Consider the following 57,671-nt stretch of genomic DNA (forward strand, 5'->3'; position numbering starts at 1 on the left):
TGGATATACAGCGCCGAGCACCAAAGGCCAGGTAACCGCGATCAAAACAGCTCTGCACATGGCCGAGGTGGAGCCTGAAACCATTACCTATGTCGAGGCTCACGGCACAGGGACGACACTCGGTGATCCGATAGAAATTGAAGCATTAAAACAAGCTTACCAAACAGACCGTCGCGGCTACTGCAGAATTGGTTCTGTCAAATCCAACATCGGTCATTTAAATGATGCGTCTGGTGTAGCTGGATTTATGAAAGCAGTTCTAAGCTTAAAGCATAAAGTGATTCCGCCGACTCTGAATTTCGAAAAGCCAAACGCCAAAATCGATTTTGAGCAATCACCATTTGTCGTCAATACGGAACTCACCCCTTGGGAAGAAAGTGAATGCCCGCGCAGAGCGGGCGTTAGCTCATTTGGCATTGGGGGAACAAATGCCCATGTCATATTAGAGGAAGCGCCGGCGCAGCACAAGGCAGCGGAAAGACATGACGCTGAACTCTTATTGCTGTCAGCCAAAACACCGGCCGCTTTAAACAGCATGACAGAACGGCTGTCAAACTATTTTGTGCAAAATCCGCAGACCGATTTTGCAGCCGCGGCATATACCCTCAAAGCAGGGCGCCATTCATTTCCATATAAAAAAGCGATTGTGGCAGCGGATGTGCCTGAGTTTCTTCAGGCTATTCATGAAAATGACTATGAATCTGTTAAAACCGGCAGTTCTCAATCTGCAAGCCGGCCCGTTGTCTTTCTTTTTCCGGGACAGGGGGCGCAGTATGTTGATATGGCAAAAGGGCTTTACGATACTGTACCGATTTTCAAGGAGGAGCTCGACGCCTGTTTTGACATATTAAAAAATCATATGGACATAGATCCGCGCACGGTGGTTTTCTCTGACAATCAAAAGCATGACGCGAATCTGATTAACCAAACTGAATATACACAGCCCCTTTTGTTCTGCATCGAATATGCACTTGCAAAAATGCTGATCCACTGGGGAATTAAGCCGAAAGCAATGGCGGGACACAGCATCGGTGAGTATACAGCTGCAGCCATTTCAGGTGTGCTCTCATTGGAAGATGCTCTTGACATCGTCAGCTATCGAGGGGCAGCGCTCCAAAATCTGCCGTCCGGTTCTATGCTTAGCGTTTCCTTAAGCGAAGCAGACATTAAACCGTATATAGACGGAACCATTTCAATCGCCGCCGTGAATGCATCGGATTCATGTGTTGTATCGGGAGAATCAAGTGCGATTGATGCATTGGAAAGGAAGCTGAACGCCGAAGGGCACAGCTGCAGAAAGCTTCATACATCACATGCCTTCCATTCGTATATGATGGAACCGGTTTTAGAAAGCATGAAACATAAGCTCTCAGCCTATCAATTTAAAAAACAAAAGATCCCGTTTGTCTCAAATGTAACCGGAGACTGGATCACTGACGAGGAAGCTAAAGACCCGACATATTGGGCTGATCATTTGCGGGGAACCGTCAGATTTATGAACTGCGCAAAACGCTTAAAAGAAGAACTGGATCCAATTTTTATAGAGGTCGGTCCTGGAAATGCGCTGCGTTCGTTTGTCAGCAAATTGTATCAGGCTGAGGGCAAGCAGCATATTGCAATCCAGCTGATGAGGCATCCAAAGGAGACGGCTTCTGATTACCGTTATTTGCTGAGCAGGCTGGGTGATATGTGGCTTCACGGGGTGCCGGTCGATTGGACAGCCTTTTATGACCAGGACCAATGCCAGCTTATTCCGCTTCCAACATATCCTTTTGAAAGAGAAAGATACTGGATTGGCCGGACAAATGAACAGCAGGGAGCACCGGCGGCAGAACATTTTCAGCTTTTAGTGCCTGAGCAAGCAAATGACGGGCAGACAGCTGATGCAGAAGCAGATATTCAATTTAATGAGACAGAGACGGTCTTGGCTGCTATGTGGAAAGACATTCTCGGAGTCAAACATGTCACATTAGATACCCATTTCTTTGAAACAGGCGGGCATTCATTAAACGCCACTGGTCTGATTTCCCGCATTCATAAGGAATTTGGAGCGGAGCTGACGTTAAGCGATGTATTCCAGCACCCGACAATCCGTGCGCTTGCCGCGCTTATTGATCGCTCTGACCGACAACAATATACATCCATCCTGCCTTCAGAGAAAAAAGACGTATACAGGCTGTCAGCTGCACAGCGGAGAACGTATTTGATTCATCAAAGAATCGGGCAAGTCACCACATATAACATGCCGATGGCTCTTTTATGCTTCGGGAAAATTGATGCCGTCCGCTTCGAGGACACATTCAAAAAGCTGATTGAAAGGCATGAAACACTGCGTACAACGTTTGAAATTAAGGATGGAGAACCTGTGCAGCGAATCCATCAAAACTTTGAATTTTCGATTGAACAAACCGAAGCGAAAATGGATGGGCTTGATGACGAAATCAGTTCATTTATACGGCCGTTTGATCTTAAGGTTTCTCCATTAATTCGGGTGAAATTCGTCAAAATCGAGGAAGAAAAACATGCGTTGCTTGTTGATATGCATAATATTGTGGCGGACGGCGCCTCAATGAATATTTTTATAAAAGAATTTACCCAATTATATAGAGGGGAACAGCTCCCAGAAAACATCATTCAGTATAAAGATTATGCGGAGTGGCAGCAGACATTTTTTAATAGTGATATGTTTAAACGCCAAAAAGAGTATTGGCTGAAGCAGCTTGAGGGTGAAGTGCCTGTGCTGAATATGCCTCTTGATTACGAACGAAAAGAACAAAGCTTTTTAGGCAGGGCGATCAAGTTTACTATCCCGCCGCGCGTTTTAGAAAAGCTTGAGAAAATCGGAGAGGCGCAGCAGCTGACAAACAATGTCATGCTGTTTCAGCTCTATGCCATGCTTTTGTCCAGTTATACAAAACAGCAGGAGCTGATGATTGGGTCATTGGTGGCAGGCCGGCGTCATGCGGATATTGAGAATACGATCGGTATGTTTACAAACTTTTTGCCGATCAAAATTCATTTGAATCCTGAAGAGTCGTTTGTCGGTAACCTTCAGCACACAAAACAAACTCTGCTTGAAGCTTATGACCATCAGGATTATCCATACGATCAAATGGCAGAAGCGCTGCAGCCGGTGATCAAGCCGAACCGCAACCCTTTCTTTGACACCATGCTGATCTATCATAATGAGTATGACCCGAATATAAAAATAGAGGCTGGCGGATTAACATTTGAAACATACGAATTCGCAAAGGGCATTTCAAAGCTTGATATGAAAATGGACGTCGTGAAGGAAGTGACAGGAGAGCTTAAATGTGTGCTTCAATACAACCGGTCGCTTTTCACTCATGAATCCATGCAGGCATTTGTTTCTCATTTTATCTCTCTTGCTGAAAAAGCTGCAGAAGAGCCTGAAAAATGCATTAAGGACATTCCAGTGCTGAGCCAAAAAGAGCAGGAAGAGGCCGAGCGGAAAAGGGAGAGAGAGTCAAACCGAGTCATCTCGTGCCCATTAACCATTTGTTCCAATTTTACAGCTGATCCGATTGTGCCTTACCTAAAATGGTGGGGCGAACAGTTTGATATCAATTTAGATATAAAGCTGTCTCCTTACGGCCAGGTGTTTCAAGAATTGCTTAATGAAGAAAGCTTGCTGTCAAGGCAAAAAAACGGTGCCAACCTGCTGTTGATTCGCCTTGAGGATATGGCGGGGGATGCGGGTCTTTCTTTGGAAGAAAGAATAGCTCACGTTCAATATAATTCAGATGAACTGCTCGCCATCATGAAACAGAAGAAAAAGGAAGTGCCTTATTTCATTGGATTGCTGCCGCTGGAAAATGTGAAAGAGCAGGAGCTCCGGGACATCCTTGTGCAATGCCAGCAGAATTGGATCGCGCAGCTTGCTAAAGAAACGGATGTACATTTGATTGATCTTCGCCAGCTGCATCAAACATACCAGCTTGATGCCATATTTGACCCGCACAGTGAAAGAGCGGCAAGAATACCGTTTACTGAAGAATTTTACGCTGCGATGGGAACACGGGTGGCGCGTGAGTTGACGGCATGGCTCAAACCGCCATTTAAAGCGGCCGCCATCGATTGTGACGGCACTTTGTGGAGCGGTACCGTGTCTGAAGCTGGGGCGGAAGGAGTCATTATTACTCCTGCCCATCGAGCGCTGCAGCAATTTTTAAAGAGAAAACAAGAAGAGGGTCTGCTCCTTGTGCTTTCAAGCCGAAATAATGAAGAAGACGTCTGGAATGTGTTTGAACGTCATCCAGATATGATTTTAAAGAAAGAGGACTTTGTCCTGTCACGCATTAATTGGGACGAGAAAGCCAGAAACATGAAAGAAATGGCCGACGAGCTGAACATTTCAGTGGACCGGTTCATATTCTTAGATGATGATCCGGCTCAATGCCTTGAAATGAACGAACGCCTGCCAGAGGTTCTGACCTTGCTTCTGCCGTCAGATATAGATTCTATTCCAATGTTCTTAGAACATGTCTGGGCATTTGACAGGTTCAGGGTGACAGAAGCTGATCAAAAGCGCACGGAACGATACTTGGCAGCACAAGAAAGAAAAATAGATTTGAATACGTCCCGTTCTCTTGAAGAGTTTCTTTCCGGTTTACACCTGCGTATAGCCTTGACTGAGATGACAGAAGAGCATTTGCCGCGAGTTGCTCAAATGAGCGCGAGAATTAATCAGTTCAATATGAATCCGTCAGTCTATCGTGAGGAGCAGCTTGCCCAGCGGCTCAATACGGACGGCCATATCGGCTGGGTCGTTGAAGCGGCGGACAGATTCAGTGATGAAGGCATCGTCGGTGCAATCATGGGAATTCAAAAAGAAGATTCATTAAAGATAGATACTTTTCTGCTCAGCTGCCGCGCACTAGGCAAAGGAATTGAACATAAGGTGCTATCCGGCCTTGCTTCATATGCACGGGATAAACAGCTTGCGACGTTGTCGTTGAAGTATAAAAAATCAGGGAAAAACCGGGCTTTTTCTGAGTTTTTGGCTGAGCATCGTTTTATGGAAGAGGCTGACCCGTTAAATACGGTTTATCACATATCCGTCAATGAGGTAGAGGATCAAAGCGGCCATATCGAATGGGTGTCCTCGTTAGAGCCAGCGCCTCGCAAAAAGGCGAAAGCGATTGCCGATGGCGTATTGCAATCCGCTTTAATGGAAAACACAAACGCTCATTGGGAAGTGCTGCATGCTGAGAAATCCTTGCATTCTCCATATTTAATGGCCTTAGATACCAATCAGCCGGAGCATTTGCGTGCTCTGTTAGTAAAGGAACATTTAGGAGCCGAAACAGAAGATAGCGGACCGGAGACAGAACAGCAAAAAATCCTCTCGGATATCTGGAAGCAAATTCTCCACTTGGATTTTGTAGGAATTGACAACGATTTCTTTGATTTGGGAGGAAATTCGCTGCTCGCTGTCAAAATGGAAGTAGAGATGGAAAAGAAAGGCTGGTATGTTGATGATTTGAATCTTGCGAAAAAACACACGATAAGGGAATTATCTAAATATATGAAGAGGGAGAATCAGCATGCATAAAGACATTAAAGCAATATTTGATGAAGAAAAGGTTTTGGCAGAAGCTGCCGTTATATATGGATTTAGTAGAGATCAAGTGCAGTTTTTAGCGGATGCGGAAAACTATGTGTATGAGTTTGCTAAAGACAATGAATCCTATATTTTAAAGATTACACACACGATTCGCCGGTCGCCGGATTATATTATGGGAGAGATGGAATGGCTCCATCATCTTGCTGAAGGCGGTCTTTCAGTGGCCAAACCAATCCCGTCGTTAAACGGTAAGGATGTTGAGGAAGTGCCGGACGGAAAGGGCGGAGCATTTTTATTGAGAGTGTATGAAAAGGCGCCGGGCCATAAAGTAGACGAATCTGATTGGAACGAAACCCTATTTTTCGAGCTTGGCAGATACACAGGGAAGATGCACAGCCTGACAAAAAGCTATAAACTGAGCAATCCTACATTTAAAAGACAGGAGTGGGATGAAGAAGAACAGTTGAAGCTCAGAAAATATGTTCCTGAAGATCAGACAAAGGTTTTTCAGCAGGCGGACGATTTAATGAATGAGTTGCGGCAGCTGCCAAAAAACCGTGACAGCTACGGCCTTGTTCACGCAGATCTTCATCATGGTAATTTTAACTGGGATCATGGGAAGATCACTACATTTGATTTTGATGATATCGGATACAACTGGTTTGTGAATGATATCAGCATTCTTCTCTACAATGTACTATGGTATCCGGTTGTTCCTTATGAAAATAAAGCAGCCTTTACAGAAGAATTCATGACGCATTTTATGAAAGGGTACAGGGAGGAAAATGAAATTGACGCCGAATGGCTCAAGAAAATTCCAGATTTCCTTCGGCTGCGCCATATGCTGATTTATGGATTGCTTCATCAAATGTTTGATCTGGATCAAATAGGAGAAGAAGAAAAAGAAATGCTGAAAGGATTCAGAAACGATATCGAAAATCAAACGCCGATAACCGAATTTGACTTTTCGAAGTTAGCTTAAGAAAATTGCGCCGGTCTCTTTTGGGGCGGCGCTCCTTAATCAAAAAACGCCGGCAGTGAGCCGGCGTTTTTTATTTTTGTTCAAAAATAGCAAAAATGTTTTTTGCCTGCTGCGTATTGTCGATAAGCCCCTTCCATTTTTCCTTTCCCGGACCGTAAGCATAAACCGGTACGTCTTCCCCGGTGTGGGCTAATGTCGTCCAGCCTGAAAAAGACCGTTTATCAAAAATCAATTGAATGCTTTTTTGGATCTCAGCTGTATTCGATTGTGAGGCTGCATTTTTAACCTGATTTATCTCGTTTTCCGTCAGCTTCATATCAACATAAGTGCTGAGCACCTTTTCGGCATCTTGGCCTTCAGCGATCTTTTCTGCCATATAGCCCGGCGTTTTTTTAGCGGCGATGATTGGGGAAGGGTCCCATTTATAGCCGGTCTCGCGCGTCATTCCCTCTGCGCCGTAAGAGAACCCGCCTGTAGAGTGATCAGCTGTAATAATAACCAGCGTTTCTTGATCTTTTTTCGCAAAATCCAGAGCAGCTTGAACGCCTTTCTCGAAATCTTCCATTTCGCTCAAAGCGCCCACCACGTCATTTTCATGGGCTGCATTGTCAATATTGCTTCCTTCCATAAGCATGAAAAAACCGTTTTCGTTCTTCTGTAACTGGGTGAGTGCCGCTTCCGTCATGTCTTTTAGAGAGGGTGTGCTGTTCTCTCTGTCAATCGCTTTATCTAATTCAACTTCTCCAAACAGTCCGAGCAGTTTTTCGTGCTGATTTTTTTTTAGGTCTTGCTTCGTGGTCACATAATGATAGCCGTCTTTTCGGAACTCTTCAGCAAGATTTCGGTCATTGCGAATGAAATATTTCGCTCCGCCTCCAAGTAAAACATCAACCTTATGAGATCCATTAATACGTTCATCATAGTATTGGTCAGCAATTTCAGTGTAGTTTTTCCGTGAGACGTTATGTACGCCGAAAGCAGCGGGAGTGGCATCGGTTAAGTCCGAAGTCACGACGATGCCGACGGATTTCTTTTTCTCTTTTGCAGCTTCTGTTACGCTTTTGAGCCGCTGATGATTGTTGTCTACAGCAATGGCGTCATTATATGTTTTCGTTCCGGTTGCCATGGCAGTTGCAGCCGCCGAGGAATCAGTGATATTGTCTCTGGGATCGTTAGGTTTCGTCATCTGCATGCCTGTTAAATAAGAGTCCCATGCTGTTTGGACGGGAGTGTTCAGCTTTTCGCTTTTTAATGTCCTATAGCTGTTAATCATCGGCATACCCATTCCGTCTCCGATGATTAGGATAATATTTTTAGGACTCTTGCTGCTCTTGGATGATTGAGAATGGGGAGGGGATATGAATTCTGTTATGGCAAAAATACTTAAGAAAGCAGTCAAAATGAGGGTGACAGTTACTGTAAATCGTGATTTGGTAATGAGGAACATCTCCTTTTATTATATTTATTTACTAATATGTATTTTATTTGAAAATAATAGAGACTTCAATGTTTTTTTCGATGACAGCAAAAAGCCAATGGGATTCCGCCCCATTGGCTTTTATAATGTATCACACTTCACGCCGACTACGCCTTCAATGGCTTTAATGTCATAGTAGACATCGGTCGTGTATCTGTTTTTATGGACGCGGACCTTCACTTCCATAATTGGAAAATCCTTTTCGCCCAGGTCGTCGATCCGGACGGAGTGTGTTTTGATATCTTTTCTTTTCATTTCTTTTAAAATCTCTGTCATTTTGTCTTTATCAGAAAGTGACATTCTGATGCGGATGTCTTTTTCCTGCAGGCGGTCGGGACCAATTTTTCTGACCACCCATGGGAGAAATTCCACGCTGATCAGGATGAACAGAAGACTGGCAAACGCTTCTTTATAAAATCCGGCTCCCGTTGCCAGCCCGAGCCCCGCTGCACCCCAGATCATGGCCGATGTCGTCAGGCCGGAAATGACATCATTGCTTTTTCGCAGGATGACACCGGCTCCGATAAATCCGACGCCTGAGATGATTTGTGCCGGCAGGCGAAGCGGGTCCATCATGATGCGGTAGTATTTAGGGAAATGATATGCCGCATTAATACTGACGATCGTCAGCATGCATGAGCTGACGGCGATGACGATACAGGTTTTTAATCCAAGCGGCTTATTTTTTAATTCGCGTTCAAGCCCGATGACCATGCCAATCAATGTGGCAATGCCCAATTTTAATAAAATATCAGGATCAATATACCAGCTCAACAGCAAACTTCCCCCTTTTCTAAGGTGTTTTTAAATAAATATGATTTTCTCACAGTATTTATAGCAAAACAAGAGCACAAAAGCCACCAAGCTGCGCTTGATGGCTTATTGTTTACTTTTTGCGTTTTAACAGCTTTTCCATGACACCGAATAATCGGTAAGAGGCTTTTGCAGGACGTTTTGTGATCAAGCTTCCAATAATACCTGCAATCATACTCAAGAAAAATCCTGGAATCATTTCATAGATGCCTGTAGAGTCAGCTAAACCAGTTGTAATCCAAATTAATACTGTCGCAGCCCCAACAACCATGGCTGAAAGGGCGCCCCATTCAGTCATCCGTTTCCAATACAGGCTCAGCAGAATGGCAGGCCCAAAAGCAGAACCGAATCCGGCCCATGCATAACCAACCAAATCAAGAATCGTGCTGCTCGGATTCAAGGACATCAGAATCGCAATGACCGCGATAATCAATACTGACAGCCGGCCGGCCAAGACCAATTCTTTATCTGATGCTTCACGTCTGAAAAATGTCCGGTATAAGTCTTCTGTCATTGCGCTCGCTGTTACCAAGAGCTGAGAAGAGATTGAACTCATAATGGCTGCTAAAATAGCAGACAGCAAAAATCCAGTAATCAATGGATGGAACAATATTTTAGAAAAAATAATGAAAATCGTTTCAGGATCACTTACAGCAACTCCGAATTTATGGGCGTAAGCCACACCGACTAAACCCGTTACGGTTGAACCAAGAATGGAGATAATCATCCAGCTCATACCGATTCTGCGCGCAGGTTTTAAATCCTTGATATGCTTAATCGCCATAAAACGGACGATGATATGAGGCTGACCATAGTAGCCTAAGCCCCAAGCCAAATAAGAAATAATGCTAATGACGCTCGCGCCTTTAAAAATATCCAATAGCTTTGGGTTTACAGCTGTAATCTCATGTAAAGCAGGAGAAACGCCGCCCAGCTGGGTAAAAGCAACGATCGGCACAAGCACTAGTGCTGCAAACATGATCGCACCCTGTACAAAGTCAGTCAGACTGACAGCAAGGAAACCGCCAAACAGTGTATATAACACGACAACGCCTGCAGTCAGCAGGAGTCCAAGTGTATAATCGGCTCCAAAAGCAGATTCAAATAATCTTCCGCCTGATACCATACCTGAAGAAGTATACAGTGTGAAAAAGATCATAATGATTAAAGCTGATACAATTTTCAGCACTGACGAAGAATGCTGGAATCGTTTATCAAAAAAATCGGGAATCGTAATCGCGTCATCCGCCGCTTCCGTATACGCTCTAAGACGTGGAGCCAAAAGAAGATAGTTCGAATACGCGCCGATTGTCAAACCGAGTGCTAGCCATAGTGTCGACAAGCCTGTCGCAAACATTGCCCCTGGAATTCCCATCAGCATCCATCCACTCATATCCGCCGCTCCGGCAGACAAAGCTGTGACAAACGGTCCGAGGCCTCTTCCTCCAAGCATGTAATCGTTGATATCAGTTGTTTTCTTAAACGAGTACCAGCCGATTAACAGCATGGCAGTAAAGTAAATTCCTAAAGATATAATAATTTCAATACTCACGATTTACCCTCTCTTCATTTCTAATAATGTTGCATCACCTCTCAAATTGATGGTGCCAGTTAAGCAGCCTGGCGTAAGTGCAAAAACAAAAGAAATTCTTTTACGGGTGCACTTGGTAACTTAACCTAACAAAGTATTCCCGGCCATTCAAGCAATGAAACCTTGATCATGAGAGGGAAATGCCGCTGCAAACCTAGAAGGGAATAAAGAATAAAACGCTTTCAAAAAATAATTAAAGTAAAAATATTCAGAAAAATATTTCGTTTCTCCTTCGTCTCATTTTAGTATAAAATATATAGGGTATTGTTTCGAAAACACAGGCCTGTCTTAAGGCGTTTTGTTGCTTTAAAGGGCTTGTTTTTGATATGATCAGTATTATATGACTTAACGGAGAAATATGTGGAGGTGGATCATATGTCACGAATTTCAATAGAAGAAGTAAAGCACGTTGCGCACCTTGCACGACTTGCGATTACTGAAGAAGAAGCAAAGATGTTCACTGAACAGCTCGACAGCATCATTTCCTTTGCCGAGGAGCTGAATGAGGTCAACACAGACAATGTGGAGCCTACAACTCACGTGCTGAAAATGAAAAATGTCATGAGAGAAGATGAAGCGGGTAAAGGTCTTCCGGTTGAGGATGTCATGAAAAATGCGCCTGACCATAAAGACGGCTATATTCGTGTGCCATCAATTCTGGACTAAAGGAGGGACACAAGAATGTCATTGTTTGATCATAAAATCACAGAATTAAAACAGCTGATACATAAAAAAGAGATTAAGATTTCTGATCTGGTTGATGAATCTTATAAACGCATCCAAGCGGTTGATGATAAGGTACAAGCCTTTTTGGCATTAGATGAAGAAAGAGCGCGCGCATACGCGAAGGAGCTTGATGAGGCGGTTGACGGCCGTTCTGAGCATGGTCTTCTTTTCGGTATGCCGATCGGCGTAAAAGATAATATCGTAACAAAAGGGCTGCGCACAACATGCTCCAGCAAAATTCTTGAAAACTTTGATCCGATCTACGACGCTACTGTCGTTCAGCGCCTTCAAGACGCTGAAGCAGTCACAATCGGAAAACTGAACATGGACGAATTCGCCATGGGATCATCTACCGAAAACTCAGCTTACAAGCTGACGAAAAACCCTTGGAATTTAGAAACAGTTCCCGGCGGTTCAAGCGGCGGTTCAGCGGCTGCGGTTGCTGCGGGAGAAGTTCCGTTTTCTCTTGGATCTGACACAGGCGGCTCCATCCGTCAGCCGGCATCTTTCTGCGGCGTAGTCGGATTAAAGCCAACATACGGACGTGTATCTCGTTACGGACTGGTCGCATTTGCGTCTTCATTAGACCAAATTGGTCCGATTACCCGTACGGTTGAGGATAACGCATTTTTACTTCAAGCGATTTCCGGTGTAGACAAAATGGACTCTACGAGTGCCAATGTGGACGTGCCTGATTTTCTTTCTTCATTAACTGGCGACATCAAAGGACTGAAAATCGCCGTTCCGAAAGAATACCTTGGTGAAGGTGTCGGCAAAGAAGCGAGAGAATCTGTCCTGGCAGCGCTAAAAGTCCTTGAAGGCCTCGGCGCTACATGGGAAGAAGTGTCTCTTCCGCACAGTAAATACGCGCTTGCGACATATTACCTGCTGTCATCTTCTGAGGCATCAGCGAACCTTGCACGCTTTGACGGCATCCGCTACGGCTACCGCACAGACAACGCGGATAACCTGATCGACCTTTACAAGCAAACGCGCGCTGAAGGTTTCGGTAATGAAGTCAAACGCCGCATTATGCTAGGAACGTTCGCTTTAAGCTCAGGCTACTACGATGCGTACTACAAAAAAGCGCAAAAAGTGCGTACGTTGATTAAGAAAGATTTTGAAGACGTATTTGAGAAATATGATGTCATTGTCGGACCTACTACGCCGACACCTGCGTTTAAAATCGGTGAAAACACGAAAGATCCGCTCACAATGTACGCAAACGATATCTTAACGATTCCGGTCAACCTAGCCGGCGTACCGGGAATCAGTGTGCCATGCGGATTAGCAGACGGACTTCCGCTCGGCCTGCAAATCATCGGAAAACACTTTGATGAAAGCACTGTATACCGTGTTGCTCATGCATTTGAACAAGCGACAGACCATCATAAAGCAAAACCTGAACTGTAAGGGGTGAAAAGAATTGAACTTTGAAACGGTAATCGGACTTGAAGTCCACGTTGAGTTAAAAACAAAATCAAAAATTTTCTCAAGCTCTCCAACGCCATTCGGCGCGGAGGCGAATACGCAGACAAGCGTCATTGACCTCGGATACCCGGGTGTCCTGCCTGTCCTGAACAAAGAAGCCGTTGAATTCGCAATGAAAGCCGCTATGGCGCTCAACTGTGAGATCGCAACGGATACGAAGTTCGACCGCAAAAACTATTTCTATCCCGACAACCCGAAAGCGTATCAGATTTCTCAATTTGATAAGCCGATCGGCGAAAACGGCTGGATCGAAATTGAAGTCGGCGGAAAAACAAAACGCATCGGCATCACACGTCTTCACCTTGAAGAGGATGCCGGAAAACTGACGCATACAGGCGACGGCTATTCTCTTGTTGACTTTAACCGCCAGGGAACGCCGCTTGTTGAGATCGTATCTGAGCCGGATATCCGCACGCCGGAAGAAGCGTACGCGTATCTTGAAAAGCTGAAATCCATCATCCAATATACAGGCGTTTCCGACTGTAAAATGGAAGAAGGCTCACTTCGCTGTGACGCCAATATCTCTCTTCGCCCGATCGGCCAAGAGGAATTCGGCACAAAAACAGAATTGAAAAACTTGAACTCCTTTGCGTTTGTTCAAAAAGGCCTTGAGCATGAAGAAAAGCGCCAAGAGCAGGTTCTTCTTTCCGGCGGCGTCATCCAGCAGGAAACGCGCCGTTATGATGAAGCAACGAAGAAAACCATTCTCATGCGTGTCAAAGAGGGATCTGACGACTACCGTTACTTCCCGGAGCCAGACCTTGTCGAGCTCTACATTGATGATGAATGGAAGGAGCGCGTAAAAGCAACCATTCCTGAGCTTCCGGACGAGCGCCGCAAGCGTTATATCGAAGAGCTTGGCTTGCCTGCATATGACGCGATGGTTCTGACGCTGACAAAAGAAATGGCTGATTTCTTCGAAGAAACCGTTCAAAAAGGCGCTGAAGCCAAACAAGCGTCTAACTGGCTGATGGGTGAAGTGTCAGCTTACCTAAACGCTGAGCAAAAAGAGCTTGCCGACGTTGCCCTGACACCTGAAGGCCTTGCCGGCATGATCAAATTGATTGAAAAAGGCACCATTTCTTCTAAGATCGCGAAGAAAGTGTTTAAAGAATTGATTGAAAAAGGCGGCGACGCTGAGAAGATTGTGAAAGAGAAAGGCCTTGTTCAGATTTCTGACGAAGGCGTGCTTCTGAAGTTTGTAACAGAAGCGCTTGACAACAATCCGCAATCAATCGAAGACTTCAAAAACGGAAAAGACCGTGCGATCGGCTTCCTGGTCGGACAGATTATGAAAGCGTCCAAAGGACAAGCCAACCCGCCGATGGTCAACAAAATTCTGCTTGAAGAAATTAAAAAACGCTAATAAAAAAGCAGCCCTTAGAGGCTGCTTTTTTATGGTTAAATGGAGATAAAGACAGAGATCAGAGCCCGAAGCTTTTCAACTTCTTCGTTATTGGTTCCGGTCAAATTGGACAGCATGCCTTTTATAATCGGCTTGCGCGGTTTATCCTGAGCCAGTTCTTCCTCGATCACATCGAGTGACACTGTGATATCCTCGGGCAGCGTGCTGTTTTCTTTCACTTTCTGAATGTCCTCAAGCAGCTGGTCCTTCCCCGCAGGCATCGGATTGAAAATTTCTTTTGGCACGATCGGATTGAGGTTTGAACGGCTCAGCCCCTGTACAAGATCATCCAGTCTCTCGATGATAAAGGCTGAGATTTCCTCTGCACCGATATTAAGCTCACTGTTAAATACCATCACATTCATATAGGAATGCACAATGCCTCTTGCCATGATAGACAGATCCGCGACGTACCGCTCGATTCCTTCGCCATAGGATACCAGCAAGGCGTTCCGGTACAGCTTATCCGTCTCCATGGTTACTTTGTAAAAGTATTGCTTGATTTCTTGATTTTCCGGAATGATATTTTCGGTAAGTAAAAGAACAATAAAATCTTTATGATCGCGAAAATCTTCAAATTGAGCGCCAATTTGCTTTTTTAACACTTCCTTAGGCGGCTTTCCGGCGAGATCCTCTTCTATATCTTTCATTTTGGTCATAGACATACCGATGTAATATTCACAGGCGGATAACAGCAGCGCTTCTTTCGATTTGAAGTGCAAATAAAAAGCGCCCTTTGAAATGCCGCATTCACTGGCGATTTCCTGGATCGTCGTAGCTGCGAATCCTTTTTTCGCAAATAAACGAATGCTGGTTTTTATGATTTTCTCTTTTTTTTCATTCATGACGTGCTTCCCCTTAATCCTTGAAAAATTTAGTAAAATTTTCTGGTATATGAGTTGACGTTGTTGCGTTATAACGTTTAGTATTATATAGAATGACCAGTCAGTCAATAAAAAATGTAATGGAGGATATGATGAATCACGTTATTAATTTCGTTCTGAAAAACAAATTCGCCGTATGGCTGATGACGATTATTGTAACGGCAGCCGGCTTGTATGCGGGTATGAATATGAAGCAAGAGTCTATTCCTGACGTGAACATGCCTTACTTGACGATCAGCACGACATATCCGGGTGCGACACCAAGCCAAGTGGCTGATGAAGTGACCAAACCGGTTGAACAAGCCGTTCAGAACTTGGACGGTGTCAGCGTTGTGACGTCGACGTCCTATGAAAACGCATCGTCGGTCATGATTGAATATGATTATGAGAAAGACATGGACAAAGCAAAAACAGAAGCGGCTGAAGCGTTAGAAAACGTCAGTCTGCCTGATGACGCGAAGGATCCGGAGATTTCACGCTACAGCTTGAACTCATTCCCGATTCTGACGCTGAGCGTGTCCAGTGATAAAGATAACCTGCAAGAGCTGACGAAAAAAGTGGAGGACAGCCTCGTTTCTAAGCTTGAAGGCATAGAAGGCGTTGCGTCCGTCCAAGTATCAGGCCAGCAGGTGGAAGAGGTTGAATTCTCTTTCAAAGAAGACAAACTGAAAGAATACGGCCTTGATGAAGATACTGTGAAGAAAGTGATTCAAGGTTCAGATGTGACAACTCCGCTTGGCTTGTACACATTCGGAAATGAAGAAAAATCTGTCGTCGTCAGCGGCGATATTGAAACAATTAAAGATTTGAAGAATATGAGAATCCCTACGGCATCTGCTTCAAGTGCAGGCAGCAGCGCAGCATCTCAAGCGGCGGCGCAAAGTGCACAAGCAGCTCAGAGCGCGCAAGCGGCAGCACAGGCGCAGCAAAGCGCAAGCACAGCAGTGCCGACGGTCAAGCTTTCTGACATTGCTACAATTAAAGATGTGAAAAAAGCTGAATCCGTTTCACGCACAAATGGCAAAGACAGCATCGGCATCAACATCGTTAAAGCAAACGATGCGAATACCGTAGAGGTTGCCGACAATGTCAAAGCTGAGCTGAAGAAGTTCAAAGAAGACCATAAAGGCTTCAACTACAGCGCAACTCTCGACATGGCGGAGCCGATCACACAGTCAGTTGACACGATGTTAAGTAAAGCCATCTTCGGTGCTATTTTTGCGATTGTGATTATTCTCTTATTCTTAAGAGATATCAAATCTACATTAATTTCGGTAGTTTCAATTCCATTATCATTGCTGATCGCACTCCTTGTGCTGCAGCAGCTTGATATCACACTGAATATTATGACGCTCGGCGCAATGACCGTCGCCATCGGACGTGTCGTCGATGACTCCATCGTTGTGATCGAGAACATTTACCGCCGCATGAGACTCAAGGATGAGCCGCTCCGTGGAAAAGCCTTGGTTCGTGAAGCGACGAAGGAAATGTTTAAGCCGATCATGTCATCGACGATCGTGACCATCGCGGTATTCCTGCCGCTCGCACTTGTAGGCGGACAAATCGGTGAGTTGTTTATTCCATTTGCCTTAACGATTGTTTTTGCGCTTGCCGCATCACTGTTGATTTCGATCACGCTTGTGCCGATGCTCGCCCATAGCCTGTTCAAAAAATCATTAACCGGTGCGCCGATGAAGGCAAGAGAACACAAACCAGGCAGACTTGCAAACATCTATAAAAAAGTATTGAACTGGGCGCTGAGCCATAAATGGATCACGTCTATCATCGCTGTTCTGATGCTCCTTGGAAGCTTGTTCCTTGTACCGTTAATCGGTGCCAGCTACCTGCCGTCCGAGGAAGAAAAAACGATGCAGCTCACATACAGCCCAGAACCGGGTGAAACGAAAAAAGAAGCCGAAAAAGAAGCTGAAAAAGCGGAAAAAATCCTGCTTGACCGCAAGCATGTCGATACGGTTCAGTATTCATTAGGCTCTGGCAGCCCGCTTGCCGGAGGAGATTCTAACGGTGCGTTATTCTATATCAAATATGAAAGCGACACGCCTGACTTTGATAAAGAAAAAGACAACGTGCTGAAGGAAATTCAAAAGCAATCTGACCGCGGAGAATGGAAGTCACAGGACTTTAGCTCTTCAGGCAATAACAACGAATTAACATACTATGTGTATGGCGATTCTGAAAACGACATTAAAGACACAGTCAAAGACATTGAAAAAATCATGAAAGATGAAAAGGATCTGAAGAACGTAAATTCAGGCCTTTCCAGCACATATGATGAGTACACATTTGTCGCTGACCAAGAAAAATTAAGCAAGCTCGGTTTAACCGCGTCTCAAATTTCTCAAGCCTTAATGTCACAAACATCACAAGAACCGCTCACAACTGTGAAAAAAGACGGCAAAGAGCTTGATGTGAACATTAAGACAGAAAAAGACGAGTATAAGAGTGTGAAAGATTTAGAGAATAAAAAGATCACTTCCGCGACTGGCCAGGAAGTCAAAATCGGCGATGTGGCAAAAGTGAAAGAAGGATCAACATCAGATACCGTGTCAAAACGTGACGGAAAAGTCTATGCGGATGTCACAGGTGAGGTTACATCTGACAACGTCACAGCCGTATCAGCTGCTGTACAGAAGAAAATCGATAAGCTAGACCATCCTGATAACGTATCGATTGACACAGGCGGTGTATCAGCGGATATCGCTGATTCCTTCACGAAGCTCGGTTTAGCGATGCTGGCAGCAATAGCGATCGTTTACCTTGTGCTCGTGATTACCTTCGGCGGAGCATTAGCGCCATTTGCGATCCTGTTCTCATTGCCGTTCACAATCATCGGTGCCCTGGTTGGACTTTACGTATCAGGTGAAACGATCAGTCTGAACGCAATGATCGGTATGCTCATGCTGATCGGTATCGTTGTGACGAATGCGATTGTCTTAATTGACCGCGTGATTCATAAGGAAGCGGAAGGCTTGTCTACGAGAGAAGCGCTTCTGGAAGCCGGCTCTACACGACTCCGTCCGATCCTGATGACAGCCATCGCGACAATCGGCGCCTTGATTCCATTAGCACTCGGCTTCGAAGGCGGAAGCCAGGTCATTTCAAAAGGACTCGGCGTCACGGTTATCGGCGGTTTAATCAGTTCAACGCTTCTGACGCTCTTGATCGTGCCAATCGTATACGAAGTATTGGCGAAGTTCCGCAAGAAAAAACCGGGAACGGAAGAAGAGTAAAAAAACTAAAAGCCTCAGCTCTGCTGGGGCTTTTGTGCGTTTTCACCTGTAAGATTATGTACATTTTGTTGCGATTTTTTTAACTCATAGTATAATTAAAGGTTGTTAGTGTAAAAATGGATCGGATACTCTTAAGTAGGATGATGAGATAATGAAACGTGCACGCATAATATACAATCCGACTTCAGGACGGGAGATCTTTAAAAAGCATCTTGCCCAGGTCCTGCAAAAATTTGAACAAGCCGGCTATGAAACCTCCACCCATGCCACGACATGCGCAGGAGACGCTACACACGCTGCCAAGGAAGCGGCATTGCGTGAGTTTGACCTGATCATTGCGGCAGGCGGAGACGGAACGATCAACGAGGTCGTCAACGGGCTTGCGCCTTTAGACAACCGTCCGACACTCGGTGTGATTCCAGTCGGCACAACAAACGACTTCGCCAGAGCGCTCGGCATTCCGCGCGAGGATATTTTAAAAGCGGCAGATACGGTCATTAACGGCGTCGCCCGCCCGATTGATATCGGACAGGTCAACGGCCAGTATTTTATCAATATCGCCGGAGGAGGCCGCCTGACGGAGCTGACGTACGACGTGCCAAGCAAACTCAAAACAATGCTCGGCCAGCTTGCTTATTATTTAAAGGGAATGGAAATGCTGCCTTCACTTCGTCCGACAGAAGTCGAGATTGAATATGACGGCAAGCTGTTTCAAGGTGAAATCATGCTGTTTTTGGTCACGCTGACAAACTCCGTCGGCGGCTTTGAAAAGCTCGCGCCGGATTCCAGCCTGAATGACGGCATGTTTGATTTGATGATACTAAAGAAAGCAAACCTTGCTGAATTTATCAGGGTCGCTACGATGGCGCTTCGCGGCGAACACATCAACGACCAGCACATTATTTATACAAAAGCGAACCGCGTGAAAGTCAATGTATCAGAAAAGATGCAGCTGAACCTCGACGGCGAGTACGGCGGCATGCTGCCGGGCGAATTCGTGAATCTGTACCGACACATTCACGTCGTCATGCCGAAGGAGAAAGCGGAACAGCTGGATGACTAAAAACTTGGCTTTGTAAGCCAAGCTCAGAGTGTTGACAAAATCCTAAAACAGTTTTCGTTTTAGGATTTTGTCATCTTTTCAGCGTGATTGAAAACCTTTGAAGTCTAGGAAGGGCGAGCATCGGAGCACAGCGAATGTTGAATTCGTGAGCACTGAAGCACAGGCCTGACAACGAATGCGAAGGTTTGCCTACACGCTGAAACTTGGCTTGAATAGGCCAAGTTTTTCTTTCGCGTAAAACTAGAGGTGATTATAGATGAAAATGAAACCCCCAGTAGAAAAAAACGAATACTACGACGTGACATTTGAGGATTTGACCCACGAAGGAGCGGGCGTCGCAAAGGTTCAAGGATTCCCGATCTTTGTGCCGAATGCCCTGCCCGAGGAAAAAGCGCAAATCAAAGTGACACGCGTCAAAAAAGGTTTTGCTTTCGGACGCTTGATTGAGCTGAAGGAAGAAAGCCCGCACAGAACGGATGCCCCGTGCCCGATCTACAAGCAATGCGGCGGCTGCCAGCTTCAGCACATGACCTACGAAGGCCAGCTCTTGTTTAAACAGAAACAAGTCAAAGACGTCCTAGAACGCATCGGCAAGCTAGACCTGTCAGAAGTCATCGTGCACCCGACACTCGGCATGGAAGACCCGTGGAACTATAGAAACAAAGCGCAGGTGCCGGTAGGAGAACGGGAAGGCGGACTCGTCGCCGGATTCTATCAGCAAAGAAGCCATGACATCATCGACATGAGCGCCTGCCTGATCCAGCAATCCAAAAACGACGAAGCAGTTCAAGCTGTCAAAGACATTTGCGCAAACTACGGTGTCAAAGCCTACAACGAAGAACGCCACAAAGGCTGGCTCCGCCATATCATGGTCAGATACGGCGTTGTTACGGGCGAAATGATGATCGTTTTCATCACAAGAACAACCGATTTCCCGCATAAAGCGAAGATCATCGAAGACATCACAGCGCAATTCCCGCACGTCAAATCCATCGTGCAAAACATCAACCCGAACAAAACAAACGTCATCTTCGGAAACGAAACAAACGTCATCTGGGGCGAAGAATACATCTACGACCTCATCGGAGACGTCAAATTCGCCATCTCCGCCAGATCATTCTATCAGGTCAACCCGGAGCAGACAAAGGTGCTCTACGACAAAGCGCTTGAGTACGCTGAGCTTCAAGGGGAAGAAACCGTCATTGACGCTTACTGCGGCATCGGAACGATTTCTCTCTTCCTGGCAAAGCAGGCGAAAAAAGTGTACGGCGTAGAAATTGTACCGGAGGCAATTGAGGATGCCAAACGAAACGCAGAATTAAACGGCATCACAAACGCAGAGTTTGCTGTTGGAGAAGCGGAAACCGTGATTCCAAAGTGGTATGAGGAAGGCATCATGGCCGATACGTTAGTCGTCGACCCGCCAAGAAAAGGCTGCGACGAAGCCCTCCTGCGGACGATTGTGGAGATGAAACCGAAGCGGGTGGTGTACGTGTCCTGTAATCCTGGCACGCTTGCGAGAGACCTGCGGGTGCTTGAGGATGGCGGGTATGCGACGCGCGAAGTGCAGCCTGTGGATATGTTTCCGCATACGAATCATGTGGAGTGTTGTGTGTTGCTCGTGAAAAAATAGAAGATATATAAGGGTCCGAGAATCGGTAATGGGTTCTCGGACTCCCATCTTCTATTATTTCAATTCTTTCTATGACTGACAAATTAGATCTTGGATTTTGAATTGAGGGTAATATTCCTCATAGAATTTCTTGAATTCATTATACAGCTCTGTGTTCATTTTGAATCTGGGCTTCATACTTAGCTTCCTTATTGTAAATCCTCTCATCAAGCATCAACATTCTATTGAATTGGTACATTTAGAGAAAACCTTTTAAAGCATCAAAGTGTTCGGGTAATACTGGCTTGTCCGACTGGTGATAAAAATAATCATCCACTTTCATTTCTTTCGTGAAATTTGCTGTATAGAATACCTACCATACCTGCTACTTTCTTCAAATCACTTTTATATAGAAGGTTCACTTCTACACTTTTTGATGGTTTCGTTGTAAAGAATGTGTCTTTATCCACAAGCACAACCCTCTTTCTTTTTGTGAGGATATAGTAGAAGTTAGAGCCTATGATTCCATGAGGGATTCGGTTTTGATTCAATATATTGGAAATGTATATTTTGAATAGGTAGAATATAGATGGTAAGTAATATTCGGCAAGTAATTGTCCCTTTTAAAACGCACCTATTTGTAACTGCGTCATATGTAGTTTAACGTTAGTAAAGTGAATTTCATTCGAAGTCTAATTAAGGAGAAGGTAATAAATGATGAACCCACTAGACTCATCACTTTTTCTAAATAGTTATAGTGTTCCATACAATGGATTTGAAAATAACAATTTGGTTTTATCGATGTTATATTCCAAAGATACTGTCATTTTGCATTATTTGGTTCTTAAACAAAAAAACAAAGAAAAATTTATGATATGCGGTTTTGATTTCATTAGCGGGTCAATTATTCCTGTAGAGATTACGAATATAGGTAGCGTTCTTAGAAATCTTAGGGATTTCTTAAATAGTGAATATAACACTATGAATATAGTTATTGAGTCTATTGACGAAATTGTAGAACATTTTGAGAATGGGAAAATAAAAAAAGAAATTGATACATATAAGTCTTTATCAATTCTGACATCAACACAGCGAAATATAATAAGTGGGAGCTGTGAGGTATACAGTAACGGTAAATTAATTAGACCTCATAAAACTTTACTTATATCGAGTAGAAGAGGTTTAGTTTACGGGAAATTTGAATTTGAAAGTAATCAAAATGTTATTCAGGGTTTGAAAAATATACACCTTTCTGAGGATTGGGTTATCAGGTATTGGATAAATGATAATTCTATAGAATCTGCAGGGACAATATATGAAGTGAAAAAAGGTATAGATGGAATCACAATTTTTCTAAGCTCATTTATTCATGAATTAAGTAAGAAGAAGATGGATTTCTTTTCTTTTCAAGGTTCAGACCCAAATTCACCATTACAGGCGATATTGAGGAGTTCCGGAATGTTAAAGGAACAAATTAATATAGAGGGTTTTGGAGTAAAATTTGTTCCTTACCTTGTGTTGCTTCCAATAGAAAATCTAATGCTAAATAATTTTGAATTTGGGTTGGGGGGTGTAACCTTTTTAACTAAAGACCAAGCCTTTGATATGTATAAGGGATTTGAGGAGAAATATAATCATAATTTACTTGGTCAGTTTGATACTTTTGCTCAAACAATTGTCGAATCAGATAACGTATATGATGCCTATTTATTAGGTAGACAAAAAGTTCAAGATGCAATCGATATGATAATTTTACTATCCAAAAATGAAAGAGTGTTTAATTTATACAACTTAGGTAATGAGCTAAATGAATGGAATAGATTAAGATTATATCAAAATCCTAAATGCTCTTCACTCTATTATGTGGAAAATCTAGTAGGCGTAGAAAACATTTTGGGTGATTCTAAAAACACCTGGGAAAATAATTCTTTAGGTGTCGATTCTCAATTTGAAAAAGTTTTTAGAGAATTGGATTGGTATGAAGAAAAACTGTACAAAAAACAGACCGGGCAGCAATCAACTTTAGACAAGCAGTTGTTTAATGCTTTAAAGTGGTTGAATAGAAGTTGGAAAGCAGAAGATATAGAAGACAAGGTTATTTATACAAACATAGCTATGGAATTTTTGGTTGATAAAATAGAAACCGACCCTTTTTTGCCTGATGAAATTATTAGGGAATTCAAAAAATTGTTGAAGCAACTATTAAAAGAACAAAGTGATACTTTTACAGAAGAATATTCTAGGAAAATAAAAGAAAAGAGTTTAGGAAAACTTAAAGATCCTCCTTTGAAAATCAAAGTTCAAACCTTGATTCGGCAACTATCTATTCCAATAACTGATGAAGACTTTAGTAAGTTATGGAAGGTTAGAGACTATCGTAATGACCTGGTGCATGGAAGGGATGAATTAAAAATAAACCCAGAAAACGTTTTGAGTGCAAATATACTTTTAGGAGAGTTAATTGTTTATAGATTAAGAAGTATGGAAGAAGGTGATTGATATAAACACTTTATTAGCCGCCTATCATTTTGGAAATAAAATATCAAAATCCCCTTTTGGAAGGACACTTTTCCTAAGATTTAATGACATAAAGATCAAATTATCACCGGAAGCATGGTCACTCTATCACGATGCGATTAAGACATGTTTATTTCAACACTATTATAGTTTTGGACTTGCCTATAAAAAAATTGAGGCTATATGTTCAAAAAAAGAGGGATATCTTCAAAAAAGTTTTACTGAATTACAAGATTGTAGCGAGGTGCATTTATTAATTGAGGAGGGAGATCAACTCGGCAGAGATTTGGAAAATTCACTTTTTCAAATGTTTGCAAGGCTACCTTCAAAGAATATTTCTGGAACCTTTAATTCTTTTGATTTATATAGAGCTTGGATGAATGTTTTTTACCAATTGCAAAGCACCAAATTATTAACTTACCTACATCAACATAAATCAAATATAGAAAATAAACAAGGTAATGTTCAAAAATTTATGGGGTCAAAAGAGGTTTATCCTTTCTCAAGACAGAACAGAATACTTATTCGAAAATTAGATATAAAGGGTACACATAAGGAGATCATGTATTCTTTGGAATTTTTTGATGGGCTTAGAAATTCCATTCTCCAAGTTATTTTTGAAACCCATTTTAATCGCTCTTTTACACTAAATAAAAATGAGATAGTTGAATACAAAGAAAAGAAACGAAATAAAGTTCGTGTTTTTTCGACAAAGGTATTTGGCACGGATGTTTTTAAATATAAAGGAAATTTTGTATTGCTATATGAAAACAATAAACTACAAGAAGTCGGTTTGATAAAGAGAAGAGTAGGAAGAAACCTGGAAATGGGTGATAAATCTATTTCAACAATTGAGGGCCTATTATATCCAAAAAACGATTACAATCTTTTTGTACCAGAGCTCACAAATTAATTTAAGAACCTTTCTGGAACAGTAAGAAAGTATGGGGTGTTAATACTATATCATCCCTTAACTTTTTCTTGATTGATAAAATCCTCTTCACGCTTTAATCGTTTTTACTATATAAATTGTTATGGAAATATAGATGAATTCCCACTGCTCAATATTGTTTTGAATCTACTATTCAGCACTCTACGCATCAGGAGTGTGTGGCGGTTCTGGGAATTAGAAAAGGCAACTAACCTCTTTGTTAGTGTTGCCTTTTTTAAATTGGAAAAGGCTTATGTTTCCATGTTTTGAATCACTAATTTCGGGTATATTCCATTCAAGTGAGTTCATCCTTCTGTGGATTTCGATCAGAAGTCTATCAACATCTTGAACACGGTTAGGATCAATATATTTACTCTTCTTTAGAAGCTTGTCCATGTCGGTTAATAACAGAGACAAATCATTTAGATTGTCTTGTTGTACTTCGAATTCTTCAACAGAAAGTATATTTGTTTGACCGTGGCTATTTATCTTTTCTAAGAGGTTAACAATTTCTCTTAATTGGTTATACATTACTTCCACCTATCTTGTTTTTTAAGGATTTTGTTTGGTCTGCATATAAGAGTTTGAACATAAAACATTCTATCGCCTTCTCACCTATTTCTTCAGAAAAAGAGACACAGCCTAAGCTGCGTCTCATTCTTAACCAAACGTTCCGTTTTCTGCAATCGTCATTTCCTTGTCAAAGATGGCTTTGTCTGCTAGGGAGTTCGTTGAATCGTTTGCAGCTTTGCTTGTCATGTTTCTGGATGCTACGTTTACTTCATTACCCAAGGAAGAACTGATAAAGCTTACACCGATCAAAGCAATTACAGCGCACAAAGTCAGTTTAAATTTCATACAAACAATCCCCTCTCTGAATTTGTTTGCGGGCATGAACCATCTTTTTGAAACAGATAACAGAATCATCCATCTGCCCAATTTCAGTATAAAACTTTGCGGCTAATAATGCCAACTCTTCCATATAAGGATACCCTTGGGATGTCTCTAATTTGTTGAAAACATTTAATAAAATGGACGCTTCTCCTTTTTTGATAAACAGCGCCTGCAATCCTTCAAACATAATTTTAAATAGGTCATCGCCGAATTTACATGCGAAGCGTACGCCTTTTCTGAAACAATCCATTGCCTGTTCTTGTTTATGTTGAAGAAAATAAATTAAGGCTAAATCGTGGTAAGCTTGTGTCAAGTTGTTGAAATTTGATTTTTTAAATTGGAGTATCGAATTCTCCATGTATTTTGCTGCTTTCGTCAATTCGCCCATTTTAAGATAACAATTTCCGATATTGAATAAAGCTTGGCCGTAAATCCGCTTATTTTTGCTTTCAAGCAGCCGTGCGCCTTTTAGTGCCTGTTCGAGGTGAGGGAGCGCCTTTTCATGACTTTCTAGGTCATCGTAGTTTCCTGCGATAACAAAATGGCACTGTATGCGGCGGACTGAGTAAAGGTCGTGCGTTTTATAAATGTTATACGCCTGGGAAGAATAGTGCATGGATACGTGGGTTTGTTTCATATGATAAAACACTTCAGCCATTTTAAAGTAAAATTCCGCTCGCTCAATTTCATCTGAAATATAGGGAATGGTGTTTTCCGCTTTTTGATAGAATGTAATAGCACTTAAGAAATTGCCCTCTTTGAATTCATACATCCCTTGAAAAAAGTAATAGTAGTATTCAACGAGTTTCTCCATCTTCCTGTTGCTGCCTTCAATTCTCTTTAAATATTCTGATAACTCCATTTGGATTCCTTCAGATGGAATCACATAGTCGATCATAAGCTGATGGCGAAATGCAATGAGCTGATAGTAAATCAAGAGATCTTGGTCTTCTTCCATGATGTCAATGTCCCGTTCGATCTCAGCTTTAAGCATTTCAGCGTCAGTCACATTAAACTTTTGAATATGCCGGTTCCACTCATTAATTTTCATCCCAACGTGCGGAGACGAAATCGTGCCCAAACTTCTCACCCTTCCTCTTCTCACTAATTATGTAAATTTTATCAATACTGAAATTTAATAGGAAGGGGTTGAGAGACCGCAAAATAAATTTTCGGTGCAGTCCGCAAAAGGGAGTTTGGGTGTTTTGCGTTACATTTGGTTTTGTGGAGGTTAGCCAATCTCAATTTTTGAATTTTGGATTGCGTTTATTACGACTGAGCAGTTTCGTCATACTCTTTTAGCAGTTTTTCTGTCTTATGCATTTCTTTGAGCATAGGATTCATGTAGTTGTTAGCTGATTCTAGGTAAGCTCTTGTCAAAGTGTCTAATTTGTTTCTAATTTTAGAAAAGCCTTCTTCAAATTGTTCCTCAGATGAATGTTGGATAAAGACTATTGCTTCTTGGTATCTTTTTAATATGTTTTTGACCATTGGAGTTGGATTATTTTGATGAATTGTTTTTATTGCTACGATTGTTAAATTAATTTGTTTTATTAATTCTTTTCTTACTGTCAAGGTGATGCTCCTTTTAAATTTCTATTCCATTTGAGAGTTGCTATATCTGTTTAATGGTTTGATAGACTACTCATATTTATAATTTAGAGCAATTTTTACAACTTGTTCCGCTGTGTAATCTTCATTGCTCCAGAAAATTAAATCACTTGATGCCGGATGAGGAACATTTTTCTCTAATAAATCGAGATATTCACTGACTTTCTCATCATCTAATGTTGGGTTCATTAATTCCTTTACAAGAAAGATCAACTCTTCTTTTGTCAGTTTATCCATTGTTTACCCTTCAATAGATTGTATCTACATTGATTTTACAAATGACTTTATTTCTTCTGGTAATGTTATAGGTTGTTTGCATATTGATAGATAATTGTCTTGAGAAAAGTTAGCCTCATTATAGAGTTTATTAATTGTATTTATAATCAATATATTCATATGGAAAACCTCTAAAATTTATTTATTTTAGATTGGTTTATAAAAAATAGCTCAGCAGAGTAGGGCTGAGCCATTTTTTAATTATAGACCGAGGTAACTAATTACAAATTCTTTATCATCCTCATCTTCAGGCAAAATACCAAGGTTTTTATATTCCCATATTGCGATTCTTTCGTATCCATCTAATTCTGAGGCTAAAATATCATCATAATTATAATCTAATTGGAATTCTCCGCTACGATCCAATGTTAGTGTAAGGTTAGTCCAAACATCATCGTTATTATTTCTGTGTTCAGTTCTTAATTCTTCAAAAAGTTCTCTTAGTTCTCTTAACAACGTCTTGAAAATATCCTTGCTTACGTTGTAATGGCTAGGTATATCTTGTGAATAAATAATTTGATTATTTTCTGGTGTTCTGAAGTGAAAAAGAACCATTGTGGAATCATCTAATACTTCTGCATAAAGATATATCTTTGTCCATTCACCAGGTATGATGTCATTGAGTTTCTCTCCAATAAGTTGATACAAATCTTGCATCTTCCTAGTTTCCATTCTTTTAACCCCCAGGCTGATTTTTAATAGAGACGCTTATTTCTTTTCTGCTCCCAATTTTGTAGGTTACATCGAAATATGATGGTCTAAGTGAATCCCCAGAATAGACTGGTTCTATTTGAACTGCTACTTTTTTAGGTGGTTTTTTGCTTAGAGCTTTTGCCCACTCCTGCTCCATCTCATACCATTTCCCGCCGCTCCTATTAATCTGAGAATTCATCGGCACGATATTGTCAAACTGGCCTGAGCCTTTGAATTGGGTGGCGATTAAATGGCCGCCGTCATCGTCAGGCTTTCGGTCCTGGGGCTTTCCAGCATTCGTCTGTGCATATTGGTTTCGTTTTGCTTCTCCCAGCTGCAAGTCTGCTTTGACACTTGTAATTCTACCATAGTTGTCAGTCGTGTATGTGTAGCCTTCTTTTGTTTTGTAGATGACATTCGGCTTCAGCACTTTCTTTCTGCTCCATCTTGCGAAATGCTCGCCGTATTTGACGGTTACCGGCGGTACATGTGGCGCTGGAGTTCGTCTTCCGCTCGATGACGTTCCGTATGGTTTCGGCAGGATGACCTTGGCAAATTTTTGCAGTCCCTCTTTAAGTGTGACCCCGTTGACCGCGTTGTAAGGAACGCCTGCCGGCACTAAATCGTGACGGGGATGATAGGGGAGAATATCCGCAAGTGTGAGATCTCCGATTTGATTTAACTTGGTTTTGACCTGTTTTTTTGATACTTCAATGCCTGTGTTTACTTTTTGTTTGATGTGATCAACGGTTTGTTTTGAGACTGTTATGGCTTTTTGGGCTGTTGCTGATTTGCTTGCTGCTGTTTTGACTTTGGTCGTCACTTTGGCGGCTGTGCCAGTTTTTGAGACGGCTCCTACGCCTTTTGTGCCGACAATTGATGTGACAACAGTGCCAACCGCATATGACACCCATCTTGCTCTTGAGTAGGTGTCACCATTCACCATGTCTTTTTGATACGATTCTTCGATTGCCGCTGAAATGGCTTCATACGTTTTGATCGGGTGAGCCATCGCTCCGGTAATCGCTTCAACGGTTCCTCCCGGGTCTGTGACCATATCCCACAGGCCTACGACCGCGTCTTTCCCGGAATCATAAAGGCCGACGGCAACCCCTTTGAAGCCTGCTTCAAGCTCACGCGTGTTTTCAATTTGGGTGAAGTATCTCTGCTGTTCTGCTGTCAGATTTTCATAGCCTATCGTCTTTGCCATTGAGTAGAATTCATCGGCATCCGCATAATCGTAGTTTTTCAGTCTTTCTTTTAATTTTTCAATCTCACGTTCTTTCGCTTCCTCTTTCTTAATCTTCAAGTAAGCCTCAGTCCGCTTTTCAATGTCGCCTTTTTTCTTATGTATGTCACTCTCACGGTACGCCTTGGCGTTGTAGTGGATGGGTGTGGCGTTTTTGCCTTTGCCTGTTGCTTCTTGGAGCTTTTGGAAGTCGGATTTGATGAATTGTTCATTTGGCTCTGACAGGGCGTATTCTGTTTTCAGGTCTTCGTCCAAGGCGTCCAATTTTTCCAGTGTTTTTTTGCGTTTGTCGTTGGCATCGGCCAGCTCGTCTTTGAAGGTTTCTGTTGAAAACAGGTCGAGCGGGAGGATGTCGTCGATATCGTTTAAGATATCTTTCATCGCTTTTTTCTGTTCAGACATGATGGATTTCGATTTTTTGTGGGCATTTGCCAGTTCGTGCTCCAGGAAGGATTCTTCGATGTATGCGTCTGAGAGGCCTTTGTCCTCGGCGGCTCCGGCGATGCTGTTGAAAAATGCGATTTTCATATCGATGTAGTCGATCCATTGGTCGGTGACGCCGACGTGGTCGTGATAGAAGGCTTTGATGTTGCTGGCGCCTTTTCCTGAAAATTCGCTGTCACTGAGATCAGCGACGCTTTTTAACGCTTTTCTCAAATTGACCATTTGCGTTCTTAGTTCTTTGTACTCTTTTGCACGGTCTGTCGCTTCCGAAAGCAGTGTTTTCGCTTCAAATACTTTCATGACCATTTCCCTTCTTTTGTTCGCTCAATATCAAAATTTTACCACGGTGCGGGATGAGGGTGGGGGTGAGAACATGTTTTGGTGGAAAAATGAGTCATTTGGCATGTGTCTAAGCGCACGGTTTTGATAAGATAATGATAGATCAATAAAAAGGGGAAGAGCTCATTTGGATAAAGATTTCTTAATCATAAAGATCAAGGACATTCAAAAAGGCGACACGCTAACGAACCGCGCCTGCGGGAACTGGGATATGAAATTGTCCAGAGCAAAGGAATGTAAACGGGCAATTGTTGTTCGGAGCGGTGTGATTTTAAATGTTTACAAGATCGTTGACGCTTGGGAATCAGATGAACCCGCCAAGCTCACTAAAACGAATAATAGAGTTCGGTTTCAATTGGCAGAGTGCCGTGACTATTCTTATTTGATTGGCGGTACGCTGAAAACGAAAACGCAAAATCCGGTTTCGAGTCTATCCTTAGAAACCTTGATGGAACTAGTAAAATAAAAGGAGCCCAGCATGTATCTCTATAAAGTAAACAATCAAAATCAAATCGAAGATATTCGCGAGAAACCGTTTAAAAAAGAAAAAGAGATTCAGGATTTATGTGAAATCAATCTTCAGCGGATGTTGGGGCTCAGGTTTGTGAAATCTGAATTCAGGATCAGCAATTTCCGCATTGATACGTTAGCGTTTGATTATGAGACAAATGCTTTCGTGATTATCGAGTATAAAAATACGAAAAACTTCAGTGTTGTTGACCAGGGCTACGCCTACTTAGCAGCAATGCTCAATCATAAAGCAGATTTCATTCTTGAGTACAATGAAAATCATGTTTTTTCGTTAAAGCGGGATGATGTAGACTGGTCGCAGTCGAAGGTCATTTTTATCTCACCTGTATTTACGGTGTATCAAAAGCAATCGATCCATTTTAAAGACCTGCCAATTGAATTGTGGGAGATTAAAAGATACGAAAATGATCTGGTTCAGCTGAATCAAATGAAGGCTGATGGCGTCTCCGAGTCGATAAAGACCATTTCACGGCAAAGTGAGACCATTCAAGAGGTCAGCAAAGAAATTAAAGTGTTTTCTGAAGAGGATCATCTTGCAGAGAAGCCGTTTGACATCATAGAGCTTTATCAGCAGCTAAAGGAATTCATTTTTAATTTGGACGATCATATTTCAATCAAACCGACCAAGCTTTATATTGCGTTTACATCTAATAAGCGAAACTTCGTTGATATTCTACTTTTAAAAAGCGGACTTAAGGTGTGGGTGAATATGAAAAAGGGAGAATTGCATGATCCCGAGGAGAAAATGCGCGATGTCTCTGAGACCGGTCACTGGGGAAATGGAGACTATGAGATTTTCATAAAAGATGACGAACACATTGAATATATTATGGGGTTGATCAAACAATCCTATGAGAAAAATAAGTGAGAACTTCCATTGAGAAGTTCTTTTTTATTGTGGCATAGATAAAAAAGAATTCATTTCAGTCTCTTTCGTCCTATGTAAAAATCAAATGTACAAACCGACAAAAGACCTATAAAATTAGAAAGCTACCATGAGAGAACAGAAGGGTGAGAAGAGACAATGAGTTATAAATTGGGTGCGCTGCTTTTATCTGTTTTATTCCTATTATCGGCGTGTTCTGATAGCGGAGCTTCTGATAAGGAGCAAGAAAAGCAAGCCGTGAAGAAAGAGAGCGTTGCGAAGCTGACGGAGCAGGAAGTAAAATCAGCTTTGAAAAACGATATTGATTCGATCTTCAACGCATTTGATAAAGCGGGAACAGAAAACGGCTGGAGCACAGCGAATAAGGCTGATTTCAGCAAACTGCGGCCTAGTGTGCTGCCTTATGCAACGGAGACGTTTGCAGATCAGACCTTAAAGGATTTGGCTGGAGAGTACTATTGTGAGTGTGATGCTCCTTTTCAACCGGGCACTGATTTCGATGTGCGTTTTACATATAAACAGAACAAGAATAAGATAGAGGCTTCATCAATAGATCCGGCAACAGAATTAAACAACATGGGCACATCATGGACGTTTGAATTGGTGAAGGAAGATGGCGATTGGAAGATCAACAAATGGGACAGCAAGTCGCTTCAAGGGGATGAAATCAAGCTGACAAAAGAAGAAGCGAAAACGATTCTGTCGAGAAACGGTGAAACGGCGGAATTTGTGAAGTCCTATGAATCGAAGGCTGCCGGCGGAACAGCTTATCTTTTCAATGTAAAGAGTTCACATGGGGAAAGACAGGCGGCGATCAGCTCAAAGGATACCAGTCTGGTAAGTGATAATGAAAACGAGACTGAGGCTGCGGAGCAAGAGACAGCTCAGAAGACTGCGGAAACCGCATCGCCTGATACAGTGGATACACAGAGCAGTGGGCAGACAACGGGAAGCACAAAAACAGATTATGTTGCGAAATTGTCTGCGGCAGAAAAGAAAGAAAAGCACAATGACTATCAAAGTGATTATCAGATGATTGAGGATTACGGTTATAATTATCAAATGTGGGACGGATTGCTGAACGAGATATACGGTGTGCTGCAAAATCAGCTTTCTGCTTCAGACATGGCGGCATTAAAAGGGAAACAGCGCCAATGGATAAAGGATAGGGATGCTGCGGCCCAGAAACGATATGATGAGGAGGGCGGCGGTTCATTATCCCGAGTCGTCCAAACGGAAGAGCTTGCCAAACAGACGAAAGAGCGCTGTTACGAGCTGGTGAATACGTATATGAAATAAGTGAAGGGCCTGTGCCGCAACAATGTTGCAGGCACAGGTCTTTTTTATTCAGGTAATGAATCCTCTTTTTGATCGATATACAGCGTGCCGTCTGTTTGAACTTCTGCATAAAATACTTCTTTAGGATTTTGGACGCCTGCTTCTTTTAGCCGGTCCATCAGCCATTGTCTGTTCAGATGCAATTTTTTTAAGTTGTCTTCTCTCACTTTTCCATCAGCTATGACTGAAGCGGAATGAGATACTTTCGTGTTTGCTCCTTGTACGTTCATATCCTTTTTTGTCACGCTTTGGTGTGTTTCCTTTTTCAACACAGATACAGTGCCGTCCGATTCGAAAATAGCATAATCCACTTCGGCAATTGAAAATATATTTTTTTTGCGAAGCGAAGTTTGCAAAGTATCGATATCAATTCGGGCTTTTCTAAGTTCCTTCTCCATGATTTTCCCTTTTTTAATCAGAATGACAGGCTGTCCTACAACCGCATACCGAAAAGCGGGGAATGTAATATCCAGAAACCCGATGATGATTGTAAAAGCGCTCCACACCAACAAGGCGATGAATCCATTTCTCATACTGATTGTTGAGTCAATGGCAAGCGAGGCCCCGATCGTTCCAATGGATATGGCTGAAACAAAGTTAAAAAAGGTCATCTGGGAGATTTCTTTTCTGCCCATCAGTCTTGTTAACACCAGCAATGTGATAAAGGCGATGAAAAGTCTAATGATCAGTTGCGTGATTGGCATCGGCCATTCTCCTTTACATAGGATCTTTTCATAGTGTTCCCATGCTTTTGTTTTTTTATTTTCATTAAAGTCTTTTGAAAAAGGGGTTTTGAATGCTTTTGCCAGGATGAAAAAGAAAATTCTTCCTTTCGTATTGTTTTCAAAATTTGGGATTGATAGAATATGACATATCTCACAGAGAAGGAGGGAAGCCGTTGAGTCAAGCCATACCGTCTTCGCGTGTTGGTGTTAAGATTAATGAATGGTATAAAATGATTCGCCAGTTCAGTGTTCCGGATGCAGAGGTTCTGAAAGCGGAGGTTGAGCAGGACATTCAGCAGATGGAAGAGGATCAGGATTTGCTGATCTATTATTCTCTGATGTGTTTTCGGCACCAGCTGATGCTGGATTATTTGGAGCCGGGACAGCCTTACGGGAATCGCCCTACCGTGACAGAGCTTCTTGAAACGATTGAGACCCCTCAGAAAAAACTCACAGGCCTTTTGAAATACTACTCTTTGTTTTTCCGCGGCATGTATGAATTTGATCAAAAAGAATATGTTGAAGCAATCGGGTTTTATCGCGAGGCGGAGAAAGAACTGCCGGTTGTGTCTGATGAAATTGAGAAAGCGGAATTCCATTTTAAATTGGCGGAAGCGTATTATCACATGAAACAAACCCATGTGTCGATGCATCATATTCTTCAAGCCTTAGACATTTATCAAAACCATCCCTTATACAGCATTAGAACCATACAAAGCTTGTTTGTGATCGCTGGAAACTATGATGATTTCAAACACTATGGCAAAGCGCTCCCGCATTTAGAAGCAGCGCTGAAATTGGCAATGGACATTCAAAACGATCGGTTTATCGCCATTTCACTATTGAACATCGCGAACAGCTATGACAGATCAGGAGACGATCATATGGCCATAGAACATTTCCAAAAAGCGGCGAAAGTGAGCAGAGAGAAAGTGCCTGATCTGCTTCCGAAAGTCTTGTTTGGGTTAAGCTGGACATTATGTAAAGCGGGCCAGACACAAAAGGCGTTTCATTTCATAGAAGAAGGGCTGAACCGTATCACAGCACGTTCTCACAAATGTTATAAAGAATTGTTTCTGTTCTTAGAGGCCGTGTACAAGGAGACTGTTGATGAACGGAAAATTCATGATCTTTTAAGCTATTTCGAAAAAAAGAACCTGCACGCGTACATTGAAGCATGTGCCCGGAGTGCTGCCGCTGTGTTTGAAAGCAGCTGTCACTTTGAACAAGCTGCTGCGTTTTATCGGAAAGTGCTGAAAGCTCAAGAAGATATTTTAAAAGGAGAGTGTTTATATGCCTATTAAGAAAAAAGTGATGATGTGTCTGGCTGTTACTCTAGTTTTCGGAAGCATGTCGTTTCCATTCCTGACAAACTCGGGCGGCGTTAAGGAATCAACAGATCGAAATACGACGTATATTGATCATTCCCCTTATAAACTCAGTGATCAGAAGAAAGCCCTTAGCTAGGGCTTTTTCTTGCTTTACTGAAGACGTTCGATTTTCCCACCGCGGCATTCCTTCTATTTCTAACGCAAGACACTCGAAACAACCAAACCATTTGAGGTATAATGGATAAAGTGAATAACAGCATTTAGATTGATATATATGAAAGAGAGTGGAACATCATGGGCCGTAAGTGGAACAATATTAAAGAGAAGAAGGCGTCTAAGGACGCGAATACGAGTCGGATTTATGCGAAGTTTGGCCGTGAGATTTACGTGGCGGCGAAGCAGGGCGAGCCTGATCCGGAATCCAACCAGGCGCTGAAGGTTGTGCTTGAGCGCGCGAAGACTTACAGCGTACCGAAAAACATCATTGAACGGGCGATCGAGAAGGCGAAGGGCGGAGCGGAAGAGAATTACGATGAGCTTCGTTATGAGGGCTTCGGGCCGAACGGATCAATGATTATCGTTGATGCGCTGACGAATAATGTAAACCGTACGGCGCCGGAAGTGCGTGCGGCGTTCGGGAAAAACGGCGGAAACATGGGTGTGAGCGGATCTGTTGCTTACATGTTTGACGCAACGGCTGTTATTGGTGTGGAAGGCAAAACGGCTGATGAAGCGCTTGAAATCCTGATGGAAGCGGATGTCGATGTCCGTGACATTTTGGAAGAGGATGACAGTGTGATCGTCTATGCGGAGCCGGATCAATTCCATGCAGTGCAGGAGGCGTTTAAAAACGCGGGCGTTGAGGAATTTACAGTAGCGGAGCTGACAATGCTTGCGCAAAGCGAAGTCACGCTTCCGGATGATGCGAAGGAACAGTTTGAAAAATTGATTGATGCCTTAGAGGATTTGGAAGACGTTCAGCAGGTGTATCATAACGTTGATTTAGGCGAGTAAGGAGTGAGCAGGCTGTTATAGCCTGCTTTCTTTTTTTGTCCTAGAAATTGTTTTAGCTGTATGTAGGCGGCTGCCTATACGATCTGTAAGATATTCTCATACTCTGGACTGTAACCTAAGTGAAGGAGAGAGTGAATATGACTGATACTGATACAAGACAGATCTATGGCGGACCTGGTTTTGGCACTTTTCCAGGCTACGGCATTGGCCGTCCGGGGTTTGGCATGTATGGAGGACTAGGCTATCCGGGCTATGGGATGTACGGAGGCTACCCAGGCTACGGCGGCATGTTTGGAGGTTACCCAGGTTATGGAATGTCTGGGGGCTACCCGGGCTACGGCATGTCTGGGGGGTATCCAGGCTATGGCATGCATGGAGGAGTCGGCGGCTATCCGGGATATGGCGCGTATGGCGGCGGTTATCCAAGCGGCGGTTATGGAGGCTCTCCGGGAGCTGTAAGCTATCCGGGCATGCACCATGAAAACGATGGACATCATCACTATTATCACCATCACCATGATGGAAAAGATAATCTTCATCACCACCATCATCATGTTGGTAAGGATAATCACCACCATCATCATGATGGTCATTATGGCCACCATCACCACCATATGGGCCATTGGGGAAAAGACGGCTTTAAATAAAAAAGATGATGGTGAAAAGAGGACACTCTTGCAGATCAAGAGTGTTTTTTTTATTTTTTTCTTGACTGTTCAGTCCGGAAAATGATAACATTTGTTTCAGGAGGTGATCGTTTTTTGGGGAGGAATAAAGAATTTGATACGGCGCTTGTTCTTCACAGGGCGATAGAGGTTTTCGGAGAGTATGGCTACGAAGGAACGTCTCTTCAGGAACTGCTTTCTCATTTAGGCATTGCCCGCCAGAGCTTGTATGATACGTATGGAACGAAACGTGATTTGTTTTTGTCCGCTGTGAAATCGTATCTTGAAGGAAAAAACACTGCCGTTATGGAAAGGCTTGAAGCGCCAGGATCTGTAATGGAAGCCATTCGTGAAATTTTTCAGGAGGGTGTCAATGCCCTGAGGGATCCGGAACGGGCGAAGGCGTGCTATATCATTAACAGCGCGATTGAACAGATTCCGCATGACCCTGAGCTTGCCCGGTATTTTGAAAGACAATCCAAGCAGCTTGAGGACGCTTTTTATCAGGCGCTTTTAAGGGCGAAGAATCAAGGAGAATTGAATGGCGAAGATCCTGATATATCTGCGCTTGCCCGGTACCTGAATCAAAGCAGGCTGTCACTGACATTTATTGCGAAAGTGACGGCAGATATGGATCGTCTTCAGGACCATGTTGACGTGAGTTTATCAGTGCTTGATTAACATGTGGTAAAGAATTCTTTGCCCATGTGTGCATTTTTTGGACTGAATGGTCTGGAAATAAAAAAAGAGGTGATGATGAATGTTGATGAATGAATTTGAAAAAGCATGTGAAACTTTGAGAAAGTTTATGGCTTATATGCTTGAGAAGGACATGAAGAGCTGGGTGGAGCTTTGGGATGAGAATGCTGTATTTGAGTTTCCTTATGCGCCGGAGGGATCACCAAAAAGAATAGAAGGAAAAGCGGCTATTTACGATTATATTAAGGATTATCCTAAGCAGATCCATCTTTCTTCATTTACGGCTCCGACAGTGTACCGTTCAGCGGACTCGAATACGATGATTGCGGAGTTTCAATGTGACGGGCATGTGATTGAGACTGGACTGCCTTATCGCCAAAGCTATATCAGTGTCATCGAAACGAGAGACGGCCGCATTGTGCGGTATAGGGATTATTGGAATCCGCTTGTTGTAAAAGAGGCATTTGGAGGATCATTTTTGCAAACAGAGGAGAGTGGAAAATGATGAAACAGAATCCGATTTTAATCACGGGCGGGACCGGCACAGTCGGCAGCCGAATCGCCAGCCGTTTAATCAAGCTGGGATACAGGGTGCGTATTGCAAGCAGAAAAAAGGGCGAGCTTGCAAATGCAGAGTATGTGTATTTTGATTGGATGGACGCCTCCAGTTATACGCCTGCCCTAGAACAAGTAAAAGACATCTATCTTGTTGCTCCGGTCGGTGTGCTTGATCCGGCTCCCTATGTGCTTCCCTTTTTAAAGGAAGCAAAGCGTCTTGGTGTAAAGCGGGTAGTGATGCAAAGTGCGTCTGTTGTCTCCGAGAATGGTCCTGTGTTTGGCGCGCTTCACCAGGCAGTGCGCGAATTTCCTGAATGGACGGTGCTGCGGCCCTCATACTTTATGCAAAATTTCATCAACGTCCAGCATCAAATGTCGATTCAAAATGAGGGACGCATCGTCACGGCTTCGGGTGAGGGAAAGCTAGGATTCATTGATGCTGATGACATCGCAGAAACAGCTGTCCGTGCTTTGACTGATGCCGTCCCTCATCAAACACATCATATCCTGACAGGACCCGAGGCGCTGAGCTATGCCGAAGCGGCAGAGATCATCGGTGCTGCCGCGGGACGCCGGGTGAAGCATGTCAGCATTTCTCGTTCTGAGCTGCAAAATAGGATGACGGCAGCTGGTTTGCCGGCGGATTATGCCAGTTTTATGGCGGGGCTAGATGAAGCAATCAGCCATGGTGCGGAACATCGGGTAACGGATACAGTGAACCGTGTGACAGGAAAAGAACCTCGTTCGCTCTTAAAGTTTGCTGCAGCTCATGCTGCGTATTGGAAACACTGACCTCATTTTGGACTGAATAGTCTAGAAAGACCTTCGGCAGAGCCGAAGGTCTTCTTATTGAAAAAGCTAAGTCGTGTTTCAGTCATAATCATGCCTCCTGCCTCATACCTATTAAGGTCATTGTTTTTGAGAAAGGAGGAGCCGGAATGAAGGATATGCAGCCGTTTACGCCTGTCAAATCATATACGCCCTTTCACAGCCGTTTTGATCCCTGTCCGCCCATAGGGAAGAAATATTACAGAACGCCCCCTAACCTTTATATGACCTTTCAGCCTGAGCACATGGAGCAGTTTTCGCCGATGGAGGCTTTAAGGAAAGGCACCCTTTGGAAGGATCTCTATGATTTTTATGAAAACCCTTATCGAGGGGGAGACGCACATGGCAAAAAAGGTTGACGCCGAGTATTATCGTCAGCTTGAGCAAATACAGGCCGCGGATTTTGTGCTTGTTGAGCTGAGTCTTTATTTAAATACACATCCTCATGATGAAGATGCGCTGAAGCAATTCAATCAATATTCCGGCTATTCAAGGCACTTAAAAAGACAGTTCGAATCCTCTTACGGGCCGCTTCTGCAGTTCGGCAACAGCCCCGCGGGCGAGGATTGGGATTGGGGCAAAGGGCCATGGCCGTGGCAAGTATAAGGAGGAATGCCTGAATGTGGGTGTATGAAAAGAAGCTGCAATACCCTGTCAAAGTCAGTACGTGCAACCCGACGCTGGCGAAATATTTGATTGAGCAGTATGGCGGAGCGGACGGCGAGCTGGCCGCGGCTCTCCGGTATTTGAACCAGCGGTATACAATTCCAGATAAGGTCATCGGCCTTTTAACAGATATCGGTACGGAGGAATTCGCCCATTTGGAAATGATTGCGACCATGGTCTATAAGCTGACGAAAGACGCCACACCGGAGCAGCTGCGTGAAGCTGGCCTCGGCGATCATTACGTCAATCATGACAGCGCGCTATTTTACCACAATGCGGCGGGTGCGCCGTTTACAGCGACTTATATTCAGGCGAAGGGCGATCCGATTGCCGATTTATATGAAGACATTGCGGCAGAGGAAAAAGCACGGGCGACGTATCAATGGCTGATTGATATCTCGGATGATCCTGATTTAAACGATTCCCTGCGCTTTTTGCGTGAGCGTGAAATTGTGCACTCCATGCGCTTCAGGGAAGCGGTTGAAATTTTAAAAGAAGAACGGGATAAAAAGAAGATTTTCTAATAGGCAGATTGGCCTCTCTTTCATACACCCTTTTACATACAGAGAAAATGGTCTGTTTTTGCGGTTTGGTCTGCATTATAATCAAGGTGTGTGTGCAAGCTTACTTTTTGATTGGGAGGCCTTTATGTCAGCTTTTAAGATTGAGAACGAAACGATAGCAGATGGATTTTACGCGTGTCCGGCCGTCTATGAGGATGCAGAATCGATTACCGGGTTGCTCGTCCGAACAGCTGAATGGCTCCGGGATCGGGGGTCTAACCAATGGAGCGGACTTCTCAAAGGGCAAGATATACATGATATCACGGGGTCAATTGAAAAGGGACATGTGTTTGTGTTTAAAAAAGATGAAGAGCTTGCGGCTGTCGTGATGCTGCTGCCTGAACCAAGTGAGTGGGACCGGACGCTTTGGGGAGACGATGGGCATGAGGAGTCTATTTATTTGCACCGCCTCGCAGTAAGCCGCCGGTTTGCGGGACAAGGACTTGGAGCACGCGTCCTTCAATGGGCGGAGACGGGCATACACTTTCCAGGAAAAACGCGAATCCGGCTTGACTGTGTCGCTGATAACGACGCCTTGCATTCCTTTTATCGGCGTATGGGATATGAATTCATGGGTGCTGATGCATCCGGATATCATTTGTTTGAGAAAGAGATTACGACAGAATAAGCGTCCTTTCAAGGAGGCTTTTTTGTCTTTTTCAAAAAGGGAGGGCAGGCGATGGTGTGGCCAATTTTATTTATGACAGGGATCGTGACGGCTTGTCTGTTCACTGGCGTATCTGCTTTGATGCGGATGAAGTTTCCTGACAAAAGCCGGCCGGAATGGATATTGGGCGGGCTGATCGTCCTTGGTGTGTTTCTGATCTGGTACAGCCTCGTGTATGTACGCGGCTGGGAAGGGGCTGCGCTCGGAATGCTTGGATTTAATGTCATTTGCGGAGCCATTGCCGGATATTTGATCGATAAGGCCATCCGGCGTGACAGGAAAAGATAAGGCGGCGGCTGTCTCTCATCATATCGAATTTTTCACAGAACGGCAGGAATTTTCTTTCGAAAGGAGAAATACATAGTACTTTAAAATGAAAGCGTTTTCCAGAGCGGGAAGGTGATGTTGATGATACACAGTGTGACGAATGGGCTGAATCGTTTTTGTACATGGGTGATGAGACTGGCCTATTTGAATGTGCTTTGGATTTTGTTTTCTCTTGCAGGCCTGGTTGTGTTTGGGCTGATGCCCGCTACTGCCGCGATGTTTACAGTGGCGAGAGAATGGGCGAAGGGGAATGCGGATGCCCCGGTGTTTTCTGTCTTTATTCGGGCGTTTAAAAAGGAATGGCGGGCATCACAGATCATCGGGCTCATCGTTGTGACGGCTGCCCTGTTTCTGTTTGCAGATATGCGGATAGCGGCTCAGATGGATCAGCCTGTGCTCGTCAACGTGTTCCTGAGCATCAGTTTGATTTTCGCGTTTGTTGTGCTGTATGTGTTCCCGGTGTTCTCTCATTTTGACGTGAAAATCAGAGAGGTGCTGAGCATTAGCTTTTTGATTGCCTTCAGCCGCCCGGCGGTGACGCTTTTGATGGCGGCGGGCGCTGTCGGTGTGCTTTGTCTCATTCTGTTTCATGTCACATTTTTGCTGTTTTTCAGCGGGAGTTTACTCAGCCTGATCTTAACGAAGCTGTCCTTTAAAGCATTTCGGTCAATGGATCAGCGGCAGGAGAAAGAAAAGGCGGCATGAAGAAAAGAATTGCTGGCTGGTACAGGCGGATGAAGATTAAGGATAAGCTGTTTGTGTTTCTATCGTTGATTATGGCCGTATCCTTTCTGTTTGTATACAGCGGGGTGCAGTATGCCTTTCATGTATATGATGAGCAGATTTACCGCAAGTCCTCGGAGGTGCTGCGGATGTCTTCTGAACGGATCGAAGACGAGCTGAAAAAGATAGAGGATGTGTCTTATGAAATCATTACAGACGAACAGATTCAGCGCATCCTGAGCATGCAAAATCGGGATGATACGTATGATCAATATCAAATGAAGCAGGAGCTGTGGGATCAGCTTGCGGGATATGCCAGCGATGAAAAGTACATCGACTCCATTCATTTGATTGATGCCCGCGGCGCAGAGTATTCAGCTGGAAGCAGTTCTTCAGATCTTTTGAAGCAGGAGCAGGAAGAGGTGTTTAAGCGAGCGAAAGCGAAAAATGGAAGGAATCTTTGGATGACGCTCGGCGGGTCAGATCCTCTCCTGATTTCAGCACGGCAGATCAGATCCTTTCACCAGCTGAGTTTGAACGGCTTGGGCATGGTGCTGATCCAAGTCAATATCAAACAGATGATTCGTGATGTGCCGAAGGATTGGGGCGATTCAGTCGGAGACATCATGATTGCTGACCAAGGCGGGAATTTGGTGTATACGGCACATGCATCAGCGCATGTTCCTGAGGCAGCAAAGGAGACGCTGAAGCACCCAGGTTATGACTTGATAAAAAAGAATGGCAAACGTTACTTTATTTCTTACCTTCAATCATCCTATCAAAATTGGAGCTACTATAACGTCATCCCCTTTGATCAGATGTTCGCAAAAATTTCCTTTATGAAAACAGTGATTGGCACTTGCTTTCTTCTCTTTTTCTGTGTGGTTTTGCTTTTCGGAAGGAAAATTGCCAACAGCATCACGGAGCCGATTGAACAGCTTGTGACCGCGATGAAATCGGTACAGCACGGCGGCATTGAAGCAGGTGTATCGCTTTCTCTGCCGGAGCATACACAAGATGAGGCTGGCATGCTGAACCGCCATTTTACTGTCATGATGAAACGGATTAATGAGCTGATGGAAGAAAATGTGGAAAAACAGCTCATCATTAAAGAAACCGAATTGAAAGCACTGCAAGCCCAGATCAATCCGCATTTTTTATATAACACGCTCGAGTCCATCAATTGGCTGGCCAAGGCGAATCAGCAAAAGCAAATCTCAAAAATGGTGGAATCGCTCGGTTTTCTTCTGCGAAACAGTATACATATGAAGAAGGATATCGTGACCATTCAGGAGGAGGCGGACATCGTACTCCACTATATGACCATTCAGCGATTTCGATTTGAAGAGCGTTTGAACTTCACGTTGGATATTGACGATGAGGTGAAGCATTGTCTCATTCCAAAACTAACGCTCCAACCGCTTGCGGAAAATGCGATTCAATACGCGCTTGAACCCTTTACAAGGCCGTGCGCCATCCGGATTCAGGCGAAAAAGGAGAAGGACTGTGTCTGTATGACGGTCGAAGATAACGGCCCTGGCATGGATGAACGGATTCTTGAATCAACGGGCGGAAGAGGAATCGGACTGTGGAATATTCGTGAGCGCATCAGCCTGACATTCGGAGAGCCATACGGATTGCGTATTCAAAGTAAGCATGAAAAGGGAACGAGGATTGTGATCACAATACCGTGTCGAAATGAGGTGGTGTGATGTATAAAATACTGCTGGCTGATGATGAGAGGATTATCCTCGATGGAATGGCGGGAATCATTGAGTGGGAGGCGCTTGGCGCTTCACTGATCGGCAAAGCGCAGAACGGACATGAAGCGTATGAAAAGATTGTACATAAGCAGCCGCATATCGTCATCACAGACGTCAAAATGCCTGGCATGGACGGGCTTGAGCTAATCAAAAAGGTATCAGCCGTCAGCCCGTCGGTGCAGTTTATCGTCCTGTCCGGGTTTGGAGAGTTTGAGTACGCAAAGGAAGCCATGAAATATGGGGTGAAGCATTATTTGCTGAAGCCCTGCAATGAACAGCAGATTATCAGCTCGCTTGAGGAAATCATTGCTGAGCTGAAGCGGCAAGATGTGCGGAAAAAGAAAACAGACCACCTGATACACGAGCTTGATCATATCCGTTCCTTTGCTGCCGATCAATACTTGGAAGGCTTGATCGCCGGTGTCGCCCAGCTGTCTCCGCCGCCTTCGCTTGCCGGAAAAAAGGTCCGCCTCTTGATTTTAAAAGGGGGCCAATCTATTGATACCGCGGCTAGAAAGGCACTCGGGACGGCGCTGACTGCGGTTTGCGGCAGCGGAGAATGGACCGTGCTCGCTGTAGAGGAGAACGCCGCTGAAAAGGCGGCGGAGGTTTTTGCGGACCGCAAGATGGCTATCAGTCAGGCGGGAGAACTTCGGCACGCGGGGCAGCTGTTTCGGGATACAGCTGAAGCGTCTGGTGACCTGCACGGGAGCGCAGTGATTTCAAAAATGATCAGGCTTATTGCCGACGAGCTCGGAAACCCGAATCTGTCTTTAAAATGGGCGGCGAAGGATATGCTGTTTATGAATCCTGATTATCTCGGGAAGTTATTTAAGCAGGAAACAGGCGAGAAGTTTTCCCAATATGTTACACGAGTGCGTCTTGAGCATGCGATGAAGCAGATGAAAATAAGGCGGGACGCGAGTGTATCAGAAATTGCTGAAGAAATTGGGTTTGGCGATAATCCGAAGTATTTCAGTCTTGTTTTTAAAAAATATACCGGTCTGACACCGTCAGAATTCAGAAGAAAACAGGGAGGCGCTTCCGCAGGATAGCCATCTCTGTTTTTTTGACTTTCCCCACTGTTTTTTGAGTGTTTCGCCTCATCTGAACGCTTTAAAATAAATGTAAGCACTTACATTAAAGGGGGGATTGGTTTGAAGAAGATTTGTTACGTGCTGTTATCGCTTGTCTGCGTCTTTTTTTTCAGCGGTTGTTCAGCGGGTGAAGAGGCCTCGGGAAAAAAAGAAGACGTTACACTCAGAATCGCATGGTGGGGCGGGCAGCCAAGACATGATTATACAACAAAGGTAATTGAACTTTACGAGAAAAAGAATCCTCACGTCCATATTGAAGCGGAATTTGCGAACTGGGATGACTACTGGAAAAAGCTCGCGCCCATGTCTGCCGCCGGCCAGCTTCCTGATGTCATCCAAATGGATACCGCTTACTTAGCCCAATACGGAAAGAAGAACCAGCTGGAAGATTTAACGCCGTATACAAAGGATGGAACGATTGATGTCAGTTCAATCGACGAAAATATGCTGTCGGGCGGAAAAATCGATAATAAGCTCTATGGGTTTACGCTAGGCGTCAACGTGCTGTCTGTGATTGCGAATGAAGATTTGCTGAAAAAAGCCGGTGTGTCTATCAATCAGGAAAACTGGACGTGGGAGGATTACGAGAAGCTGGCGTATGATCTTCAGGAAAAAGCCGGCGTCTACGGCTCCAACGGAATGCATCCCCCTGATATTTTCTTTCCTTATTATTTGCGCACGAAGGGTGAACGTTTTTATAAAGAAGACGGCACTGGCCTCGCGTATCAGGATGATCAGCTGTTTGTCGATTATTTTGAACGGCAGCTGAGGCTGGCGAAAGCGAAAACGTCCCCAACACCTGATGAAAGCGCACAGATTAAAGGGATGGAGGATGATTTTATCGTCAAAGGCAAATCAGCGATTACATGGAACTACTCCAATCAATATTTGGGCTTTGCCCGGTTGACAGATTCGCCGCTGTCTCTCTATCTGCCGCCGGAGCAAATGAAAGAAAAGGCGCTGACACTGAAGCCGAGTATGCTGTTTTCCATTCCGAAAAGCTCTGAGCATAAAAAAGAGGCTGCCAAATTTATTGATTTCTTCGTGAACAATAAAGAGGCAAACATGCTGATCAAAGGCGAGCGGGGAGTGCCAGTATCCGACAAGGTGGCGGATGCGATTAAACTGAAACTGAATGAGGAAGAAGCCAACATTGTGAAGTATGTGGAAACCGCATCAAAAAACATCAGCAAAGCCGATCCGCCGGAGCCTGTGGGAAGCGCGGAGGTCATCAAGCTGCTGAAGGACACGTCTGATCAGATTCTGTATCAGAAGGTATCCCCGGAAAAAGCCGCCAAAACGTTCCGGAAAAAGGCCAATGAGATATTAGAGAGGAATAATTGACGGGAAATGGGGCTGACGCAATGAAACAAAGCCGGAGTATGAGAAAAGACAATCTGGCGGGATATGCTTTTATTTCTCCGTTTATCATTGGGTTCCTATGCTTTACGGTCATTCCGATGGGGGCGTCCCTGTTTCTGTCCTTCACAAGCTATGACTTGTTTACGGCGCCGAAATGGATCGGGCTCGACAACTTTAAGGAAATGTTTACGGGTGACGAAAAGTATTGGCAGTCGTTGAAGGTGACGTTTACGTATGTGCTTGCCGGGGTTCCGCTCCGCCTCGGCTTCGCGCTTTTTATCGCTGTCATCTTAAACAATGCAGCAAAAGGAACGGCCATTTACAGAACGCTCTTTTATCTGCCTTCAATCATCGGCGGGAGCGTGGCTGTGGCGATTATGTGGCGCAATATTTTTGGCAATGACGGGGTCATCAATGCGCTTCTGTTTTTTGTCGGGATTGATCAAAAAATTCTCTGGTATCAGAACCCGACAAGTGCGTTGTGGACACTGATTCTGCTTTCCGTCTGGCAGTTCGGGTCATCAATGCTGATTTTTCTGGCCGGGCTGAAAAACATTCCGTCTGCGTATTTGGAAGCGGCAAGTGTGGACGGGGCGAATCGGGCGCAGCGTTTCTTTAAGATCACGCTTCCGATCCTCACACCGATTATCTTCTTTAATCTTGTGATGCAGACAATTTCAGCATTTATGACATTTACACCTGCCTATATCATATCGAAGGGCGAGGGAGGACCGCTTGACGGGACGCTTCTGTATTCGCTCTATTTGTTCCAGCGGGCGTTTAACTATTTTCAAATGGGCTACGCATCGGCGATGGCGTGGGTCATGCTTATCATTGTCGGGCTGATAACGCTGATACTGTTTAAAACATCGTCCTATTGGGTTCATTACGAGTCAAAGGAGGAATGACGGATGGAGCCGGTCAACCAGCCTGTCAGAGAAGTCCCGGTTTTTGAGAGGAAAAAAACCGGGCGCGTCAGGCCCAAACGCATACTGTTCCATGTTTTTACGGCATCGCTGGCGGTGTTATTGCTGTATCCGGTCATTTGGCTGTTTGTCAGCTCATTTAAGGAAAGCGCCAGTATTTTTACAACCTCTCATTCTCTCATTCCCGATCCTTTTATTCTCAGTAACTATGCTGAGGGATGGAAGGGCATTGCGGGGCAGCCGTTTCTGACCTTTATTAAAAACTCGGCGATTATTGTGGGGCTGTCAACAATCGGCGCCGTCCTGTCATCGGCTGTCATTGCTTACGGATTTGCGCGTATTCCGTTTAAGGGTAAAAAGTTTTGGTTCGCGTGCATGATGGGGACGTTAATGCTGCCCCATGAAGTGCTGATGATTCCGCAGTATATTATGTTTGCGAAATTAGACTGGCTGAATTCCTTTAAACCGATTGTCGTTCCGCAATTTTTCGGGCATGCGTTTTTTATTTTTCTGATGATCCAGTTTATCCGGACGATTCCCGAGGAGCTGGATGAGGCCGCACGAATCGACGGGTGCGGGCGCTTTGCCTGCTTTTGGCGGATCATTCTCCCGCTGATTGCCCCAGCGCTCGCGACGTCTGCGATTTTCTCCTTCTATTGGAAGTGGGAGGAGCTGATTCAGCCGCTTTTGTATTTGAATAAACCGGAGCTTTACCCTGTTTCACTTGCGCTGAAGCTTTTTCTCGATACGGAATCGGCTTCGAACTGGGGCGCGATGTTTGCCATGTCGGCCGTTTCATTATTGCCTGTGATTCTTGTATTCTTTTTGTTTCAGAAATATATCGTTCAGGGCATCAGTACGACCGGATTAAAATAAAAAGGAGTGTTGCAGATGGCACAGCTTATCTTTGATGAAGAAAAGGTGGCGTCCGTCATTGATCGGATCGTGAAACGGACATTTCAGATGGATTTTGCGTGGGATTGGCCGGGCGGCGTCGCGTTTTACGGCGTGGCGGAGGCCTACGAGGCGACGGAAAACGAGGAATATATCAATCTGCTAAAAACGTGGGTGGATGAACAGCTGGAGGATGGGCTGCCGCCGCTTTCGATCAATGGCGTTTCTATCGGGCATACACTTTTGTTCCTCCACAAGGTGACGGGTGATGAGGTGTATTTGGAAACAGCGGGCGAGATGGCGGAATATGTGCTGCATAAGGCGCCGCGCTTTGGCGAGGGCATCCTTCAGCATACGGTGAATGCGGCTGAATATGTATTTCCTGAGCAGGCATGGGCAGATACGCTGATGATGGCGGGGCTGTTTATGCTGAGAATCGGGAGAGTGATGGAGCGTGAGGATTATTTTGAAGATGGTCTGCGCCAGTTTCACGGACATGAGGACGTGCTTCAGGACCCTGTCACGAATTTGTACTACCACGCCTGGGACAACAAAGCGCAAAATCATCTGTCGGGGATTTATTGGGGCAGGGCGAACGGCTGGGCGGCACTCACAATGGCAAAGGCGCTCCCGCTCATTGAGGTGACGCATCCTTCCTTTATGATCATTGACGGATCGCTCAGAGACCAGCTGAGCGCGCTTGTCCGGCTTCAGGATGAATCAGGGCTGTGGCATACGATTTTGGATGATCCGGATTCTTATCTGGAGGTTTCGGCATCGGCCGGTATTGCCTCTGCTCTGCTGTCGAGCGGAAAGCTCTATACAAAATATGTGCAGAAATCGCTTGCCGCCATTTTGGATGCGGTGGAAGAGGACGGACGGGTCAGCAAGGTATCGGCCGGGACAGCCGTCATGAAAAATGCCGAAGGATACAAACAGGTGCCTTACAAACGAATACAAGGATGGGGACAGGGGCTTGCGCTGACGTTTCTTGCTGATGTGTTGAGAACGAAAAAACGCGTGTATCAGTAAAGACCAGCGGCGGGGGGAAAGGGATGAAAAAACAGCCTCAACAGAAGGAACGGGTTTCTCGCTGGAAGGGAACGTATTTCAAAAGAAACTTTTTCTTCATTTTGCTGATTGCCTGTATTCCCGGATTACTGACTGGCGGCGCAATCTATTTTCTTTCGATCGACAAGGTGGAGAAAGAGCTGCAGAGATCGCATGAAGCACAGGTGGCGCGTGAGGTCAGCCGAATGGATGAGAAGCTGGGCGTGCTTGAGCTGGCTCTCACCCAGATGGCCTACGATTCTTCGCTGATAAACGGATTGGCCGAGAGGGATTTGGAGAAAGACTTTACGTTTTCCTATCAATTAACGAAAAAGCTGTTTCTTTTGCGGGACCAGCAGCCGCTGATCGAGCGGGCTTCCATCTTTCTGAACAGCCCCCGGCCTCTTGTGCTGAGTCCCGAATACAGCGCTTTGACAGAACGGGAGGCGCTTCGCAAGTATCGCTCGCTGCTTGCCTCAGCCCAAAGCATTTATTGGAAGCGGTCGGGAAATCAAGCGATGCTGATTCAGCTCATTCCGGGCGCGGCGGAGAAACCGTTCGGCGCGATCATGCTGGCGGTTGATCTGAAAGAAATGGCATCGATCCTGCAAAGCTTGTCCCCTTATCCTGATGGCAGTGCGCTGCTTTTGGATCAAAATCAAGAGGTGCTCTTTCATGAGGGGGAAAAAGATTTTGAAAAGACTTTGCTTCATGAGGTAAAAAAACAGCCGAATGAGAAAGGCCATTTTCAGATGGAATGGGACGGCAAGGTGTATTCCGTTTCCTTTGGAGAAATGAACCGAATGCATCAGCAATGGACCTTTGTGTCAGCGGCGCCTCTTTCTGCCATTACAGCGCCGATGGTGTTTTTATCCAAAGTAATCATTGTGATGCTTGTCATTTGCATCGGTTTGGCGGTATGCATGACATGGTATGCATCAAAAAAAATCTATCGTCCCATCCAGCATTTGCTTGGCTTGTTTACCGGTGGAGAGAAGAAAGTATGGCAGGCATCCGGGCAGGATGAATTCAAGTGGATTGAAAAGAGATGGCAGGATCTATCCCTTGAAAGCCGGAAGCTCCAAGAGCAGCTCCTGCGGCAGACGCCCCATATGAAAAAGAGTTTTTTGCAGCATCTCTTGCAGGGTGATTTTTACTACGACAACGAGGAAAGTCTCAGATCTCGGATGGAGGAGGCCGGCTGGAACATCGGCGAAAACGAGTTTCATGTGCTGGACCTTCAATTGACAGGGCTCCGCTGTGAAAAAAGCATCTTCTGTTGTGATGATGAACAGCTCGCTGTGTTTACACTGACTAATATCGCTGAGGAATTGGCGGCTAAACGCGTTTTTCAGCTCTCCATACTTGATATCGGCCGGCTTTCTGTCACCGTGCTTGTGGTGACAACAAACAGCTCTGATCTCAAAATGTATATAACGGAGCTGGCACGCCAATTTGGGGATGTAACCGGACTATGCCTGACCTCGACATTGAGCAGCAGGACGGAACGTGTCACGGAAATCCCTTCTTTATTTCAGGATGTGAAAAGCGGCAAATCCCGCAGGCAGTTTGCCAATCGGGATCAGGTCATTGATTTACAGGCCGACTTCCCGCAGGATAAGCAGTCTGCCCCTTATTACCCTTTTGAGCTGGAAAAACAGATTGTTCAGGCCATCCGGCTGGAAAGAAAACAGGAAGCCCGGGAACTGATAAATAGCTGTATGAAGGAACTGGCGGAAAAGGCGGCCATAGACAGGCATGTGCATTCTGCTCTGATTCAGCTGTTCTCCCGCATTCAGGAGGATATTTTGCATTCCGGTCTTAATCCCAGCGAACTGTTTCAGCATCGAAATCTGCTTCTTGATATTTCAGAATTGCGTGAACCTAATGAAGCGGCGGCCTGGCTGATGGATATTGTGGTGACGCCTTACCTTTCCAAGCTTGAAGGCAGAAAAAACAGACAGCAAAAGCAGCTGGTAGAACGTGTGATAACGATGATTCACGATCAGTATATGGCGGATATTTCTCTGGAAAGCTGTGCCGATGCGTTTGGCATGAATTCATATACGTTAAGCAAGGCATTTAAGCAAGTGACCGGCATTAACTTTATCGATTATGTGACCCAGATCAGAATCGAAAAGGCGAAAGAACTGCTGGTCAATACGAATAAAAAAATTCATGATGTGTCAGAAGAAGTCGGCTACCGCCACAATTACTTCAATCGGATTTTTAAAAAACAGGTCGGCATGCCGCCGGGTGTCTTCAGGCAAATGTATCAGGAAACGCCGTGAAAGGAGAGAACATGTGATGGAGAAACCGATTCACGTATTTTTGGCCGGGGATTCCACTGTGAGTGACTGCCCGCCTCATGAAGCGCCGATGGCGGGATGGGGGCAGGTATTCGGGCAATTGTTTTCTGAAGAGGTAGTGGTGCACAATCATGCCAAAGGAGGAGCGAGCACCAATTCTTTTGTGGAGGAAGGGAGGCTTCAAGCAATTGCCGAGCGGATGACACAAGGCGATTATTTGTTGATTCAATTCGGCCACAATGACCAAAAACCGCGGGGGACGAAGCCGTACTCCACATTTCAGCAGTTCCTTACTTTGTTTGCAGATACGGCACGCGAAAAGGGCGCGCATCCTGTTTTCGTCACATCGGTGCAGCGCCGCCGCTTTGACGAAAACGGACGGATCGAGCATACACTCGGTGAGTATCCCGATGCGATGAAAGCACTGGCGAAGGAGCTCGATGTACCTGTGATTGATCTGCTCGCGAAAACAAAGGTGCTGTATGAGGCATACGGTCCTGAGGAGTCGAAGCGATTGTTCGTTTGGTTTCAGCCGAATGAACATCCGAATTATCCCGACGGCATTGAGGACAATACGCATTTTTCGGAAAAAGGTGCAATGGAGGTTGCGAAGCTTGTGGCAGAAGGCATTGAAGAGCTCGGACTTCCGCTGAAGGACCATCTTGCGAGCCGGGAGGGAAAAGATCATGTATAAGAAAGGCGCGTGCCTGTACCGAAATCCGCTCCAGTCAGAAAGCGATGTGAAGAACTGGCGGATGGAGGGTGGCGGACAGATCTCATTTGATGATCACAGCATGCACCTGTCACATGTCCAGGACGAAGCGCACTTTGTCTTTTGGTGTCCGGAAACCTTTCCAGACGGCATCATAGTGACATGGGATTTCTCCCCGATTGAGCAGCCGGGACTATGTATGCTGTTTTTTTCCGCTGCGGGGATTGGGGGCGAGGATTTATTTGATCCAAGTCTCCAGAAAAGAACGGGAAAATACCCCGAGTATCATTCAGGGGACATCAACACTCTTCACCTGTCATATTTCCGCAGAAAATACCCGGAGGAAAGAGCATTCCGCACCTGCAATTTAAGAAAAAGCCGCGGTTTCCACCTCGCCGCAATGGGAGCCGATCCGCTGCCTTCTCCAGACGACGCTGATTCTCCGTATCGTATGAAGCTCATTAAAGACAAAGGCTATGTGCGCTTTTCAATCAATGATCTGCCCATTCTTGAGTGGATGGACGACGGCAACACATACGGGCCTATATTAACTAAAGGAAAAATCGGATTCCGGCAGATGGCGCCCATGAAAGCCGCTTACAGAGATTTTGCCGTACATCAAGCGGTGAGAAGATGAAGACGACCGTAACGGACGCGCTCTATGCAGGCTGCGAAGCGGTGGTGAAAATCGCATGGCTCAACGGGCTGTGGCTGTTGTTTACCCTTTTGGGCGGCGTTCTTTTCGGATGGGCGCCGAGCACAGCCGCGATGTGTGCCGTGATAAGAAAATGGCTGATGGGGCAAAAAGATGTACCGGTATTTCCGTTATTTCTCGATACCTATAAAAAAGAGTTTCTCAAAGTTAATGCGATCGGATTGGCGTTTTCGGCTCTTTTGCTCATATTGTCCACGAACTATCATTATTTTTCGGCCAGTACGGATTGGCTGTCCTTTGCCGTAACAAGCTGCACGCTGCTTGCAGGGCTATTGTATATCATCGCGCTGATGTATGTGTTTCCCCTTTATGTGCATTACCAGCTCCCGCTTCGCAAATATATTCCGCAGGCACTGCTGTTTGGCGCCATGAGGCCGCTGACGACTGGCTGTATGCTGATCGGGTGCGGATTTGTCCTTTATTTGCTGTATACGCTTCCCGGCCTGATTCCATTTTACGGCCCATGTTTATTTGGGCTTGTGATGATGTTTTTTGCTCTTAGGGGATTTCAAAAGACGGAGGCCCAGCATCACCAAGCCGGATAACAAAAAAATGACACATACGCAAAAAAGTGCAGTGGCTGAAATAGGCAGATGCAAAAAAGTGAAATTGAAGACAGCTCACACAGCGCATAAAATCCAATTTAGGTAAGCGCTTACAGAAAAATAAGAAGGAGCTGTCTGATGATTACACGAAGGAAACGCATGTTTACCACTGTTACGTTGCTGGTCTTGTTGGTGATGGGAGCCTCTGTATATCCTGTGAAAGCTGAAGGGGCAGCGCGGCAGATGGAAGCGCTGAACCGGGGGCTTGTCGCGGTCAAGACGGACGGAGGCATTTTTGTCAGCTGGCGGTTTCTTGGCACTGAAAACGCATCTGTTTTGTTCAATGTGTACAGAGACGGGCAAAAACTGAATGCTGCGCCTGTCAAAGCCACGAACTATGTGGATAAAAACGGATCGGCCGGCTCAACGTATATGGTTCGTACCGTCGTTAACGGTACCGAACAGGCGGCATCTGAAAAAGCCTCCGTATGGGCGCAGCCGTATCATTCCGTCTTGCTGGATAAACCGGCTGGCGGCACGACACCAAAAGGTGAAGCTTACACCTACAGCGCCAATGACGCAAGTGTTGGCGATGTGGATGGTGACGGGCAATACGAGCTAATCCTGAAATGGGACCCATCTAACTCAAAAGACAACTCGCAGGATGGCTATACAGGTGACGTGCTGATGGACGCGTATAAACTGGACGGAACGAAGCTATGGCGGATCAATCTCGGCAAAAACATCAGAGCGGGCGCGCACTACACCCAGTTTATGGTGTATGACCTTGATGGTGACGGAAAAGCGGAAGTGGCAATGAAAACGGCGGACGGGACAAAAGACGGCACTGGAAAAGTGATTGGAAATGCCAATGCTGATTACAGAAATGAACAGGGGCGTGTGCTGTCAGGGCCGGAATACCTTACTGTGTTTCAGGGAGCAACCGGGAAAGAACTTGTAACAACAAATTTTGAGCCGGCACGCGGCAATGTATCGGATTGGGGAGACAGCTACGGCAACCGTGTTGACCGTTTTCTCGCCGGCATCGCCTACCTTGATGGACAGCGGCCGAGTCTGATCATGACCAGAGGGTATTATGCTAAAACCATGCTAGTCGCTTATAACTTCAGGGACGGAAAGCTGTCAAAGCTTTGGACGCTTGACTCCTCAAAGCCAGGAAATGAAGCGTTCGCAGGACAAGGGAATCACAACCTGAGCATTGCGGACGTTGACGGGGATGGAAAAGATGAGATTATTTTCGGCTCAATGGCTGTTGATCATGACGGCAAAGGCATGTACTCAACGGGCTTAGGCCATGGGGATGCCCTCCATGCCGGGGATCTTGATCCGAGCCGGCCGGGGCTTGAGGTGTTTCAGGTACATGAGGACAAAAACGCCAAATACGGCTTATCCTTCCGTGATGCGGCAACCGGAAAAATCCTTTGGGGCATCTATGCCGGCAAGGACGTAGGCCGCGGAATGGCTGCTGATATCGACCCGCGTTATCCGGGGCAGGAAGTGTGGGCCAACGGTTCCCTTTACTCAGCGAAAGGGGCCAAAATCGGAAGCGGGGCTCCGTCCTCGACCAACTTCGGCATATGGTGGGACGGCGACCTGCTGCGGGAACAGCTGGACAGCAACCGAATTGATAAGTGGGGTTATCAAAACGGCGTATCGAAAAATGTGCTGACCGCATCAGGCGCAGCGGCTAACAACGGCACAAAAGCAACGCCGTCACTTCAGGCTGACCTGCTTGGTGACTGGCGTGAGGAAGTGGTGTGGAGAACGGAGGACAGCAGTGCGCTCCGCATTTATACGACGGCCATTCCGACTGAGCACAGGCTGTACACGCTGATGCATGATCCTGTGTACCGGCTTGGCATCGCCTGGCAAAATGTCGCCTATAACCAGCCGCCGCACACAAGCTTCTTTTTAGGAGACGGCATGGCGGAACAGCCAAAACCAAATATGTATACGCCTTAACTGAAAGGGGGAAGGAACGGGCTGCGTGCAGCCCGTTCCCATCAAATGAAACCAAAAAAGAGGCAAATGGAATACTTGACCAGAGGTTTAATTGCGGTACAGACAGAACAGGGCGTGTTTGTCAGCTGGCGTTTTCTCGGAACGGATCATGAGACGACGGCTTTTCACCTTTATCGGGATGGAAAGCGAATCACCCGCGATCCGATCGCTGACAGCACTAATTTTCTTGATCAAAACGGAACGGCAGACTCTGTTTATCAAGTGGCGGCTGTCAATAAAGGACGGGAAGAAAAGCTTTCCAAGGAAGCCTGTGTTTGGCAGGAAAATGTTCTTGAGGTTCCGCTTGCCAAACCGGAAGGCGGTGTGACGCCGGACGGAAAGCCGTACACTTACAGCGCCAATGATGCCAGTGTCGGAGATGTAGATGGGGATGGAGAATATGAAATAATCCTGAAGTGGGATCCGTCCAATTCAAAAGACAACGCTCATGACGGTTATACCGGGGAGGTGCTCATAGATGCCTATAAACTGGACGGCACCTTTTTGTGGCGCATCAACCTCGGCAGAAACATCAGAGCGGGCGCTCATTATACGCAATTTATGGTGTATGACCTGGACGGTGACGGAAAAGCAGAAATCGCCATGAAAACAGCTGACGGCACAACAGACGGGAAAGGACATATCATCGGTGATGAGCATGCCGATTTTAGGAACGAACAGGGCAGAATCCTGTTCGGACCGGAATATTTGACCGTGTTTAAAGGAGAAACCGGTGAGGCGCTCACCACTGTTGAATATGAACCGCCCCGCGGCAAGCTGGAGGAATGGGGAGACGGCTATGGAAACCGGATGGACCGTTTTCTCGCCGGAATCGCTTACTTGGATGGGGAGCGGCCGAGCCTTGTAATGGCACGCGGCTACTATACGAGGGCGGTGCTCGTGGCATACGATTTCAGAAACGGAAGGCTCAAAAAACGCTGGGTATTTGACTCCAACCATCCGGGACATGAAGCGTACGCAGGACAGGGGAACCACAGCTTGAGCGTGGCAGATGTGGACGGAGACGGAAAGGATGAAATCATCTATGGCGCAATGGCGGTCGATCATGACGGAACCGGCCTATACTCAACGGGGCTCGGACACGGAGACGCGATGCATGTAGGGGATCTGGACCCGTCACGAAAAGGGCTTGAAGTGTTCCAGGTGCATGAGGATGCCGCGAAGCCGTACGGACTGTCACTGCGAGATGCCGGAACCGGTGAGATATTATGGGGCGTCCATGCTGGAACTGATGTTGGCCGGGGCATGGCGGCTCATATTGATCCAAGCTACAATGGGGCGCTCGTCTGGGGAATTGATCCGCCTAGCAAAGATGGCAAGTCGTATGGGCTTTTTACGAGCAAAGGAGAAAAAATCAGCGACAGAGCGCCCGCTTCAGCCAATTTCGCCATCTGGTGGGACGGAGATTTGGTCAGAGAACTGCTTGATCATGACTGGGACGGAACGATTGGCAGGCCAAAGATTGAAAAATGGGATGCTGAAAATAGCTGTCTGAAGACGATATTTCGGCCGGACGGCGTGCTGTCCAACAACGGCACGAAAGGAAATCCGGTTCTTCAGGCCAACCTGTTCGGGGACTGGCGGGAAGAAGTGATATGGAGAACGGAAGACAGCAGCGCACTCCGTATCTATACAACGACACATCTCACTCGCCACCGTTTTTACACGCTGATGCACGATCCGGTTTACAGGCTTGGCATCGCCTGGCAGAATACCGCCTACAACCAGCCGCCGCACACAAGCTTTTATCTCGGTACAGGGATGAAAAAACCGCCGAAGCCCGAACTGGCAGTAAAGCTGAGGCATCACTGTAAGAGGACTAAGGGATAAGAAGCAGCCGTATAAAAAACGAGGAGGAATGAAAAAATGGCAAATCATATTTATCTTGCCGGCGATTCGACTGTTCAAACGTATGGAGACAGCACAAATCAAGGGGGCTGGGGGCAGTTTCTCGGCTCGCATCTGCCGGAGCATATTCAAGTAATCAATAGAGCGATCGGGGGAAGAAGCTCGAAAACATTTGTGGAAGAGGGCAGGCTTCAGGCGATTCTTGATGTGATCGAGCCGGATGATTGGCTGTTTGTGCAAATGGGCCATAATGACGCATCGAAAAATAAGCCGGAGCGCTACACCGAGCCTTATACTACCTATAAACAATATTTAAAACAGTACATCGCCGGTGCGCGAGAAAAAGGCGCCCATCCGCTTCTCATTACTCCCGTAGCCCGATTTCACTACGAAAACGGCGTGTTTTTGAACGATTTTCCTGATTATTGCATTGCCATGAAGCAAACGGCTGCTGAGGAGAATGTCCAGCTCATAGATCTGATGGAGAAAAGCCTTACTTTCTTTACTGAGAAGGGCGAGGAAAAAGTGTACACCTATTTTATGGTTTCAGAAGGGATTAACGATTACACGCATTTTACAAAAAAAGGCGCAAAAGAAATGGCGAAACTTGTGGCAAAAGGCATAAAGGAGCTCGGCCTGCCATTGACTGAATCGATCATCAAAGAAGGGTGAAGAATGTGAGGAGAAAACTATATCATGGGGCTTGCTATTATCCGGAATTATGGGATGAAGAGACGATTCAGCAGGACATTGACATCATGCGTGAAGTTGGCGTGAATGTAGTGCGGATTGGCGAGTTTGCCTGGTCTGTCATGGAACCTGAAGAAGGAAAAATTGACATCGGTTTTTTCAAAGAAATCATCTCCCGGCTGTATGATAGCGGCATCGAGACGATCATGTGCACGCCGACGCCTACCCCGCCGATTTGGCTGTCACACGGCCGGCCCGAACGCATGCATGTCAATGAAAAAAGAGAGATCATGGGGCATGGCTCCCGTCAGCACGCCTGTACGAACAACCCATACTTCCGAAAAAGAGCCGCCATCATCA

General features: G+C 45.1%; 49 protein-coding genes and 3 pseudogenes (2 of these 52 running past the window's edge). 40 read left to right on the forward strand and 12 right to left on the reverse strand.

Annotation, left to right across the window (positions count from 1 at the left end; all coding sequences use genetic code 11):
- Both CDO84_RS02720 and CDO84_RS02725 read left to right on the forward strand, forming a co-directional pair.
- On the forward strand, window positions 1–5,575 hold the 3' portion of the coding sequence (locus tag CDO84_RS02720; protein WP_040083937.1) for a type I polyketide synthase. Its footprint begins 854 nt before the window's first position; the window shows 5,575 of its 6,429 coding nt (coding positions 855–6,429); its start codon lies beyond the left edge, outside the window; the stop codon is at window positions 5,573–5,575.
- A complete protein-coding gene (locus tag CDO84_RS02725) occupies window positions 5,568–6,569 on the forward strand; it encodes a phosphotransferase enzyme family protein (protein WP_014663091.1) in 1,002 nt (333 codons plus the stop codon). The genes CDO84_RS02720 and CDO84_RS02725 overlap by 8 nt, the downstream gene beginning before the upstream one ends.
- A 70-nt stretch (window positions 6,570–6,639) precedes the next feature.
- Here CDO84_RS02725 and CDO84_RS02730 read toward each other — a convergent pair whose 3' ends face one another.
- The 3 genes from CDO84_RS02730 to putP form a co-directional block, all read right to left on the reverse strand.
- Window positions 6,640–8,016, reverse strand: coding sequence for an alkaline phosphatase (locus tag CDO84_RS02730; protein WP_052438184.1), 1,377 nt, complete (start codon window positions 8,014–8,016; stop codon window positions 6,640–6,642).
- A gap of 111 nt (window positions 8,017–8,127) precedes the next feature.
- Entirely contained in the window at window positions 8,128–8,826 is a 699-nt protein-coding gene (locus CDO84_RS02740; RefSeq protein WP_082033062.1) for an MgtC/SapB family protein, read from the reverse strand.
- A 106-nt stretch (window positions 8,827–8,932) separates the two neighbouring features.
- Window positions 8,933–10,411, reverse strand: coding sequence for a sodium/proline symporter PutP (gene putP, locus CDO84_RS02745; protein ID WP_014663094.1), 1,479 nt, complete (start codon window positions 10,409–10,411; stop codon window positions 8,933–8,935).
- 414 nt (window positions 10,412–10,825) lie between these two features.
- On the opposite strand from putP, the gene gatC reads away from it, so the two are divergent.
- Genes gatC through gatB form a run of 3 tightly spaced genes read left to right on the forward strand, consistent with a single transcriptional unit; the run spans window position 10,826 to window position 14,033 of the window.
- Entirely contained in the window at window positions 10,826–11,116 is a 291-nt protein-coding gene (gatC, locus tag CDO84_RS02750) for an Asp-tRNA(Asn)/Glu-tRNA(Gln) amidotransferase subunit GatC (protein WP_003219442.1), read from the forward strand.
- Window positions 11,117–11,131: 15 nt separating this feature from the next.
- Complete coding sequence (gene gatA / locus CDO84_RS02755) at window positions 11,132–12,589, forward strand: Asp-tRNA(Asn)/Glu-tRNA(Gln) amidotransferase subunit GatA (protein ID WP_003233901.1); 1,458 nt, start codon at window positions 11,132–11,134, stop codon at window positions 12,587–12,589.
- Window positions 12,590–12,602: 13 nt separating this feature from the next.
- Window positions 12,603–14,033, forward strand: coding sequence for an Asp-tRNA(Asn)/Glu-tRNA(Gln) amidotransferase subunit GatB (gene gatB, locus CDO84_RS02760; protein WP_040083935.1), 1,431 nt, complete (start codon window positions 12,603–12,605; stop codon window positions 14,031–14,033).
- On the opposite strand, the pseudogene CDO84_RS02765 reads toward gatB, so the two are convergent.
- Window positions 14,020–14,917 (reverse strand): annotated as a pseudogene (locus CDO84_RS02765) (TetR/AcrR family transcriptional regulator). The gene gatB and the pseudogene CDO84_RS02765 sit on opposite strands and share 14 nt — an antisense overlap.
- A gap of 131 nt (window positions 14,918–15,048) precedes the next feature.
- Between CDO84_RS02765 and srfP the strand changes: the two are divergent.
- From srfP to CDO84_RS02790, 5 genes are all read left to right on the forward strand, one after another.
- Complete coding sequence (srfP, locus tag CDO84_RS02770) at window positions 15,049–18,207, forward strand: surfactin resistance protein SrfP (RefSeq protein ID WP_040083933.1); 3,159 nt, start codon at window positions 15,049–15,051, stop codon at window positions 18,205–18,207.
- A gap of 151 nt (window positions 18,208–18,358) precedes the next feature.
- On the forward strand, window positions 18,359–19,270 hold the full coding sequence (locus CDO84_RS02775; protein ID WP_003233894.1) for a diacylglycerol kinase: 912 nt from the start codon (window positions 18,359–18,361) through the stop codon (window positions 19,268–19,270).
- Between the two features lie 256 nt (window positions 19,271–19,526).
- The gene (gene rlmD, locus CDO84_RS02780; RefSeq protein WP_040083932.1) at window positions 19,527–20,903 is read left to right on the forward strand and encodes a 23S rRNA (uracil(1939)-C(5))-methyltransferase RlmD; all 1,377 of its coding nucleotides are present in this window, start codon (window positions 19,527–19,529) and stop codon (window positions 20,901–20,903) included.
- A gap of 693 nt (window positions 20,904–21,596) precedes the next feature.
- Window positions 21,597–23,381 carry a hypothetical protein gene (locus CDO84_RS02785; RefSeq protein ID WP_040083931.1) on the forward strand — a complete coding sequence of 595 codons (1,785 nt, stop codon included), beginning with the start codon at window positions 21,597–21,599 and terminating at the stop codon, window positions 23,379–23,381.
- Complete coding sequence (locus CDO84_RS02790) at window positions 23,374–24,312, forward strand: hypothetical protein (protein ID WP_040083929.1); 939 nt, start codon at window positions 23,374–23,376, stop codon at window positions 24,310–24,312. Before CDO84_RS02785 ends, CDO84_RS02790 begins: the two co-directional genes overlap by 8 nt.
- Before the next feature lie 213 nt (window positions 24,313–24,525).
- Here the strand turns inward: CDO84_RS02790 and CDO84_RS02795 are convergent, their stop codons facing one another.
- The 7 genes from CDO84_RS02795 to yeeF all read right to left on the reverse strand — a co-directional run bounded on the left by CDO84_RS02795 (window position 24,526) and on the right by yeeF (window position 29,797).
- Window positions 24,526–24,861, reverse strand: coding sequence for a hypothetical protein (locus CDO84_RS02795; protein WP_040083928.1), 336 nt, complete (start codon window positions 24,859–24,861; stop codon window positions 24,526–24,528).
- Window positions 24,862–24,990: 129 nt separating this feature from the next.
- Window positions 24,991–25,188, reverse strand: a complete 198-nt coding sequence (locus CDO84_RS02800) for a hypothetical protein (RefSeq protein WP_040083926.1) — start codon at window positions 25,186–25,188, stop codon at window positions 24,991–24,993.
- On the reverse strand, window positions 25,178–26,305 hold the full coding sequence (locus tag CDO84_RS02805) for a response regulator aspartate phosphatase (RefSeq protein ID WP_052438183.1): 1,128 nt from the start codon (window positions 26,303–26,305) through the stop codon (window positions 25,178–25,180). Before CDO84_RS02805 ends, CDO84_RS02800 begins: the two co-directional genes overlap by 11 nt.
- Window positions 26,306–26,493: 188 nt before the next feature.
- The gene (locus tag CDO84_RS02810) at window positions 26,494–26,799 is read right to left on the reverse strand and encodes a hypothetical protein (RefSeq protein WP_040083925.1); all 306 of its coding nucleotides are present in this window, start codon (window positions 26,797–26,799) and stop codon (window positions 26,494–26,496) included.
- Between the two features lie 66 nt (window positions 26,800–26,865).
- Window positions 26,866–27,072 (reverse strand): bacteriocin immunity protein, encoded by a 207-nt coding sequence (locus CDO84_RS02815; protein WP_040083924.1) that lies wholly within the window; start codon window positions 27,070–27,072, stop codon window positions 26,866–26,868.
- A gap of 240 nt (window positions 27,073–27,312) precedes the next feature.
- Entirely contained in the window at window positions 27,313–27,768 is a 456-nt protein-coding gene (locus tag CDO84_RS02820; protein WP_010886434.1) for a TIGR01741 family protein, read from the reverse strand.
- Window positions 27,769–27,787: 19 nt separating this feature from the next.
- Window positions 27,788–29,797 carry an LXG family T7SS effector deoxyribonuclease toxin YeeF gene (yeeF, locus tag CDO84_RS02825; RefSeq protein WP_040083923.1) on the reverse strand — a complete coding sequence of 670 codons (2,010 nt, stop codon included), beginning with the start codon at window positions 29,795–29,797 and terminating at the stop codon, window positions 27,788–27,790.
- Between the two features lie 166 nt (window positions 29,798–29,963).
- Here yeeF and CDO84_RS02830 point away from each other — a divergent pair, with 166 nt between their 5' ends.
- The 3 genes from CDO84_RS02830 to CDO84_RS02840 all read left to right on the forward strand — a co-directional run bounded on the left by CDO84_RS02830 (window position 29,964) and on the right by CDO84_RS02840 (window position 32,552).
- Complete coding sequence (locus CDO84_RS02830; RefSeq protein WP_040083922.1) at window positions 29,964–30,302, forward strand: hypothetical protein; 339 nt, start codon at window positions 29,964–29,966, stop codon at window positions 30,300–30,302.
- A 12-nt stretch (window positions 30,303–30,314) separates the two neighbouring features.
- Window positions 30,315–31,235, forward strand: coding sequence for a DUF5655 domain-containing protein (locus CDO84_RS02835; protein WP_040083920.1), 921 nt, complete (start codon window positions 30,315–30,317; stop codon window positions 31,233–31,235).
- Between the two features lie 156 nt (window positions 31,236–31,391).
- Window positions 31,392–32,552: a lysozyme inhibitor LprI family protein gene (locus CDO84_RS02840; protein WP_040083919.1), complete on the forward strand. Its 1,161-nt coding sequence runs from the start codon at window positions 31,392–31,394 to the stop codon at window positions 32,550–32,552.
- A 44-nt stretch (window positions 32,553–32,596) separates the two neighbouring features.
- On the opposite strand, the gene CDO84_RS02845 is transcribed toward CDO84_RS02840, so the two are convergent.
- Window positions 32,597–33,295 (reverse strand): YetF domain-containing protein, encoded by a 699-nt coding sequence (locus CDO84_RS02845; RefSeq protein WP_040083918.1) that lies wholly within the window; start codon window positions 33,293–33,295, stop codon window positions 32,597–32,599.
- A gap of 194 nt (window positions 33,296–33,489) precedes the next feature.
- Here CDO84_RS02845 and rapH point away from each other — a divergent pair, with 194 nt between their 5' ends.
- From rapH to yesZ, 27 genes and pseudogenes are all read left to right on the forward strand, one after another.
- A complete protein-coding gene (gene rapH, locus CDO84_RS02850; protein ID WP_040083917.1) occupies window positions 33,490–34,620 on the forward strand; it encodes a response regulator aspartate phosphatase RapH in 1,131 nt (376 codons plus the stop codon).
- Complete coding sequence (gene phrH, locus CDO84_RS02855) at window positions 34,610–34,783, forward strand: phosphatase RapH inhibitor PhrH (protein ID WP_014663108.1); 174 nt, start codon at window positions 34,610–34,612, stop codon at window positions 34,781–34,783. Before rapH ends, phrH begins: the two co-directional genes overlap by 11 nt.
- Window positions 34,784–34,941: 158 nt before the next feature.
- Complete coding sequence (locus CDO84_RS02860) at window positions 34,942–35,661, forward strand: YebC/PmpR family DNA-binding transcriptional regulator (RefSeq protein WP_003233863.1); 720 nt, start codon at window positions 34,942–34,944, stop codon at window positions 35,659–35,661.
- Window positions 35,662–35,798: 137 nt separating this feature from the next.
- The gene (locus CDO84_RS02865) at window positions 35,799–36,308 is read left to right on the forward strand and encodes a hypothetical protein (protein ID WP_040083916.1); all 510 of its coding nucleotides are present in this window, start codon (window positions 35,799–35,801) and stop codon (window positions 36,306–36,308) included.
- Window positions 36,309–36,422: 114 nt separating this feature from the next.
- Window positions 36,423–37,007, forward strand: coding sequence for a TetR/AcrR family transcriptional regulator (locus CDO84_RS02870; RefSeq protein WP_014663110.1), 585 nt, complete (start codon window positions 36,423–36,425; stop codon window positions 37,005–37,007).
- 79 nt (window positions 37,008–37,086) lie between these two features.
- Window positions 37,087–37,530: a nuclear transport factor 2 family protein gene (locus CDO84_RS02875; protein ID WP_040083915.1), complete on the forward strand. Its 444-nt coding sequence runs from the start codon at window positions 37,087–37,089 to the stop codon at window positions 37,528–37,530.
- Window positions 37,527–38,395 (forward strand): annotated as a pseudogene (locus CDO84_RS02880) (NmrA family NAD(P)-binding protein). The gene CDO84_RS02875 and the pseudogene CDO84_RS02880 overlap by 4 nt, the downstream one beginning before the upstream one ends.
- 126 nt (window positions 38,396–38,521) lie before the next feature.
- Entirely contained in the window at window positions 38,522–38,770 is a 249-nt protein-coding gene (gene cotJA, locus CDO84_RS02885) for a spore coat-associated protein CotJA (protein ID WP_003219489.1), read from the forward strand.
- Window positions 38,754–39,017, forward strand: coding sequence for a spore coat protein CotJB (gene cotJB / locus CDO84_RS02890; protein ID WP_014663114.1), 264 nt, complete (start codon window positions 38,754–38,756; stop codon window positions 39,015–39,017). Before cotJA ends, cotJB begins: the two co-directional genes overlap by 17 nt.
- 14 nt (window positions 39,018–39,031) lie before the next feature.
- The gene (cotJC, locus tag CDO84_RS02895; RefSeq protein WP_014663115.1) at window positions 39,032–39,601 is read left to right on the forward strand and encodes a spore coat protein CotJC; all 570 of its coding nucleotides are present in this window, start codon (window positions 39,032–39,034) and stop codon (window positions 39,599–39,601) included.
- Window positions 39,602–39,725: 124 nt separating this feature from the next.
- Complete coding sequence (locus CDO84_RS02900; protein ID WP_014663116.1) at window positions 39,726–40,268, forward strand: GNAT family N-acetyltransferase; 543 nt, start codon at window positions 39,726–39,728, stop codon at window positions 40,266–40,268.
- 22 nt (window positions 40,269–40,290) lie between these two features.
- A pseudogene (locus tag CDO84_RS02905) lies at window positions 40,291–40,595 on the forward strand (YesK-like family protein).
- 114 nt (window positions 40,596–40,709) lie between these two features.
- A complete protein-coding gene (locus CDO84_RS02910; protein ID WP_014663118.1) occupies window positions 40,710–41,339 on the forward strand; it encodes a YesL family protein in 630 nt (209 codons plus the stop codon).
- On the forward strand, window positions 41,336–43,069 hold the full coding sequence (gene yesM / locus CDO84_RS02915) for a two-component system sensor histidine kinase YesM (RefSeq protein ID WP_040083907.1): 1,734 nt from the start codon (window positions 41,336–41,338) through the stop codon (window positions 43,067–43,069). The genes CDO84_RS02910 and yesM overlap by 4 nt, the downstream gene beginning before the upstream one ends.
- On the forward strand, window positions 43,069–44,175 hold the full coding sequence (gene yesN, locus CDO84_RS02920; RefSeq protein WP_040083906.1) for a two-component system response regulator YesN: 1,107 nt from the start codon (window positions 43,069–43,071) through the stop codon (window positions 44,173–44,175). Before yesM ends, yesN begins: the two co-directional genes overlap by 1 nt.
- A 102-nt stretch (window positions 44,176–44,277) precedes the next feature.
- Window positions 44,278–45,561 carry an ABC transporter substrate-binding protein gene (locus tag CDO84_RS02925; protein ID WP_040083905.1) on the forward strand — a complete coding sequence of 428 codons (1,284 nt, stop codon included), beginning with the start codon at window positions 44,278–44,280 and terminating at the stop codon, window positions 45,559–45,561.
- Window positions 45,558–46,487 carry a carbohydrate ABC transporter permease gene (locus tag CDO84_RS02930; protein ID WP_082033060.1) on the forward strand — a complete coding sequence of 310 codons (930 nt, stop codon included), beginning with the start codon at window positions 45,558–45,560 and terminating at the stop codon, window positions 46,485–46,487. The genes CDO84_RS02925 and CDO84_RS02930 overlap by 4 nt, the downstream gene beginning before the upstream one ends.
- A gap of 3 nt (window positions 46,488–46,490) precedes the next feature.
- Entirely contained in the window at window positions 46,491–47,381 is an 891-nt protein-coding gene (locus tag CDO84_RS02935) for a carbohydrate ABC transporter permease (protein WP_014663123.1), read from the forward strand.
- A 15-nt stretch (window positions 47,382–47,396) separates the two neighbouring features.
- On the forward strand, window positions 47,397–48,431 hold the full coding sequence (yesR, locus tag CDO84_RS02940; protein WP_040083904.1) for a rhamnogalacturonyl hydrolase YesR: 1,035 nt from the start codon (window positions 47,397–47,399) through the stop codon (window positions 48,429–48,431).
- 23 nt (window positions 48,432–48,454) lie between these two features.
- Entirely contained in the window at window positions 48,455–50,740 is a 2,286-nt protein-coding gene (gene yesS / locus CDO84_RS02945; protein WP_040083903.1) for a transcriptional regulator YesS, read from the forward strand.
- A gap of 13 nt (window positions 50,741–50,753) precedes the next feature.
- The gene (gene rhgT / locus CDO84_RS02950) at window positions 50,754–51,452 is read left to right on the forward strand and encodes a rhamnogalacturonan acetylesterase (protein WP_080478178.1); all 699 of its coding nucleotides are present in this window, start codon (window positions 50,754–50,756) and stop codon (window positions 51,450–51,452) included.
- Complete coding sequence (locus tag CDO84_RS02955; RefSeq protein WP_040083901.1) at window positions 51,445–52,107, forward strand: YesU family protein; 663 nt, start codon at window positions 51,445–51,447, stop codon at window positions 52,105–52,107. The genes rhgT and CDO84_RS02955 overlap by 8 nt, the downstream gene beginning before the upstream one ends.
- Window positions 52,104–52,730: a YesL family protein gene (locus CDO84_RS02960; protein WP_040083900.1), complete on the forward strand. Its 627-nt coding sequence runs from the start codon at window positions 52,104–52,106 to the stop codon at window positions 52,728–52,730. The genes CDO84_RS02955 and CDO84_RS02960 overlap by 4 nt, the downstream gene beginning before the upstream one ends.
- A gap of 138 nt (window positions 52,731–52,868) precedes the next feature.
- A complete protein-coding gene (gene rhgW, locus CDO84_RS02965; RefSeq protein WP_040083897.1) occupies window positions 52,869–54,713 on the forward strand; it encodes a rhamnogalacturonan lyase in 1,845 nt (614 codons plus the stop codon).
- Between the two features lie 45 nt (window positions 54,714–54,758).
- Window positions 54,759–56,603 (forward strand): rhamnogalacturonan exolyase, encoded by a 1,845-nt coding sequence (gene rhgX, locus CDO84_RS02970; protein WP_442853372.1) that lies wholly within the window; start codon window positions 54,759–54,761, stop codon window positions 56,601–56,603.
- 36 nt (window positions 56,604–56,639) lie between these two features.
- The gene (locus tag CDO84_RS02975; RefSeq protein WP_040083895.1) at window positions 56,640–57,293 is read left to right on the forward strand and encodes a rhamnogalacturonan acetylesterase; all 654 of its coding nucleotides are present in this window, start codon (window positions 56,640–56,642) and stop codon (window positions 57,291–57,293) included.
- A 5-nt stretch (window positions 57,294–57,298) separates the two neighbouring features.
- Window positions 57,299–57,671 carry the beginning of a beta-galactosidase YesZ gene (yesZ, locus tag CDO84_RS02980; RefSeq protein ID WP_040083894.1) on the forward strand. 1,622 nt of this gene lie beyond the right edge of the window, so 373 of the gene's 1,995 nt are visible here — the first part of the coding sequence; its start codon is at window positions 57,299–57,301; the stop codon falls past the right edge of the window.

This window comes from Bacillus sp. MD-5 (assembly GCF_002201875.1).
In the GTDB taxonomy this organism is placed as follows: Bacteria; Bacillota; Bacilli; order Bacillales; family Bacillaceae; genus Bacillus; species Bacillus stercoris.

Excerpts from the sequence above, each read along its gene's own strand:
- CDO84_RS02725 (WP_014663091.1), top strand. The coding sequence starts at position 5,568 with ATGCATAAAGACATTAAAGCAATATTTGATGAAGAAAAGGTTTTGGCA.
- CDO84_RS02730 (WP_052438184.1), bottom strand. The coding sequence starts at position 8,016 with ATGTTCCTCATTACCAAATCACGATTTACAGTAACTGTCACCCTCATT.
- gatC (WP_003219442.1), top strand. The coding sequence starts at position 10,826 with ATGTCACGAATTTCAATAGAAGAAGTAAAGCACGTTGCGCACCTTGCA.
- gatA (WP_003233901.1), top strand. The coding sequence starts at position 11,132 with ATGTCATTGTTTGATCATAAAATCACAGAATTAAAACAGCTGATACAT.
- srfP (WP_040083933.1), top strand. The coding sequence starts at position 15,049 with ATGAATCACGTTATTAATTTCGTTCTGAAAAACAAATTCGCCGTATGG.
- CDO84_RS02775 (WP_003233894.1), top strand. The coding sequence starts at position 18,359 with ATGAAACGTGCACGCATAATATACAATCCGACTTCAGGACGGGAGATC.
- rlmD (WP_040083932.1), top strand. The coding sequence starts at position 19,527 with ATGAAAATGAAACCCCCAGTAGAAAAAAACGAATACTACGACGTGACA.
- CDO84_RS02785 (WP_040083931.1), top strand. The coding sequence starts at position 21,597 with ATGATGAACCCACTAGACTCATCACTTTTTCTAAATAGTTATAGTGTT.
- CDO84_RS02795 (WP_040083928.1), bottom strand. The coding sequence starts at position 24,861 with ATGTATAACCAATTAAGAGAAATTGTTAACCTCTTAGAAAAGATAAAT.
- CDO84_RS02800 (WP_040083926.1), bottom strand. The coding sequence starts at position 25,188 with ATGAAATTTAAACTGACTTTGTGCGCTGTAATTGCTTTGATCGGTGTA.
- CDO84_RS02815 (WP_040083924.1), bottom strand. The coding sequence starts at position 27,072 with ATGGATAAACTGACAAAAGAAGAGTTGATCTTTCTTGTAAAGGAATTA.
- CDO84_RS02820 (WP_010886434.1), bottom strand. The coding sequence starts at position 27,768 with ATGCAAGATTTGTATCAACTTATTGGAGAGAAACTCAATGACATCATA.
- yeeF (WP_040083923.1), bottom strand. The coding sequence starts at position 29,797 with ATGAAAGTATTTGAAGCGAAAACACTGCTTTCGGAAGCGACAGACCGT.
- CDO84_RS02835 (WP_040083920.1), top strand. The coding sequence starts at position 30,315 with ATGTATCTCTATAAAGTAAACAATCAAAATCAAATCGAAGATATTCGC.
- CDO84_RS02840 (WP_040083919.1), top strand. The coding sequence starts at position 31,392 with ATGAGTTATAAATTGGGTGCGCTGCTTTTATCTGTTTTATTCCTATTA.
- CDO84_RS02845 (WP_040083918.1), bottom strand. The coding sequence starts at position 33,295 with ATGCCAATCACGCAACTGATCATTAGACTTTTCATCGCCTTTATCACA.
- phrH (WP_014663108.1), top strand. The coding sequence starts at position 34,610 with ATGCCTATTAAGAAAAAAGTGATGATGTGTCTGGCTGTTACTCTAGTT.
- CDO84_RS02860 (WP_003233863.1), top strand. The coding sequence starts at position 34,942 with ATGGGCCGTAAGTGGAACAATATTAAAGAGAAGAAGGCGTCTAAGGAC.
- CDO84_RS02865 (WP_040083916.1), top strand. The coding sequence starts at position 35,799 with ATGACTGATACTGATACAAGACAGATCTATGGCGGACCTGGTTTTGGC.
- CDO84_RS02875 (WP_040083915.1), top strand. The coding sequence starts at position 37,087 with ATGTTGATGAATGAATTTGAAAAAGCATGTGAAACTTTGAGAAAGTTT.
- cotJA (WP_003219489.1), top strand. The coding sequence starts at position 38,522 with ATGAAGGATATGCAGCCGTTTACGCCTGTCAAATCATATACGCCCTTT.
- cotJB (WP_014663114.1), top strand. The coding sequence starts at position 38,754 with ATGGCAAAAAAGGTTGACGCCGAGTATTATCGTCAGCTTGAGCAAATA.
- cotJC (WP_014663115.1), top strand. The coding sequence starts at position 39,032 with ATGTGGGTGTATGAAAAGAAGCTGCAATACCCTGTCAAAGTCAGTACG.
- CDO84_RS02900 (WP_014663116.1), top strand. The coding sequence starts at position 39,726 with ATGTCAGCTTTTAAGATTGAGAACGAAACGATAGCAGATGGATTTTAC.
- CDO84_RS02910 (WP_014663118.1), top strand. The coding sequence starts at position 40,710 with ATGTTGATGATACACAGTGTGACGAATGGGCTGAATCGTTTTTGTACA.
- yesM (WP_040083907.1), top strand. The coding sequence starts at position 41,336 with ATGAAGAAAAGAATTGCTGGCTGGTACAGGCGGATGAAGATTAAGGAT.
- yesN (WP_040083906.1), top strand. The coding sequence starts at position 43,069 with ATGTATAAAATACTGCTGGCTGATGATGAGAGGATTATCCTCGATGGA.
- CDO84_RS02935 (WP_014663123.1), top strand. The coding sequence starts at position 46,491 with ATGGAGCCGGTCAACCAGCCTGTCAGAGAAGTCCCGGTTTTTGAGAGG.
- yesR (WP_040083904.1), top strand. The coding sequence starts at position 47,397 with ATGGCACAGCTTATCTTTGATGAAGAAAAGGTGGCGTCCGTCATTGAT.
- yesS (WP_040083903.1), top strand. The coding sequence starts at position 48,455 with ATGAAAAAACAGCCTCAACAGAAGGAACGGGTTTCTCGCTGGAAGGGA.
- CDO84_RS02955 (WP_040083901.1), top strand. The coding sequence starts at position 51,445 with ATGTATAAGAAAGGCGCGTGCCTGTACCGAAATCCGCTCCAGTCAGAA.
- CDO84_RS02960 (WP_040083900.1), top strand. The coding sequence starts at position 52,104 with ATGAAGACGACCGTAACGGACGCGCTCTATGCAGGCTGCGAAGCGGTG.
- rhgW (WP_040083897.1), top strand. The coding sequence starts at position 52,869 with ATGATTACACGAAGGAAACGCATGTTTACCACTGTTACGTTGCTGGTC.
- rhgX (WP_442853372.1), top strand. The coding sequence starts at position 54,759 with ATGAAACCAAAAAAGAGGCAAATGGAATACTTGACCAGAGGTTTAATT.
- CDO84_RS02975 (WP_040083895.1), top strand. The coding sequence starts at position 56,640 with ATGGCAAATCATATTTATCTTGCCGGCGATTCGACTGTTCAAACGTAT.